Origin of the sequence: Enterobacter cloacae complex sp. P16RS2 (assembly GCF_014982155.1) — a bacterium.
Taxonomy (GTDB): Bacteria; Pseudomonadota; Gammaproteobacteria; order Enterobacterales; family Enterobacteriaceae; genus Enterobacter; species Enterobacter cloacae_M.
Genome location: NZ_JADCKW010000010.1, coordinates 227,510 through 279,599, shown reverse-complemented (window position 1 = coordinate 279,599; position 52,090 = coordinate 227,510). Strand labels below are relative to the sequence as shown.

Annotated in this window: 48 protein-coding genes, 1 tRNA gene and 2 rRNA genes (1 of these 51 only partly in view); 23 read left to right on the top strand and 28 right to left on the bottom strand. The window is 54.4% G+C overall.

Annotated elements, in window-relative coordinates; all coding sequences use genetic code 11:
• Positions 1–59: 59 nt before the first annotated feature.
• The 3 genes from rrf (INF68_RS08375) to rrf (INF68_RS08365) all read left to right on the top strand — a co-directional run bounded on the left by rrf (INF68_RS08375) (position 60) and on the right by rrf (INF68_RS08365) (position 424).
• Positions 60–175, top strand: a 5S ribosomal RNA gene (gene rrf, locus INF68_RS08375).
• 14 nt (positions 176–189) lie between these two features.
• Positions 190–265: transfer RNA gene (locus INF68_RS08370), tRNA-Thr, on the top strand.
• Positions 266–308: 43 nt separating this feature from the next.
• Positions 309–424: ribosomal RNA gene (gene rrf, locus INF68_RS08365) — 5S ribosomal RNA — on the top strand.
• Positions 425–530: 106 nt separating this feature from the next.
• On the opposite strand, the gene INF68_RS08360 is transcribed toward rrf (INF68_RS08365), so the two are convergent.
• From INF68_RS08360 to INF68_RS08330, 7 genes are all read right to left on the bottom strand, one after another.
• Positions 531–1,289: an amino acid ABC transporter ATP-binding protein gene (locus INF68_RS08360; RefSeq protein WP_023309440.1), complete on the bottom strand. Its 759-nt coding sequence runs from the start codon at positions 1,287–1,289 to the stop codon at positions 531–533.
• 7 nt (positions 1,290–1,296) lie between these two features.
• Complete coding sequence (locus INF68_RS08355; RefSeq protein WP_126785915.1) at positions 1,297–2,400, bottom strand: amino acid ABC transporter permease; 1,104 nt, start codon at positions 2,398–2,400, stop codon at positions 1,297–1,299.
• Positions 2,401–2,409: 9 nt separating this feature from the next.
• Positions 2,410–3,591, bottom strand: a complete 1,182-nt coding sequence (locus INF68_RS08350) for an amino acid ABC transporter permease (RefSeq protein WP_126785705.1) — start codon at positions 3,589–3,591, stop codon at positions 2,410–2,412.
• Positions 3,592–3,658: 67 nt separating this feature from the next.
• Positions 3,659–4,684, bottom strand: a complete 1,026-nt coding sequence (locus INF68_RS08345; RefSeq protein WP_023333654.1) for an amino acid ABC transporter substrate-binding protein — start codon at positions 4,682–4,684, stop codon at positions 3,659–3,661.
• Positions 4,685–5,157: 473 nt separating this feature from the next.
• Positions 5,158–5,379 (bottom strand): lipoprotein, encoded by a 222-nt coding sequence (locus tag INF68_RS08340; RefSeq protein WP_008502867.1) that lies wholly within the window; start codon positions 5,377–5,379, stop codon positions 5,158–5,160.
• Between the two features lie 304 nt (positions 5,380–5,683).
• Positions 5,684–8,797: an efflux RND transporter permease subunit gene (locus INF68_RS08335; RefSeq protein ID WP_126785706.1), complete on the bottom strand. Its 3,114-nt coding sequence runs from the start codon at positions 8,795–8,797 to the stop codon at positions 5,684–5,686.
• An 11-nt stretch (positions 8,798–8,808) separates the two neighbouring features.
• Positions 8,809–9,948, bottom strand: coding sequence for an efflux RND transporter periplasmic adaptor subunit (locus tag INF68_RS08330; protein ID WP_126785707.1), 1,140 nt, complete (start codon positions 9,946–9,948; stop codon positions 8,809–8,811).
• A 390-nt stretch (positions 9,949–10,338) separates the two neighbouring features.
• Between INF68_RS08330 and envR the strand changes: the two genes are divergently transcribed.
• Positions 10,339–11,058 carry an acrEF/envCD operon transcriptional regulator gene (gene envR / locus INF68_RS08325; protein ID WP_109846523.1) on the top strand — a complete coding sequence of 240 codons (720 nt, stop codon included), beginning with the start codon at positions 10,339–10,341 and terminating at the stop codon, positions 11,056–11,058.
• Here envR and INF68_RS08320 read toward each other — a convergent pair.
• The 14 genes from INF68_RS08320 to INF68_RS08255 form a co-directional block, all read right to left on the bottom strand.
• Entirely contained in the window at positions 10,974–13,055 is a 2,082-nt protein-coding gene (locus INF68_RS08320; RefSeq protein ID WP_126785708.1) for a bifunctional diguanylate cyclase/phosphodiesterase, read from the bottom strand. The two genes, envR and INF68_RS08320, sit on opposite strands and share 85 nt — an antisense overlap.
• A 139-nt stretch (positions 13,056–13,194) precedes the next feature.
• Positions 13,195–13,359, bottom strand: a complete 165-nt coding sequence (locus INF68_RS08315; RefSeq protein WP_023309432.1) for a DUF2556 family protein — start codon at positions 13,357–13,359, stop codon at positions 13,195–13,197.
• A gap of 177 nt (positions 13,360–13,536) precedes the next feature.
• The gene (gene fis, locus INF68_RS08310) at positions 13,537–13,833 is read right to left on the bottom strand and encodes a DNA-binding transcriptional regulator Fis (RefSeq protein WP_000462905.1); all 297 of its coding nucleotides are present in this window, start codon (positions 13,831–13,833) and stop codon (positions 13,537–13,539) included.
• Positions 13,834–13,856: 23 nt separating this feature from the next.
• Positions 13,857–14,822 carry a tRNA dihydrouridine synthase DusB gene (gene dusB / locus INF68_RS08305; protein WP_109846521.1) on the bottom strand — a complete coding sequence of 322 codons (966 nt, stop codon included), beginning with the start codon at positions 14,820–14,822 and terminating at the stop codon, positions 13,857–13,859.
• Between the two features lie 330 nt (positions 14,823–15,152).
• Positions 15,153–15,893 (bottom strand): carbonic anhydrase, encoded by a 741-nt coding sequence (locus tag INF68_RS08300; protein ID WP_126785916.1) that lies wholly within the window; start codon positions 15,891–15,893, stop codon positions 15,153–15,155.
• A gap of 128 nt (positions 15,894–16,021) precedes the next feature.
• Positions 16,022–16,903, bottom strand: coding sequence for a 50S ribosomal protein L11 methyltransferase (gene prmA, locus INF68_RS08295; protein WP_032639765.1), 882 nt, complete (start codon positions 16,901–16,903; stop codon positions 16,022–16,024).
• Between the two features lie 11 nt (positions 16,904–16,914).
• Positions 16,915–18,366, bottom strand: a complete 1,452-nt coding sequence (gene panF / locus INF68_RS08290) for a sodium/pantothenate symporter (RefSeq protein ID WP_109846519.1) — start codon at positions 18,364–18,366, stop codon at positions 16,915–16,917.
• Positions 18,356–18,598 carry a YhdT family protein gene (locus INF68_RS08285; RefSeq protein WP_126785709.1) on the bottom strand — a complete coding sequence of 81 codons (243 nt, stop codon included), beginning with the start codon at positions 18,596–18,598 and terminating at the stop codon, positions 18,356–18,358. Before INF68_RS08285 ends, panF begins: the two co-directional genes overlap by 11 nt.
• Positions 18,599–18,706: 108 nt before the next feature.
• Entirely contained in the window at positions 18,707–20,056 is a 1,350-nt protein-coding gene (gene accC, locus INF68_RS08280; RefSeq protein ID WP_003860388.1) for an acetyl-CoA carboxylase biotin carboxylase subunit, read from the bottom strand.
• A 10-nt stretch (positions 20,057–20,066) separates the two neighbouring features.
• Positions 20,067–20,528: an acetyl-CoA carboxylase biotin carboxyl carrier protein gene (gene accB, locus INF68_RS08275; RefSeq protein ID WP_010436174.1), complete on the bottom strand. Its 462-nt coding sequence runs from the start codon at positions 20,526–20,528 to the stop codon at positions 20,067–20,069.
• A gap of 21 nt (positions 20,529–20,549) precedes the next feature.
• Entirely contained in the window at positions 20,550–21,002 is a 453-nt protein-coding gene (aroQ, locus tag INF68_RS08270) for a type II 3-dehydroquinate dehydratase (protein WP_023309405.1), read from the bottom strand.
• Positions 21,003–21,236: 234 nt separating this feature from the next.
• The gene (gene msrQ / locus INF68_RS08265) at positions 21,237–21,836 is read right to left on the bottom strand and encodes a protein-methionine-sulfoxide reductase heme-binding subunit MsrQ (protein ID WP_047174083.1); all 600 of its coding nucleotides are present in this window, start codon (positions 21,834–21,836) and stop codon (positions 21,237–21,239) included.
• The gene (gene msrP / locus INF68_RS08260) at positions 21,837–22,838 is read right to left on the bottom strand and encodes a protein-methionine-sulfoxide reductase catalytic subunit MsrP (protein WP_029741739.1); all 1,002 of its coding nucleotides are present in this window, start codon (positions 22,836–22,838) and stop codon (positions 21,837–21,839) included.
• Between the two features lie 77 nt (positions 22,839–22,915).
• Positions 22,916–23,890 carry an MDR family oxidoreductase gene (locus INF68_RS08255; RefSeq protein ID WP_126785710.1) on the bottom strand — a complete coding sequence of 325 codons (975 nt, stop codon included), beginning with the start codon at positions 23,888–23,890 and terminating at the stop codon, positions 22,916–22,918.
• A gap of 183 nt (positions 23,891–24,073) precedes the next feature.
• On the opposite strand from INF68_RS08255, the gene csrD reads away from it, so the two are divergent.
• The 8 genes from csrD to tldD all read left to right on the top strand — a co-directional run bounded on the left by csrD (position 24,074) and on the right by tldD (position 36,345).
• A complete protein-coding gene (gene csrD, locus INF68_RS08250) occupies positions 24,074–26,014 on the top strand; it encodes an RNase E specificity factor CsrD (RefSeq protein WP_126785711.1) in 1,941 nt (646 codons plus the stop codon).
• A 282-nt stretch (positions 26,015–26,296) separates the two neighbouring features.
• Positions 26,297–27,340, top strand: a complete 1,044-nt coding sequence (mreB, locus tag INF68_RS08245) for a rod shape-determining protein MreB (protein WP_000913396.1) — start codon at positions 26,297–26,299, stop codon at positions 27,338–27,340.
• 62 nt (positions 27,341–27,402) lie between these two features.
• Positions 27,403–28,419, top strand: a complete 1,017-nt coding sequence (gene mreC / locus INF68_RS08240; protein ID WP_023309400.1) for a rod shape-determining protein MreC — start codon at positions 27,403–27,405, stop codon at positions 28,417–28,419.
• Positions 28,419–28,907 carry a rod shape-determining protein MreD gene (gene mreD / locus INF68_RS08235; protein ID WP_023309399.1) on the top strand — a complete coding sequence of 163 codons (489 nt, stop codon included), beginning with the start codon at positions 28,419–28,421 and terminating at the stop codon, positions 28,905–28,907. The genes mreC and mreD overlap by 1 nt, the downstream gene beginning before the upstream one ends.
• A 9-nt stretch (positions 28,908–28,916) precedes the next feature.
• Entirely contained in the window at positions 28,917–29,510 is a 594-nt protein-coding gene (locus INF68_RS08230; RefSeq protein ID WP_023309398.1) for a nucleoside triphosphate pyrophosphatase, read from the top strand.
• Positions 29,500–30,969: a ribonuclease G gene (gene rng, locus INF68_RS08225; RefSeq protein ID WP_010436156.1), complete on the top strand. Its 1,470-nt coding sequence runs from the start codon at positions 29,500–29,502 to the stop codon at positions 30,967–30,969. The genes INF68_RS08230 and rng overlap by 11 nt, the downstream gene beginning before the upstream one ends.
• 42 nt (positions 30,970–31,011) lie before the next feature.
• Positions 31,012–34,815, top strand: coding sequence for an AsmA2 domain-containing protein YhdP (yhdP, locus tag INF68_RS08220; RefSeq protein WP_126785713.1), 3,804 nt, complete (start codon positions 31,012–31,014; stop codon positions 34,813–34,815).
• Positions 34,816–34,899: 84 nt separating this feature from the next.
• Positions 34,900–36,345, top strand: a complete 1,446-nt coding sequence (gene tldD, locus INF68_RS08215) for a metalloprotease TldD (RefSeq protein WP_023309396.1) — start codon at positions 34,900–34,902, stop codon at positions 36,343–36,345.
• A gap of 89 nt (positions 36,346–36,434) precedes the next feature.
• Here the strand turns inward: tldD and aaeR are convergent, their stop codons facing one another.
• Complete coding sequence (aaeR, locus tag INF68_RS08210) at positions 36,435–37,361, bottom strand: HTH-type transcriptional activator AaeR (protein WP_023309395.1); 927 nt, start codon at positions 37,359–37,361, stop codon at positions 36,435–36,437.
• Positions 37,362–37,540: 179 nt separating this feature from the next.
• Here aaeR and aaeX point away from each other — a divergent pair, with 179 nt between their 5' ends.
• From aaeX to INF68_RS08185, 5 genes are all read left to right on the top strand, one after another.
• Entirely contained in the window at positions 37,541–37,744 is a 204-nt protein-coding gene (aaeX, locus tag INF68_RS08205; RefSeq protein ID WP_003860416.1) for a p-hydroxybenzoic acid efflux pump operon protein AaeX, read from the top strand.
• A gap of 7 nt (positions 37,745–37,751) precedes the next feature.
• Positions 37,752–38,684: a p-hydroxybenzoic acid efflux pump subunit AaeA gene (gene aaeA, locus INF68_RS08200; RefSeq protein ID WP_126785714.1), complete on the top strand. Its 933-nt coding sequence runs from the start codon at positions 37,752–37,754 to the stop codon at positions 38,682–38,684.
• Between the two features lie 5 nt (positions 38,685–38,689).
• A complete protein-coding gene (gene aaeB / locus INF68_RS08195; RefSeq protein WP_126785715.1) occupies positions 38,690–40,657 on the top strand; it encodes a p-hydroxybenzoic acid efflux pump subunit AaeB in 1,968 nt (655 codons plus the stop codon).
• Between the two features lie 90 nt (positions 40,658–40,747).
• Positions 40,748–42,202 carry an NAD-dependent succinate-semialdehyde dehydrogenase gene (locus INF68_RS08190; RefSeq protein WP_023309392.1) on the top strand — a complete coding sequence of 485 codons (1,455 nt, stop codon included), beginning with the start codon at positions 40,748–40,750 and terminating at the stop codon, positions 42,200–42,202.
• Between the two features lie 45 nt (positions 42,203–42,247).
• Positions 42,248–42,520: a barstar family protein gene (locus INF68_RS08185; protein WP_023309391.1), complete on the top strand. Its 273-nt coding sequence runs from the start codon at positions 42,248–42,250 to the stop codon at positions 42,518–42,520.
• A 61-nt stretch (positions 42,521–42,581) separates the two neighbouring features.
• On the opposite strand, the gene yhcN (INF68_RS08180) is transcribed toward INF68_RS08185, so the two are convergent.
• The 3 genes from yhcN (INF68_RS08180) to argR all read right to left on the bottom strand — a co-directional run bounded on the left by yhcN (INF68_RS08180) (position 42,582) and on the right by argR (position 44,069).
• On the bottom strand, positions 42,582–42,848 hold the full coding sequence (gene yhcN, locus INF68_RS08180; RefSeq protein WP_023309390.1) for a peroxide/acid stress response protein YhcN: 267 nt from the start codon (positions 42,846–42,848) through the stop codon (positions 42,582–42,584).
• 111 nt (positions 42,849–42,959) lie between these two features.
• Positions 42,960–43,223 carry a peroxide/acid stress response protein YhcN gene (yhcN, locus tag INF68_RS08175; RefSeq protein ID WP_126785716.1) on the bottom strand — a complete coding sequence of 88 codons (264 nt, stop codon included), beginning with the start codon at positions 43,221–43,223 and terminating at the stop codon, positions 42,960–42,962.
• A 375-nt stretch (positions 43,224–43,598) separates the two neighbouring features.
• The gene (gene argR, locus INF68_RS08170; RefSeq protein WP_023309388.1) at positions 43,599–44,069 is read right to left on the bottom strand and encodes a transcriptional regulator ArgR; all 471 of its coding nucleotides are present in this window, start codon (positions 44,067–44,069) and stop codon (positions 43,599–43,601) included.
• Positions 44,070–44,466: 397 nt separating this feature from the next.
• On the opposite strand from argR, the gene mdh reads away from it, so the two are divergent.
• The gene (gene mdh / locus INF68_RS08165) at positions 44,467–45,405 is read left to right on the top strand and encodes a malate dehydrogenase (RefSeq protein WP_023309387.1); all 939 of its coding nucleotides are present in this window, start codon (positions 44,467–44,469) and stop codon (positions 45,403–45,405) included.
• Positions 45,406–45,462: 57 nt separating this feature from the next.
• Here mdh and degS read toward each other — a convergent pair whose 3' ends face one another.
• From degS to zapG, 3 genes are all read right to left on the bottom strand, one after another.
• Positions 45,463–46,530, bottom strand: a complete 1,068-nt coding sequence (degS, locus tag INF68_RS08160) for an outer membrane-stress sensor serine endopeptidase DegS (RefSeq protein WP_023309386.1) — start codon at positions 46,528–46,530, stop codon at positions 45,463–45,465.
• A 91-nt stretch (positions 46,531–46,621) separates the two neighbouring features.
• Positions 46,622–47,989, bottom strand: coding sequence for a serine endoprotease DegQ (gene degQ, locus INF68_RS08155; RefSeq protein WP_023309385.1), 1,368 nt, complete (start codon positions 47,987–47,989; stop codon positions 46,622–46,624).
• Positions 47,990–48,160: 171 nt separating this feature from the next.
• Positions 48,161–48,559, bottom strand: coding sequence for a Z-ring associated protein ZapG (gene zapG, locus INF68_RS08150; protein WP_109846512.1), 399 nt, complete (start codon positions 48,557–48,559; stop codon positions 48,161–48,163).
• A gap of 189 nt (positions 48,560–48,748) precedes the next feature.
• On the opposite strand from zapG, the gene zapE reads away from it, so the two are divergent.
• From zapE to sspB, 5 genes are all read left to right on the top strand, one after another.
• Positions 48,749–49,873, top strand: coding sequence for a cell division protein ZapE (zapE, locus tag INF68_RS08145; protein ID WP_126785717.1), 1,125 nt, complete (start codon positions 48,749–48,751; stop codon positions 49,871–49,873).
• A 287-nt stretch (positions 49,874–50,160) separates the two neighbouring features.
• A complete protein-coding gene (gene rplM, locus INF68_RS08140; RefSeq protein WP_006178824.1) occupies positions 50,161–50,589 on the top strand; it encodes a 50S ribosomal protein L13 in 429 nt (142 codons plus the stop codon).
• Between the two features lie 15 nt (positions 50,590–50,604).
• Positions 50,605–50,997: a 30S ribosomal protein S9 gene (gene rpsI, locus INF68_RS08135; protein WP_003860436.1), complete on the top strand. Its 393-nt coding sequence runs from the start codon at positions 50,605–50,607 to the stop codon at positions 50,995–50,997.
• Positions 50,998–51,305: 308 nt separating this feature from the next.
• Positions 51,306–51,944, top strand: a complete 639-nt coding sequence (sspA, locus tag INF68_RS08130) for a stringent starvation protein SspA (protein ID WP_014885418.1) — start codon at positions 51,306–51,308, stop codon at positions 51,942–51,944.
• Between the two features lie 5 nt (positions 51,945–51,949).
• On the top strand, positions 51,950–52,090 hold the beginning of the coding sequence (gene sspB / locus INF68_RS08125) for a ClpXP protease specificity-enhancing factor (RefSeq protein ID WP_024906337.1). 357 nt of this gene lie beyond the right edge of the window; the window shows 141 of its 498 coding nt (coding positions 1–141); the start codon lies at positions 51,950–51,952; the stop codon falls past the right edge of the window.

Genomic DNA, 52,090 nt, shown 5'->3' with positions numbered 1-52,090 from the left:
TGTTTCGGCGAAGAGACAGAACAATCAAATTTCATCCTGATACAGATTAACAGAATTTGCCTGGCGGCTTTAGCGCGGTGGTCCCACCTGACCCCATGCCGAACTCAGAAGTGAAACGCCGTAGCGCCGATGGTAGTGTGGGGTCTCCCCATGTGAGAGTAGGGAACTGCCAGGCATCAAATTTAGCGTGCTGATATGGCTCAGTTGGTAGAGCGCACCCTTGGTAAGGGTGAGGTCCCCAGTTCGACTCTGGGTATCAGCACCACTTTATACTTAGGTTAAAGTTCGGCAAGAAGTAAAAGAATTTGTCTGGCGGCTTTAGCGCGGTGGTCCCACCTGACCCCATGCCGAACTCAGAAGTGAAACGCCGTAGCGCCGATGGTAGTGTGGGGTCTCCCCATGTGAGAGTAGGGAACTGCCAGGCATCAAATAAGTAGAGAGGCCATCCGAAAGGATGGCCTTTTTGCGTTTATGCGCCGAAAAAACGGTAGGCCGGGTAAGGCGAAGCCGCCACCCGGCAGAGCAAACAACTAATGAATCACCTGCGACAGGAATGCTCGCGTACGTTCTGACTTCGGATGCGCAAAGAACTCATCCGGCGGAGCTTGCTCAACAATCTCCCCGCGGTCCATAAAGATCACCCGGTCGGCCACGGTTCGCGCAAACCCCATCTCATGCGTGACGCACAGCATAGTCATGCCGGATTGTGCCAACCCAATCATGGTGTCCAGAACCTCTTTCACCATTTCCGGATCGAGGGCAGATGTTGGTTCATCAAACAGCATAATTTTCGGTTTCATACACAGCGAACGGGCGATAGCCACACGCTGCTGTTGGCCACCCGATATCTGGCCAGGGAATTTATTGGCATGCTCTGCGATACGTACACGCTCCAGGTAGTGCATTGCCAATGCCTCCGCTTCCTTTTTCGGCATCTTTCGTACCCAAATCGGCGCAAGCGTACAGTTCTGCAGAACGGTCAGGTGCGGAAACAGATTAAAGTGTTGAAATACCATTCCTACTTCCTGACGTACGCGTTCGATATTGCGGATATCTTCATTCAGCTCGATACCATCAACCACAATGCGTCCTTGCTGATGTTCTTCAAGATGATTAATACAGCGAATGGTTGTGGATTTTCCGGAGCCCGAAGGGCCGCAAAGGACGATGCGTTCTCCCTGCTTTACCTTAAGATTAATGTCCCTCAGGACATGAAATTGTCCGTACCATTTATTCACATTTTCCAGCGTAATCATCGCGTCGGCGGGTGTCATAGTTATTTGGCTCATAATTTCCTCAGTGCGGTGTACGCCCGGTGTTAAAGCGCTTTTCCAGATGCTGGCTGTAGCGCGACATGCTAAAACAAAAGATCCAGTAGATCAGGGCAGCAAAGACATATCCTTCGGTGGACATACCCAGCCAGACAGGGTCAACGGTTGCCTGTTGCACGCTGCTAAAGAGATCGAACAATCCGATAATGATCACCAGGCTGGTATCCTTGAAGAGGGCAATGATCGTGTTGACCAGACCCGGAATGACCAGCTTGAGTGCTTGTGGAAGAATGACCAGTCCCTGCGTTTTCCAGTAACCGAGAGCCAGTGATTCCGCCGCTTCGTACTGGCCTTTAGGCAACGCCTGCAAACCACCTCGCACAACTTCAGCGACATAGGCGGACTGGAAGAGAATCACCCCCACCAGGGCACGGATCAGCTTGTCGATGGTTGTTCCCTCTGCCATAAACAGCGGCAGCATGACCGACGACATAAACAGGACGGTGATAAGCGGTACGCCGCGCCAGAACTCAATAAAGATAACGGAGAGCACGCGGACGATCGGCATTTTTGAATGTCGCCCCAGAGCAAGTAGAATCCCCCACGGCAGAGCACCGGCTATCCCCACTGATGCGATAATCAACGTCAGCGTCAGCCCGCCCCACTGGCGTGTTTCAACGCGTTCCAGCCCCAGAAAACCGCCATACAGCAGCACCCAGACAATAATCGGATAAACCACCGCCCAGACGGCAATATAGCGTCCACGGTGAGGCAGCTTTTTCCAGAACATGGCTGCGACAGAAAGCAGGCCAATAACCAGCGCCAGATTAATCCGCCAGCGCTGTTCGTGCGGATACAATCCATACATGAACTGGCCGAAGCGCTCATGAATAAACACCCAGCAGGCGCCGGCTTTTGTGCAGTCTGCTCGGGTTGAACCGACCCAGTTGGCCTGTAAAAACGCCCAGTTCAGCAGGGGAGGAATCAATTCCCACATGAGCCACAGGCAGACAATCGTCAGCAGGCTGTTACTCCAGCTGGAGAACAGATTCTTACGCGCCCAGAGAATGAAACGTCCACCTGTCGAGTTGGCAGGGCGCGAGGAGTGCGACAGTATCGCTTTTGTCATCATAGATCCTTAGCGCTCGACCAGTGCTATACGACGGTTATAGAGGTTCATCAGCAGTGAAATTACCAGGCTGATGATGAGATAGACAGACATGGTGATGGCGATGGTTTCAATAGCTTGTCCGGTCTGGTTAAGCACGGTTCCGGCGAAGAGTGACACCATATCCGGGTAACCAATGGCAGCGGCCAGAGACGAGTTTTTGACAATATTGAGATACTGGCTGGTCAGGGGGGGAATGATGACCCGTAAAGCCTGCGGAATAATGACCTGGCGAAGCGTCACGGTATGGGGTAATCCCAGCGAGCGCGCCGCCTCGTGCTGTCCATAAGGTACGGCCTGGATCCCTGCACGGATAATTTCTGCGATAAACGCGGACGTATAAATCGACAGCGCCAGCGTCAGGGCCGCCAGCTCGGGAATTAATACCATCCCGCCCTGAAAGTTAAAGCCCCGCAGATGTGGAATATCCCAGTGCAAAGCGGCCCCAAACAGCCAGTGTGCAATTAGCGGCAGGCTAACGATCAGGACAGCTGCCGTGGGCCAGGTTCTACGAAGCTGACCGGTTTTGATCTGATGCTTGCGGTTAAAACGGAATACCCCCGCAGAGAGCGCAAGCGCTATCACAATCGCGCCGATAAAAGCGTACAGCCCTTCACCCGGCTGAGGAGAAGGAATGGACAATCCACGGTTACTCAGGAAAAACAGCTCAAACGCGTCGACGGCCTGGCGGGGACCGGGAAGGTTACGCAGTACGGCGAAATACCAAAAGAAGATCTGCAGGAGCGGGGGGATATTGCGGAACGTCTCGATATAAATGGTCGACAGTTTCCGCAGGAGCCAGTTTTCAGAAAGACGCGCCAGGCCAATAAAGAAGCCCAGTATCGACGCGAAGACGATACAAAGCGCCGATACCAACAGCGTATTCAGTAAACCGACCACGAACACGCGTCCGTACGTGTCACCTTCCTGATAATCAATAAGGTGCTGAACAATACCAAACCCCGCGCTGCGGTCTAAAAACGCGAAACCGGAGGTAATGCCGCGGTTATTCAGGTTGGTGATTGTATTATGGATGAGATACACGGCGATGAGAACAACCGCAACAATAGCAATAATCTGGAATAGCCAGGCGCGGACCGCGGGATGAGAAAAGGATAGCGATCCTTTTACGGCTGAGCGGCGATGGGACATAAAGAAACCTCAGTAACCATGACTCTGGAGTGGGCACTGCCGGAGCAGTGCCCGTTACAGCTATGACTTAACGTACTGGTGGTGCGTACTGAATACCGCCGTTGTTCCAGAGATTGTTCTGGCCGCGTTTGATCTTCAGCGGGCTTTCCGATCCCACGTTGCGCTCAAAGATCTCAGAGTAGTTGCCCACCTGTTTGATGATGTTGTAAGCCCACTTGTTATCCAGCTTCAGATCCTTGCCGAAATCACCTTCTTTACCGAGCAGGTGCGCCATATCAGGGTTGGATGGCTTAGCGGCTTTCTCATCAACGTTTTTAGAGTTGATGCCCATCTCTTCTGCGTTCAGCATGGCAAACAGCGTCCAGCGAACAATGGAGAACCAGTCTTCATCGCCGCGACGAACGACGGGGCCGAGAGGCTCTTTGGAAATGACTTCAGGCAGGACAATCCACTCTGCCGGATTGCTCAGCTTAATGCGTAAGGCATACAGCTGTGACTGGTCAGAGGCCAGCGTGTCGCAACGGCCGGATTCCAGCGCTTTGGCCGATTCATCCGAGCGGTCGAATGTCACCGGGGTGTATTTCATGTTGTTTGCTTTGAAATAATCCGCGACGTTCAGCTCGGTATCGGTGCCCGCCTGGATACAAACGGTGGCGCCATCCAGTTCCTTAGCGCTTTTCAGGCCGGCTTTATTGTGGGTCAGGAAGCCGATGCCGTCATAATAGGTTACGCCCGTAAATGACATCCCCATGCCTGCATCGCGGGAGGAGGTCCAGGTGGTATTACGGGAGAGCATGTCGACCTCGCCGGACTGCAGCGCCGTAAAGCGTTCTTTCGCCGTCAGCGGGGTATATTTTACTTTGCTGTCATCGCCAAAAACGGCGGCTGCCACGCCACGGCAGACGTCCACATCAATACCGGTAAATTTGCCGTTCGCATCGGCATAAGAGAAGCCAGGCAAACCGTCACTGATACCACATTGAACAAAACCTTTCTTTTTAACGGCATCCAGTGTCGTTCCCGCATGGGCTTGACCGGCTACGGCAAACAACATGCCTGCAGCGGCCAGGCTGGCTATCATCGTCTTTTTCATAATGCATCCTGTGTGGCGTAATTTATCGTTATAGAGGCGTTTTTAAACGCTTTACCTGTCTGTGGCTTTGGCCAACGTTTATAAAGCAAACGTAATGCCAGTTTTGCGTTCGACAAAATAAGAGACGAGTGAACGCTTAATGCTGAGTGTAGACAGGCTTAAATAAAACGAGCGCCCCGAAACGGTGCGAAATTACAACCTGTGCCACAAATTGGAGCAAAAGTTGCGAGTCGGGTCAGGAAAAAGAAGAGATAGTTTTCAGCGTGAATATTGGCAGGTTATTCAATAAGATTAATGTGTGAAAATCATCACGATAGAATAAGTAATTTGAATGAGTATGCGAAAAAGTTGTGACTGACTTCAGGCTTGGAATAATTAGGCGAATAGATACGGGGCTATTTTTTTACTTATTTGAAAATACTGCACTCATTAAAAGCAAAAGCGCGGCCAGAGCCGCGCTTTCTCAACAGATTTTACTTGGTCAGGGCAACAATACCCAGCGTCAGACCCGCTACTGCGGCAGCACCGCCGGCGATAGCACCCGCAGTCTCCCAGTTATCCTGAGTGGTGCCTTTCATACAGGTATTGGTATGAACCAGTCGGCCCTGGTCGTCGTAAACCGGTACACATGGAGAGTCGTGCGCGCAACCAGCAAGCAGCGCAGCGAGAAGTGCAACGGAAATGAATCTTTTCATGATGTTACCTCAGTATTATTTCTCATCCGCTATAAAGCCAGGAGGGCTATTAACGAACTGGAGGTTATTTTACCACCGGGGTAAGTCCTCGTTACACGAGGAATAATCTCAAATTATGTAGTTTGTAAAAATCGTGGAGAAAAGTCGGTTTTCAGGAAGAATTAATGGAGACATTATGGAGTTTTAAGAGACTGTTTTTACTTAATGCAAATCATCATATTTTTAATGCTACCTTTATGTAAAGCCTAATTCATTGTTTATGTTAAAAATAAAAAAGGCACCAGAGGTGCCTTTTCAGGGAACATTACTCTTTATGGTGAGTAAACCGTCGCCGAACAACGACAAAGAAGACGGGCACGAAGAAAATCGCCAGAAGCGTTGCGGAAAGCATTCCCCCCATAACGCCCGTACCGACGGCGTTTTGCGCGCCGCTCCCCGCCCCGGTGCTGATTACCAGCGGCATGACGCCAAGAATAAAGGCCAGGGACGTCATCAGGATCGGTCGAAGTCGCATCCTGGAAGCTTCCAGCGTGGCTTCAATAATGCCTTTGCCTTCTTTATCCATCAGGTCTTTAGCAAATTCGACGATCAGAATGGCGTTTTTCGCCGATAAACCAATCGTCGTCAGCAGGCCGACCTGGAAATAGACGTCGTTGTTTAACCCGCGCAGCGACGCTGCGAGAAGCGCCCCAATGACCCCCAGCGGTACAACCAGCATAACGGAGAACGGAATGGACCAGCTTTCATACAGCGCAGCCAGGCACAGGAACACCACGATCAGTGAAATGGCGTACAGTGCTGGCGCCTGGTTACCCGAGAGGCGCTCCTGATAAGACATCCCCGTCCAGTCATAGCCGATACCGGAAGGCAGTTTTGCCGCGAGGCTTTCCATCATAGCCATGGCCTCACCGGTACTTTTACCCGGGGCTGATTCACCCAGGATCTCCATAGAAGGCATCCCGTTATAGCGCTCCAGACGAGGTGAACCATAGACCCAGTGAGCGTTGCTAAAGGCGGAGAACGGGACCATTTCCCCATTCGCGCTGCGCACGTAAAGGTTATTAATATCTCCTGGCAACATACGGAATTTTGCATCAGCCTGGACGTAGACCTTTTTCACGCGCCCATGATCGATAAAGTCATTCACATAGGTGCCGCCTAAGGCCGTCGAAATCGTCTGGTTGACGTCAGAAAGGATGACGCCCAGCGCCTGCGCTTTCTCCTGATCGACATCCAGCTTGAACTGAGGCGTATCTTCAAGACCGTTAGGGCGGACGCGAACCAGCAGGTCAGGGTGCTCATTCACCATGCTGAGCAGTTGGTTACGCGCCTGCGTCAGCTGGGTATGCCCCAGGTTGGCCTGATCGATCAATTCAAAGTCGAAGCCCGTGGCGGTACCCAGTTCGATAATTGCAGGCAGGTTAAACGGGAACACGAGGCCGTCTTTAATTTGACTGAATGCTTTCGTCGCGCGACGCACAATGGCTTCAACGCCGTTTTCCGACCCCGGTCGCTCCTCCCAGGGCTTCAGGCTGACGAAGGCAATACCGGCGTTCTGACCCTGGCCGCTAAAGCTAAAGCCGTTTACGGTAAAGACGGATTCCACGTTCGCCTTTTCGTTGTTCAGATAGTAGTCCTGAACCTGATCGAGGACCTGCTGAGTACGCGTCTGGGTTGCACCCGCCGGGAGTTGAACCATCGTCATAAACACCCCCTGATCCTCTTCGGGCAGGAAGGCGGTAGGCAAGCGCAGGAAGAGCACCGCCATCCCTCCGACGATAATGACGTACACCGCCAGATAGCGTCCTGCCTTACGCAAAATACCGCTCACGCTGTTGCTGTAGTGCTCCACGCTTTTATCGAAGAGCGCATTAAACCAGCCGAAGAAGCCACCTTTTTTCTCATGATGGTCACCGGATACGGGCTTAAGCAACGTTGCGCAGAGTGCGGGCGTCAGGATTAGCGCAACCAGTACGGACAACGCCATAGCGGAAACGATAGTCAGCGAGAACTGACGATAGATCGCCCCCGTCGAGCCGCCAAAAAAGGCCATCGGAATAAAGACCGCCGAGAGCACCATGGCGATCCCGACCAGTGCACCCTGGATCTGCTCCATCGACTTCTGCGTGGCCTCTTTCGGCGGCAGTTTGTCCTCGACCATGACGCGTTCAACGTTCTCAACGACCACGATAGCGTCATCGACCAGCAGACCTATCGCCAGCACCATGCCGAACATCGTCAGGGTATTGATGGAGAAACCGAATGCCGCCAGAACCGCGAAGGTACCCAGCAGAACGACCGGCACCGCGATAGTTGGGATGAGGGTCGCGCGCAGGTTTTGCAGGAACAGGTACATGACCAGGAAGACAAGAATGATTGCTTCAAACAGGGTCTTCACCACTTCGTGAATGGAGATCTTCACAAAAGGCGTGGTGTCATAGGGATAGACCACTTTCAGCCCCTGCGGGAAGAACTGCTGCAGTTGCGCCAGCTTGCTCTTAATGGCTGCCGCAGTGTCCAGCGCATTTGCCCCGGTTGCCAGCTTAATCCCCAGACCGGTTGCCGCCTGCCCGTTGATTTTAGTGACCATATTGTAGTTTTCGCCACCCAGCTCAATGCGAGCCACGTCCTTCAAATGAACCATCGAGCCGTCCTGGTTCACCTTAAGCGTTACGCGGCCAAACTCCTCCGGAGATTTCAGGCGGGTTTGCGCGATGATCGAGGCATTCAGCTGCTGCCCGGGAATGGACGGCGTTCCGCCCAGCTGGCCTGCCGCTATCTGGTCGTTCTGCGTTTTCAGCTGGTTGATAATATCCTGCGGCGTCAGCTGGTATTTGTTCATCGCGTTGCTGTCGAGCCAGATGCGCATCGCATACTGAGCGCCAAACAGCTGAACGTCACCGACGCCAGACGTTCGGCTGATGGCATCTTTGACGTTCGACGCGACATAGTCAGAGATGTCATTCTGCGTGAGATTTTTGTTGTCTGAAACAAAGCCGGCGACCAGCAGGAAGCTGCTGCTGGATTTCTCCACGCCAATCCCTTGCTGCTGTACCTCTTGCGGCAGCAGCGGCATGGCGAGCTGCAGCTTGTTTTGCACCTGCACCTGGGCGATGTCCGGATCGGTTCCTGATTCGAAGGTCAGGGTGATGGTGACGTTACCCGCTGAATCGCTGGTGGAGGACATATACATCAGCTTATCGATACCGTTCATGTTCTGTTCGATAACCTGGGTCACGGTATCCTGCACCGTTTGAGCGTCAGCTCCCGGGTAGGTCGCGGATATCGCCACGGCGGGAGGGGCAATGGTCGGATACTGTGCGACGGGAAGTTTGAGAATGGCCAGCCCGCCTGCAATCATCAAAATGATGGCAAGTACCCAGGCGAAAACCGGTCTCTGAATAAAGAAATTAGCCATGTCGTCGTCCCTTAACCGGCTGGCGTCGTGGTGGTATCCGGCGTGGCGACGACGGTTGCCCCCGGTCTGACTTTCTGTAGCCCGCTGACAATCACGCGATCACCGTTTTTCAGCCCTTCCGTCACCAGCCAGCGATCGCCAATTGCCTGAGGGGCCACGACGGTTCGCGGCTCAACCTGGTTTTTATCGTTCACCACCAGGACGGTTGCATCGCCTCGCGGTGTGCGGGTCACGCCCTGCTGTGGTACCAGAATCGCATCCGGCTGGGTGCCTTCATCAATTCGGGCGCGAACGAACATGCCGGGTAACAACAGATGCTGAGGGTTCCGGAAAATGGCGCGCAGGGTGATCGAGCCGGTACTTTCATCAACCGTGACGTCAGAGAACTGCAATGTGCCTTTCAGCGGATAGGGCTGCCCGTTCTCCATCAGTAGCTCAACGCTGCTGGCGGTATCGCCTTTTTGCAGGCTCGTCCGTTTCAGGCGCATAAAATCATTACTGGACTGGGTGACATCGACATAAATCGGATCGAGCTGCTGGACCGTTGCCAGCGCTGCGGCTTGCCCGTTCGTCACCAGCGCCCCTTCGGTCACGCTGGATTTCCCGATACGACCATCAACCGGAGAGGTCACTTTGGTGTAGGCAAGGTTGATACGTGCGCTTTCAACGCCCGCTTTTGCGGCAACCACGCTGGCATCTGCCTGCTGAGCCGTCGCCACGGCCTGGTCATACTCCTGCTTACTGACATACTGGGTGCCTACCAGCGGGAGATAACGTTTTACGGTCAGGTGCGCAATATTGGCCGCCGCCTGAGCCTTCGCCAGTTCGCCTTTCGCGCTATCATAGGCTGCCTGATAGGTCGCAGGATCAATCTGGTAGAGTGACTCGCCCGCTTTTACATCGCTACCCTCCGCGAAGTTACGGCGAAGAATAATGCCGCTGACCTGAGGACGAACCTCCGCAACGCGAAATGCATCTGTTCTGCCCGGGAGTTCAGTGGTGACAGCCAGAGGTGCGCTTTTCACAATATGCACGCTGACCTGAGGCGCCTGCAGGTGTTGTTGTTGATTTTCCTGACCATCGCATCCAGTGAGCAGTACCGCGCAGACAATGAAACCAGATAAGGGCAAGTGTCTGAAATGATTCGTCATTACTGTTCCTTTAAATACCCATTAACCGATATATGTCGCGAACCGGTAGCTGGGGCAGAGGGATAAAAAATAAAATGTAGCTGCGTATAATAATGAGGGTATTTAATGTTTTTTAATTTATAAGTGCGAATGACCATGCTCGTAGGAAAAAAAATCAGAATCAGACCTGGTCCATTCGGGGATATACTTCAGGCATGTTAATCAGGTAAATGGGATTGATGTTGTCTAATTATTCACTTCATGAATTTAATTTGTTCGATGTATTTGTATTAATTATAAATTAAGAAGATTGACTTTTTTTGTGCAAAATTAAAACGGATTTTAGTAAATACTTATATTTGCATGAACGCAATATCACCTTTAAACATTGTGAGTAACGAGTAGTTGCCTATGGCGCGTAAAAAGAAAGAAGAGGCTCAACAAACCCGGCAGCAGCTGATTGAGGCGGCTATCGGACAGTTTGCGACGCGTGGCGTAGCCAGCACGACGCTGACGGATATCGCTGATGCCGCTAAGGTGACGCGCGGCGCGATCTACTGGCACTTCACCAGTAAATCTGAAATATTTAATGCCATCTGGGAACAGCAATTACCGCTTCGCGATATTATTAACGACAGGCTTTCCCTTTCCGATAGTGACGATCCATTGTTAAAACTTCGTGAGCAATTTATTACCGCGCTGCAGTATATTGCCCATGAACCCCGGCAATGTGCGCTTTTACAAATTCTGTATCATAAGTGTGAATTTAGCAGTGATATGATTTCTGAGCGTGAAATCAGAAAGCGTATCGGATTCAACGATGACACGCTACGCGCCACGCTGGAGACCTGTATTTCGCGAAACATCATTTCGCCACAGGTGAATGTTGATCTCACCTTGATTGTATTCCACGGTTTTTTTAGCGGAATAATTAAAAATTGGTTAATGAATAACGACAGTTTTAATCTTTATCAGCAGGCTCCCGCTCTGGTCGATAGCATACTGGCGACACTCCCGGTTATTCGCGTGCCGCCAGATGAGGGGGCTTACTGTTCAGCACCAGGTAACATTTCCCCTCGGGCACAAAGTGCTTCTATGGTCTGCGCGCTGACGGGTTTACCTAACAGATAACCCTGAAGGGTGTTACAGCCAAGCTCGGTTAAAAAGGCTTGCTGCGCTTCGGTTTCCACACCTTCAGCCACGACTTTCAGGTTAAGTGTTTTAGCGAGAGCCACAATTGCTGAGACAATAGTGGCATCCTCGCTTTCGCCGCTGAGCTCTTTCACAAACGCCCTGTCGATTTTCAATTCGCAGGCCGGTAATCGCTTGAGGTACAGCAGGCTCGAATATCCGGTGCCAAAATCATCAATGGAGGCTTTCACGCCTGCATCCGTCAGCTCTGTCAGCACGCGTACGCTTTCATCCGGGTTGCTCATCGCCGTGGTTTCCGTCACTTCGAGGATCAACATTTCCGGTGGCACCTGGTGAAGTGCCAGGCAGTCGAGAACCGTTTTAACCAGCGAAGGTTGTTCAAACTGCAGTGTCGACAGATTTACCGCCATTGACCAGCTGTGATGCCCCTGGAGATGCCATTCCCGCAGCTGGCGGCAGGCTTCATTAATCACCCAGTTGCCAATGGGGACGATTAGCCCCGTTTTTTCCGCCAGCGGCAGAAAAAGGTCCGGCGTCAGTAGCCCCTGCTTAGGATGCTGCCAGCGCAATAACGCCTCGAATCCGAGGACCGGGCCCGCCGGGGCGTGAAATTTTGGCTGATACAGCAGGCGCAGCTCATTGCGATCGATTGCCATCCACAGATCGTTCATTAACTGGAGATGGGTCTGCGCCAGGGTGTTCATCGAGGGCTGGAAAAAGTGGTAACCGTTACGGCCCATATGCTTCGTGTGATACATCGCCGCGTCGGCGTTAAACATCAGCTCACGCTCGGTTTTTCCGTCGTGAGGGTACAGCGCGATACCAATGCTGAGGGTCACTACCAGTTCATAGGGGCTGAGATTGAACGGGCTATCGATCGCGCGCACCAGCGAATTTGCCAGCGATGCCGCGTCGTCCGGACCTTCTCCCTCTGCCAGCAGAACAAATTCATCACCACCGATACGTGCAAGGGTGAACTGGCCTTTCAGGAGAAGCAGCAGACGCTGCGTAACGGCGCCCAGCAGCCTGTCACCGACATCATGGCCGTAGGCATCATTGATGGCTTTAAAGCCGTCAAGATCCATGAACATCAGGGCAAAGTGGTTCCCTTCACGATCGGCTTTGCTGATGGCCTGATCGAGTCTATCTTCCAGCAGGATACGGTTAGGCAGACGCGTCAGGGTATCGTGCAGCGCCAGTTGAGCGAGTTCCCGGTTAGCTTCTGCCAGCGACGAGGCCAGAAGGGCGGTACGAGCCTGAAGGCGGGCATCCAGCATCGACACCAGCAGGGTGATCCCAAGAATTGAGAGCGCGACGACGCTGACCAGCACCGCCAGCCAGCTCCCGTTGATACCCTCATGGTGAACCATTGTGGACATCGGAAACTGCGCCGCTTTCATCCCGGCATAGTGCATGCCGGCAATGGCAATTCCCATCGTGATGGCGGCACCCATGCGCATCAGCACGACCTGCGCGGCTTCGCGACGCAGGCGGAAGGTGAGCCATAATGCCGCGAGCGAAGCGGCAAGCGCAATCACGACCGAAATAGCCACCCACATCTTGTCCCAGATAATCCCGGGCACCACCTCCAGCGCCGCCATGCCGGTGTAATGCATAGCAACAATACCGCTTCCCATCACCAGCGCGCCGGGCAGCATTCGGCGCAGGCGTAGTTGCTCGCAGCTCACGAGCCATAGCGCAAACAGCGACGACCCCACGGCGATGACCATAGATAGCACCGTCAGGGTGGCGTTGTAGCTCATGCTCATGGAGAGGTCCATCGCCAGCATGCCGATAAAATGCATGGCCCACACGCCAATCCCCATAGCAATACCGCCGCCAGCCAGCCAGACGCGGGCAGCGACGCCTTCACTCCCGGCGACGCGTGCAGCCATGTTCAGCGCGGTATACGCAGCAAGAATGGCAACAACAAAGGAGAGGACGACAAGGATAGGGTTGTATTGGCTGACCAGCATGGACGGTTCTACTCGAGTGTGGGGTTACGCTAGAGCGGTTGAGAAGGGCGAGACATTATCACCGTCAGGTAATGGCTCAAAGGGATTTAAATCCCCGTTTTTAGTGGGTAATAACGGGGTGGTTTGCGCAATCGGGCGATTAGTCGAGCTCTGAGCAGTTCACGAGTTTCAGCGGATTAACGGAGTTCATATTGCGACACTTATCGGTTTCGGTGCTCATCAGTTCAATCCACTGCATCAGGAGTGTATCGAAAATGAGAACGGAGATTGCAAAGACAACCAGCCACCAGTATTTACGAATCATTGTGTCATTCCGCGAGAAAATCGCCAGTAAGGTGGGGGAAATATACACGAAAAACTGGGGTTGAAAAGCAGGAGAGGCGAAGGTTTACAATGCGTTGACGGAGAAGCGCAGGTAATAAAAAAGGCGCTTCCCCATGCCGAAGAGCGCCTTTTTAAACAAGCATTTAACTGATTAGTATCAGTTCATGCCGTATTTTTTCAGTTTCTTACGCAGAGTACCACGGTTGATACCCATCATCAGCGCAGCGCGGGTTTGGTTACCGCGGGTGTATTGCATCACCATGTCCAACAGTGGCTGTTCAACTTCAGCCAGTACCAGCTCATACAGATCATTAACATCCTGACCATTCAGTTGAGCAAAATAGTTCTTCAGTGCCTGTTTAACCGAGTCACGCAGGGGCTTTTGAGTTACCTGGTCCTGAGAGTTAACGGTAGAAACGGTCAGTACGTCAGAATTTACGCGTTGTTCGAACATAGTTCTGTCAGCTCTTTATTTCATTACGCAAGATTTTCGAAGTATGCCTCCAACGCCTCCAGCTGTACGCTGGCATCCTCTATGGCGTTGAATGTGCGCCGAAACTGGTCATCTGGAGCGTGCTCCTGGAGATACCAGGAGACGTGTTTACGCGCAATTCGGTACCCTTTTGCCTGACCGTAGTGGTCATGCAGTTCCCGAACATGCGAACAAAGCAAGCGCTTAACCTCTGCCATAGGCAGCGGGGCAAGCAGCTCCCCAGTGTCCAGATAATGCTGGATTTCCCGGAAGATCCAGGGTCTTCCCTGAGCTGCACGTCCTATCATCAGAGCATCAGCTCCCGTATAGTCGAGTACAGCCCTGGCTTTAAGCGGGTCAGTTATGTCGCCATTCGCGATAATCGGAATGGAAACTTTCTGCTTAACTGCCCGAATGCTGTCGTATTCAGCTTCACCGTTGAACAAACAGGCGCGAGTGCGTCCATGGATGGTCAGGGCCTGAATGCCACAGTCTTCGGCCAGTTGGGCAATCTCTACACAGTTACGGTGTTCCGGCGACCAACCCGTGCGAATCTTCAACGTAACAGGAACGTCCACCGCGCTGACAACCGCCGTCAGGATAGCTTTCACCTGGTCGGGGTATTGCAGAAGGGCTGAACCTGCAAGCTTGCGATTCACCTTTTTGGCCGGGCACCCCATATTGATATCAATAATCTGGGCACCACTTTCCACGTTAATCCGCGCGGCATCTGCCATCTCTTCAGGCACGCTTCCGGCAATTTGCACGGTGCGAATACCTGGTTCATCAACGTGCACCATCCGAAGGCGGGATTTATCGCTTTCCCAAACCTGCGGGTTAGACGACATCATCTCGGATACGGTTAAACCGGCTCCCATCTCATAGCACAGCGTCCTGAACGGCCGGTCTGTAATACCTGCCATTGGGGCTGCGATCAGGCGATTTCTAAGCTGGTGGTGTCCGATGCGCATGAGTTAAGAAATGACCATACTGTGACTGCAAGGCGGCGTATATTACGCATTTTTTGCACGAGATGAAAGGCCAAACTTTGAACAATCCACTGTTGTAGATCAAGGAATCGCCACCCAATCTTCCCGTTAAAAATTATTCATTATTTAAATCATTAAGTTATATGTTAATGGTTATTTTATGGGCGCTTAGAATTTCCCGTAACTTCTCATCATTTCTGAATAAATGCGTCGCTGAAGCGGGATAATCTGCTGTTTTTAGCAGCAGATTTCCCTTCTTCTTTGCGATCTACCTCGCATTTTAGAACATGATCGTCATGCGAAAAATGCGCCTTATTCGACCACAACGCGCCCATGCAGCGACTGTACCGGACGGTTATTATCGTGATGCATCGTCTGGGTGAATCTGGCCAGCTGTTCTGCAGAAACCGTCAGGGGCTGCTTAAGTACAATCCAGGTGACGCCTTCTGAACACGGTGGAGTGGTCAGTGAACCGCTAAAGCGCCAGTACGTTTTATCTTTTGGCAGCAGTTTGTTCAGGTTGAGATCCTGTTTGATGGAGACGTTCTGCTCGGCCTGCTGAGGCATAACGCGCCACAGTTTTTCTAGTTCCGGGTTTGCGGTTCCTTTATCAAACATGACCGCCACCACCGTCAGTTCCCCACTGGCATTTTTATGAACCAGATGCATTTCCATCGCGTATCTCTTGCCATGTACGGTGTTTTCGCTCGGCGCGTGGAAATGGAACTGCTGTAACGTCCAGGTTTGCTTATCGAGAGTAAGAGTATCGCGGGTGTTCGCCTGTTCACCTGCCTGAATGGTATGACCATTGTTCGTCAGTGTAACAGGGCCATCAACGTAGTGGGTTTGTAGCGGGGAGAGATGGGCGATAGCGGTCGAATCAATATTAATAGGGGACTGGTTCATTCCGCTTTGACAGGTCTTATATGCCTCGTCCAGCTCGCCCCAGTGTTGCGGTGAACCTTCCCCTTCATAGCTCCAGTGTGATGCGAATGCTGAAGCCGAGATCATGCTCAGCGCCAGCAGCGCTGCCTTGCCTGTAACCTGTGTCATCATATTCTTCCGGTGAATTTTTGTAATACAAACCAACATGATTTGTAGGGTTATTTTACCGAAGAATGAACGGTGGAGAGAGGATTATCAGAGGGGGAGAGGCGTGGTCAGATGACCACGCCAGATTCTTATTTTTTACGACCGGTGATGCGGCACCACTCTTCTTTTTCCACTACCGGATCAAGGGCAAAGAGATCGGCGTAGGCTTCACACACGCTGTCGGCCTGGCTCGCCAGGATACCGGAAAGACCCAGCAGACCGCCCTCAACGGGCAGCACGCTGATTAACGGAGCCAGCTCGCGCAATGGGCCCGCCAGAATGTTTGCGACCACCACATCGGCTTTCATGGCGTCTGGCTGAGCATCCGGCAGATACAGCTCCAGACGATCGGAGACGCCGTTACGCTCGGCATTATCGCGGCTGGCCTGAATCGCCTGCGGATCGATATCGATCCCGATGGCTTTTGCCGCGCCCAGCTTCAGGGCTGCAATCGCGAGGATCCCGGATCCACAGCCGAAGTCGATCACCGTCTTACCGTCCAGATCCAGACCATCCAGCCACTGCAGGCACAGGGACGTGGTTGGGTGAGTGCCGGTACCAAACGCCAGGCCCGGGTCGAGCATCACGTTGACCGCATTCTCGTCCGGGACGTCGCGCCAGCTTGGGCAGATCCACAGACGTTTGCCGAACTGCATCGGGTGGAAGTTATCCATCCACTCGCGTTCCCAGTCTTTGTCTTCCAGCTGTTCGATTTTATGCACGAAACCCGCGCCCAGCAGAGGATGATTCTCCAGAATCGCGACAACCTCTTTCATATCGGTTTCGGCATCAAACAGGCCAATAACGTCGGTATCACCCCACAGGCGGGTTTCGCCCGGCAGCGGCTCAAAGACCGGCGTGTCATGCGTGTCCTGGAAGGTGATAGAGACCGAACCGGCCTCCATCAGCGCATCGCTCAGCTCTTCGGCATTCGCGCCGGTTGTGTTCAGTTTTAGTTGGATCCACGGCATGGCAAAACTCTTTATTTATCAGTAGAAATCATAGCGGGTTGTGGGACGGGTTGACCGAAACGGTTCCCCACCACAAACGCCAGTAAACTTAGCAGTAACGAAGGCACAATTGGATGGAAGCCCAGGTACTGAATCTTAAACGTTGCGAGGACGGCGTAAAGCACGCCGCCGACAATCATCGCGCTCAGCGCACCGGCGGCATTCGCGCGCTCCCAGTAGAGCCCTAACACCAGCGGCCACAGGAATACGGCTTCAAGCCCACCAAATGCCAGCAGGTTCAGCCAGATGATCATCTCCGGCGGGCGCCACGCGGCTAACAGCAGCAATGCCCCTAATGCCAGAGTAATAACGGCCGACATGCGCTTCAGGCGCCGTTCATTCTCTGCCTGCTCAGGACGCAGGTTCAGATAGAGATCTTTAATGATCGTAGCGGAACTTTGCAGCAGCTGAGCGTTGATGGTCGACATAATGGCGGCCATCGGTGCGGCGAGGAAGATCCCGGCGGCAAATGGCGGCAGTACTTTAACCATCAGGGTTGGGATAACCAGATCGGGTACGGTAAGGTCAGGAATTACTGCCCGACCTAACGCGCCTGCCAGGTGCATACCAAACATCAGGATTGCGACAACGATAGTGCCGATAATGATACCTCTGTGCACGGCTTTGCTGTCTTTGTAAGAGATACAGCGCACGGCGGTATGCGGCAGGCCAATCACCCCAAAGCACACCAACACCCAGAACGAGGTCATAAAGGTTGGCGAAAGAATGTCATCCGCGCCCTGCGGTGAGACCAGTTTCGGGTCGATGGCTTCCAGCGTTTCGACGGCGTGGCTCAGGCCACCCGCAGCATGCACAATGCCGACCAGCAGAACAAGGGTGCCAATAAGCATCACCAAACCCTGCATCGTATCGTTCAGCACGCTGGCGCGGAATCCGCCAAACGCGGTATACAGTGCAATGCTGACTCCGAAGATGATCAAGCCTGTCTCGTAGGGAATACCCGCCGCCGTTTCCAGCAGGCGTGCCCCGCCGATAAACTGCACCGTCATTGCGCCAATAAAGGCCACCAGCAGGCTTAAGCTGGCCAGCCACACCAGTAAACGGCTCTGATAGCGGGCAAACAGCATATCGTTGAGCGTCACGGCATTATAACGGCGCGCCAGAATGGCAAATTTTTTACCCAGTATGCCCAGCGAGAGCCAGACGGCTGGAAGCTGGATCATCGCCAGCAGCACCCAGCCTAACCCGTATTTATAGGCCGCACCGGGTCCGCCGATAAACGAGCTGGCGCTGATGTAGGTCGCGGTCAGCGTCATGGCCAGCACGACGCCGCCCATCGAGCGGCTGCCAAGAAAATACTCGTTCAGGAAGGTGCCCGTCGTTCTTTTACGCATGGCGTAAACGGATAAACCAAACACCACTAACAAGTAAGCGATAAGCGGCAGAATGACTTCAAGCTGCATCATCGTCCTCCAGCGGAATATCGCGATAGATGAATTTCACCATTGCCCAGCACAGCAGGATGAAAACCAGCGGTACCAGCAGACACGCCATTTCGAACCAGTGCGGCAGGCCGGTGATGCCAATAGCGGAGTCAGGTAAGTAAGCAGCTACTAACCATGCGGCGAGATAGAGAAGGGTCAGCCACAGCGCCCAGCGCGCTTCTTTATGGGCCTGAACAAAACGTTTGTCCATTTTTTGTCCCTTGTGGATGAAGAAAGCGGGGATTGTACATGATGAGGCTTTCCAGGCCCCAGAAATAAAAAAGGCCGGATAATCCGGCCTTTTAGCAACACAGGTCTCTTACTTCTCGTTCAGACCGAGTTTTTTCTCCAGATAGTGGATGTTGGTTCCACCATTCTGGAAGTGCTCGTCGCTCATGATACGCATCTGCAGATCAACGTTGGTTTTGATACCGTCGATGATCAGTTCCTGCAGGGCGTTTTTCATGCGGGCAATCGCCACGTCACGGTTTTCGCCGTAGCAGATAAGCTTGCCGATCATTGAGTCATAGTACGGCGGTACGGTGTAACCGGCGTAGATATGAGACTCCCAGCGCACACCAAAGCCACCCGGCGCGTGGAAACGCGTGATTTTACCCGGGCTTGGCAGGAAGGTGTTCGGGTCTTCGGCGTTAATACGGCACTCTACCGCATGACCTTTCACCACAACTTCTTCCTGCTTGATGGACAACGGCTGGCCCGCAGCGATACGCAGCTGTTCTTTGATCAGGTCAACGCCGGTGATCATCTCGGTAACCGGGTGTTCAACCTGAATACGGGTGTTCATTTCGATGAAATAGAACTCGCCGTTTTCGAACAGGAACTCAAAGGTACCTGCCCCGCGATAGCCGATATCGACACACGCTTTGGCGCAACGCTCGCCGATGTAGCGACGCAGTTCCGGAGTAATGCCCGGTGCTGGCGCTTCTTCGACCACTTTCTGGTGACGACGCTGCATGGAGCAGTCACGTTCTGCCAGATAGATCGCGTTACCCTGACCGTCAGCCAGCACCTGAATTTCGATGTGGCGTGGGTTTTCCAGGTATTTTTCCATGTACACCATGTCATTGCTGAAAGCGGCTTTCGCTTCTGCTTTGGTCATGGAGATGGACTGCGCCAGTTCAGCATCGCTACGCACAACGCGCATACCGCGACCGCCGCCGCCGCCGGACGCCTTGATGATAACCGGGTAGCCAATGCGTTTAGCATGAGCACGGTTAGCATCCATGTCGTCGGTCAGAGGGCCGTCAGAGCCTGGTACGGTTGGAACACCGGCTTTTTTCATCGCGGTGATTGCAGACACTTTGTCGCCCATCAGGCGGATGGTGTCGGCTTTCGGGCCGATGAAGATGAAGCCAGAGCGTTCAACCTGCTCAGCAAAGTTGGCGTTCTCAGAGAGGAAGCCGTAACCCGGATGAATTGCCACCGCGCCGGTGATTTCAGCGGCGCTGATGATAGCCGGGATGTTCAGATAGCTTTTTACGGACGGAGCCGGGCCAATACAGACCGTCTCATCCGCCAGCAATACGTGTTTTAAATCGCGATCCGCGCTTGAGTGCACAGCGACGGTCTTGATGCCCAGTTCTTTACAGGCACGAAGAATACGCAGTGCGATCTCGCCACGGTTGGCGATAACAATTTTATCCAGCATGTACGCCTCGTTACTCGATGACGACCAGCGGCTCGTCAAATTCAACCGGCTGACCACTTTCGACCAGAATCGCTTTCACAGTACCTGATTTGTCTGCTTCGATCTGGTTCATCATTTTCATCGCTTCAACGATGCACAGGGTATCGCCTACGTTGACTTTCTGACCCACTTCGATGAACGCCTTCGCGTCCGGGCTCGGGGTGCGGTAGAAAGTACCAACCATTGGGGAACGTACGATGTGACCACTGATTTCTGCTGCAGCGGCAGGTGCGGCTTCAGCTGCTGGCGCAACGGCTGCGGAGAGCGCAGGCTGCTGCACTGGCGCAGCATAAGCCTGCTGCATTACCGGGAAGCTAGCGGCTGGGGCTGCACGGCTGATGCGTACAGACTCTTCGCCTTCAGAAATTTCCAGTTCGGAGATGCCTGATTCTTCAACCAGCTCGATCAGTTTTTTAATCTTACGAATATCCATGAGTGGGTTCCGTACTCTTGTTTAGTGTGATTGTGACAAGCGTTTTACCGCTGTCTGTAAAGCGTATGAATAGCCGTCTGCGCCCAGTCCACAGATAACGCCAGCAGCGATATCCGACAGATACGAATGGTGACGGAACGGCTCTCGGGCGTGCACATTACTCAGGTGGATCTCGATAAACGGGATACTCACCGCAAGCAGTGCGTCGCGGATAGCAACACTGGTGTGCGTAAACGCGGCCGGATTGATCAGGATATAGTCCACATTGTCTTTAGCCTGATGAATACGGTCGATGAGTGCGTACTCCGCATTCGACTGAAAATGATCCAAATCCACATTCAGTGACGCTGCTTCCGTTCCCAGACGGTTAACAATTTCACTCAATGTTAGCGTGCCGTACTTCTCTGGCTCACGGGTGCCGAGCATGTTCAGGTTCGGTCCGTTCAAAACTAAGATATGGAATTTATCAGTCATTATGCCGCTATCTCCTGCGATTTTCGGGTAAAAAACAAAATATACCTTCGAAACGCAAATGTCACCTTTTCAGAGGCTTAAAACCGCTGTCAGGCGAACCAAGGTCGCACATTATAACGATTTCGTAGCATTTAGCAGCTAAATACTGGTCTTATCAGGGAAGATTATCAACCGCTATCCGAAAAAGATTTGCGGTTGACGGGTAATCTGCGGGAAAACGCACAGTTTCGCGAACTATCGCAACCACTGGCGGAACTTCTTGTAACGCCATGCTAAAAGCGCCGCGGCCGCCAGTGCATACAGGATTGGCTGCGGCGAGAGGATCTTCACCGACCACAGGTAATGAATCGGAGCGAGGATCGCGACAAGATAGACGAAGTTGTGCAACAGCTGCCAGCGCCTGCCCAGTTTTCGCTGCGCATATTGCGTGGATGTCAGCGCTAACGCCAGTAAAACCACCCAGCTCACGATACCCAGCGTCAGATAAGGACGAGTCACCAGTTCGCGGCCAAGCAGCGCCAGATTGTTAATTCCCAGTTCCAGCAGGGCGTAGCTGGTGAGGTGCAGCGTCGCCCAGGCAAAACACCATAGCCCTAATAGCCGACGGGTGCGTATCAATAAGGGCTGTTTAGCGTAGCGCGCCAGCGGCGAGACGAGCAAGGTGGCCAGCAAAAATTTCAGAGCCATCCGACCGGTAAAATGCTGGATATCCTTTGCCGGGTCTGCGCTAAAGAGCCCCTGGCTGGCGGCCCAGAACAGCCATATAAAAGGAAGCAGCCCGGCCAGGTGCAGTAGCACTTTCAGCCAGGTAATCTGTTTTGCCGTTAAACGCACTCAGAAGTTCTCCCGTAAGTTGAGACCACGGTAAAGCGAAGCCACTTCATCCGCATAGCCGTTAAACAGCAGCGTCGGCTGGCGCTTTACGTCCAGCGCACCGCCGGAACCAATAAACCGCTCGGTTGCCTGCGACCAGCGCGGATGATCCACGTGCGGGTTCACGTTGGCGAAGAAACCGTATTCGTCCGGGGCCGCCAGATTCCAGGTGGTTGGCGGACGTTCGCGGGTAAGCTTAATGCTGACGATAGATTTAATCCCTTTGAAGCCATATTTCCACGGTACGGTTAAACGGATGGGGGCGCCGTTCTGCGGCGGAAGCGCTTTGCCATAAACGCCAACGGTCAGCAGGGTGAGGGGGTGCATCGCTTCGTCAAGACGTAGCCCCTCCACATACGGATACTCAAGCCCGCCGCCGATAAACCGATCTTTCTGCCCGGGCATCTCGTCCGGCGCATAGCGCGTCTGGAAAGCGACATATTTCGCATTGCTGGTGGGTTCAACCATCGCCAGCAGCTTATGCAGCGGGAAGCCGATCCAGGGCACCACCATCGACCAGGCTTCCACGCAGCGCATGCGGTAGATACGCTCTTCGAGCGGGAAACGGGTGGTGAGATCGTGATGGTCCAGCGTCAGGGGTTTTGCCACTTCGCCATCAATTTTCAGCGTCCACGGATCGGTTTTGAGGCTCCCCGCGTTGGCGGCAGGATCGGCCTTATCGAGACCAAATTCGTAGAAGTTGTTGTAGCCGGTAACTTTATCTTCCGGCGTGAGCGTCAGCTTGTTTTGCCATTCGGCTGGTTTCGTAAAGGTGAGCGGGGCGCCGGATGGGGCCTTTGGCCGATCGTTGCCTTTAAACCAGTCGAGCAGGTCGGCGTGTGCCGCCGGAGAGAGCGTCAGGGCTGTGGCGCTGATGCCAAGCATTTTCAGGATCTGGCGGCGCTGTAACATAAAGACAGACTCAGACGTTACGTCGGCTTCCGTCAGTTTTCGGTTTTTCATGGCATCCTCCGTCATGCGTTTTTCTAAGCATGACGGAGGAGAGGGATTCGCGCGAATATGTCACGAAAATTTGAAGATTAGGCGATTTTCACCAGAGCGCGGCCGTGGAACTGGTTGTCCATGATCTTACTGGCGTATTCCGGCGCCTGGCTGAGGGTTATCTCCGTTGCGCTCTGGGTATAGAAAGATTCCGGCAGATCGCGCACCAGCCGTTCCCAGGCTTCATGACGACGGGCCGGCGGGGTCATTACGGAATCCACACCCTGCAGGCGTACGTTACGCAGAATAAATGGCATCACGGTGGTTGGCAGGGCAAATCCGCCGGCCAGACCGCAGGCTGCCACGCATCCGCCGTAGTTCATCTGCGCCAGGACTTTTGCCAGCACCTTATCACCTACGGTATCCACCGCCCCTGCCCAGACCTGTTTTTCCAGCGGACGGGTTTCGGCAAATTCGTCGCGGCTGAGAATGCGGCTGGCACCGAGCTGGCGCAGATAGTCATGGGTGCTTTCACGGCCGGAAACCGCAGCGACCTGATAGCCCAGCTTGTGGAGTAGCGTGACTGCCGTGCTGCCCACGCCGCCGCTGGCGCCGGTGACGACAATGTCACCCGACTCAGGGCGGATACCCGCATCTTCCAGCGCCATCACGCACAGCATGGCGGTAAAGCCTGCCGTACCGACGATCATCGCCTTGCGGCCATCCATGCCTTTCGGCACAGGCACCAGCCAGTCGCCCTTCACGCGCGCCTGCGTGGCCAGCCCACCCCAGTGATTTTCACCCACACCCCAGCCGGTGAGCAGCACCTGCTGGCCCGGATGGAAGCGCGGATCCTCGCTGGTATGAACCCGGCCCGCGAAATCAATACCAGGCACCATAGGGAAATTTCGGATGATTTTACCCTTACCGGTAATAGCCAGCGCATCTTTATAATTTAAACTGGACCAGTCGATGTCGACGGTTACTTCGCCTTCCGGCAGGCGGCTCTCTTCTACCGGCTGCACTGAGGCAAGCGTTTTGCCGTCCTGCTGTTCTAAGATCAAAGCCTGCATAAGGGGTCCTCTCGACTCATATGATTGGAAAATAATTTCTGAAGACTATACTCGCTCAGGGAAACGCGGTGCCGATTTAACGCAATAAATTGCCAGATACACCCGATTTGGTAGTATGCCGCATTTGAAATGCAAGTTAGCGCTTACTCGCTACCCCCATCAACCCACGGAGTAATCTCAAGGATGCGATTAACGACGAAGTTCTCAGCTTTTATCACCTTGCTGACGGGGCTTACCATTTTTGTCACCCTTCTGGGCTGCTCTCTGAGCTTTTACAACGCCATTCAGGACAAACTGGTCAACCGGGTACAGTCTGTCGCGTCGGTAATTGATACGCGTCTGCTAACGACGCCGCTACCAACGCTCACCAGTGAGCTTGATGAGTTGATGGTACCTGTTGACATTGTTCAGATCGACATTCAGCAGGGAAAGCATCGTGTTTTAAGCCATGAACGGCCGGGGAGCTATCGGCCTGCGGGCGTGGTGAGCCAGTATCGGGAAGTGACGGTGCATTCCCTCAAAAATCCGGGGATGACCATACGCATGGTCTATCTCGATCCGATGGCCAGCTATTTTCGTTCCATGATGACCACCGCGCCGCTCACCGTCGCCGTTGCGTTTATCGTCCTGCTGATCTTTCTCGCGGTCCGCTGGTTGCGCCGACAGCTCTCCGGCCAGGAGCTGCTGGAGATGCGCTCCGTGCGGATCCTAAACGGTGAACGCGGCCCGCAGGTGCGTGGCTCGGTCCATGAGTGGCCGTCACGCGCCAGCAGCGCGCTGGATACGCTGCTCTCGGAAATCCAGTTTGCCAGCGACCAGCGCAGCCGAATGGATACGCTGATTCGCTCTTATGCCGCCCAGGATAATAAAACTGGCCTTAACAACCGTCTTTTCTTTGATAATCAGCTCGCCACGCTGCTCGACGATTCAGAGAAAGTGGGGACTCACGGGGTGGTGATGATGATTCGCCTGCCCGATTTCGATCTCCTGCGCGACACCTGGGGACAGCGGGCCGCGGAAGAAAACCTCTTTACGCTGATCAACCTGCTCTCCACCTTTATTATGCGCTACCCGGGCGCGCTGCTGGCCCGCTATCACCGCAGCGACTTTGCCGTGCTGTTGCCTCATCGTACGCTGAAGGAATCCGAAAGCATCGCCAGCCAGCTGCTGAAGGCAGTAGATGCGCTGCCGCAGAGCAAAATGCTCGACAGGGACGATATGGTCCACATGGGGATCTGCGCCTGGCGTGGCGGACAATCCACAGAGCAGGTGATGGAACATGCGGAAGCCGCTACCCGCAACGCCGTGTTGCAGGGGGCCAACGGATGGGCGGTTTACGATGACTCGCTGCCGGAAAAAGGGCGCGGCAACGTGCGCTGGCGCACGCTGATTGAGCAAATGCTCAGCCGCGGCGGTCCACGTATTTATCAAAAACCCGCGGTCATGAAAAACGGCAACGTTCATCACCGGGAACTGATGTGTCGTATTTTTGACGGTACAGAAGAGGTCATCTCTGCTGAATATCTGCCGATGGTGCTGCAATTTGGCCTGTCTGAAGAGTATGACCGCCAGCAAATTACCCGACTGATTCCGTTTTTATCCTTCTGGCCTGAAGAAAACCTGGCGTTACAGGTCACCGTGGAGTCGTTAATACGCCCACGTTTTCAGCGCTGGCTACGTGATACGCTAATGCAATGCGAAAAATCGCAACGTAAACACATTATTTTTGAACTTGCTGAGGCCGATGTAGGTCAACACATCAGCCGGTTACGTCCGGTGGTACGTTTGATCAATGCGCTCGGTGCACGTATCGCTGTGACGCAGGCAGGTTTAACGCTGGTCAGCACCAACTGGATCAAGGAACTGGATGTGGAGTTATTAAAGCTACATCCTGGGCTGGTAAGGAATATTGAGAAGCGTACGGAAAACCAGCTGCTGGTACAGAGTCTGGTAGAAGCGTGCAAGGGTACGCGAACACAAGTATTTGCCACGGGCGTGCGCTCCAGAAGCGAATGGCAGATGTTAACAGCGCGCGGCGTGATGGGCGGTCAGGGGGATTTTTTTGCTGCCTCTCAACCGCTTGACACCAACGTGAAAAAATATTTGCAAAGATACTCTGTTTGACCTGCCGTTTACGCTGTTTTCACGTAGAATATCGCGCCTGTAGCTTTGAGTATGTCGAGCAAAAAGCCAGTGAACGACCTGTAACGGGTTACAAACGTCAGTGGGGAACGCTACTGTTTACTCAGCCCTGAGGGAGTCAGGGGATGATTTTGTAACATCAGGAAACGTGCTGCACAAATTTTCACCGTTGCAGATGATTTTTGCGCCTTGTCGCTGCTGCGTGTGGTTGGTAAAGTAAGCGGATTTTGTTTTCCGCCCCAGCTTTCAGGATTATCCCTTAGTATGTTGAAAAAATTTCGTGGCATGTTTTCCAATGACCTGTCCATTGACCTGGGTACCGCGAATACCCTTATTTATGTAAAAGGACAAGGCATCGTATTGAATGAGCCTTCCGTTGTGGCCATTCGTCAGGATCGTGCAGGCTCGCCGAAAAGCGTGGCTGCAGTGGGTCATGACGCGAAGCAGATGCTGGGTCGTACCCCTGGCAACATCGCCGCCATTCGCCCAATGAAAGACGGCGTTATCGCCGACTTCTTCGTGACTGAAAAAATGCTTCAGCACTTCATCAAGCAGGTTCACAGCAACAGCTTCATGCGTCCAAGCCCGCGTGTTCTGGTGTGTGTGCCGGTTGGCGCAACCCAGGTAGAGCGTCGCGCAATCCGTGAATCTGCCCAGGGTGCAGGTGCACGTGAAGTGTTCCTGATTGAAGAGCCAATGGCTGCGGCCATCGGTGCGGGCCTGCCTGTTTCCGAAGCTACCGGTTCTATGGTGGTGGATATCGGTGGTGGTACCACTGAAGTGGCCGTTATCTCTCTGAACGGCGTGGTGTACTCCTCTTCCGTACGTATCGGTGGTGACCGCTTCGATGAAGCCATCATTAATTATGTGCGCCGTAACTACGGCTCTCTGATCGGTGAAGCCACCGCAGAGCGTATCAAACACGAAATCGGCTCTGCGTATCCGGGCGATGAAGTGCGTGAGATCGAAGTGCGTGGCCGTAACCTGGCTGAAGGTGTTCCACGCGGTTTCACCCTGAACTCCAACGAAATTCTGGAAGCTCTGCAGGAACCACTGACGGGCATCGTGAGCGCGGTAATGGTTGCGCTGGAACAGTGCCCACCAGAGCTGGCGTCCGATATCTCCGAGCGCGGTATGGTTCTGACCGGTGGTGGTGCGCTGCTGCGTAACCTCGACCGCCTGTTAATGGAAGAGACAGGTATTCCTGTCGTAGTTGCAGAAGATCCACTGACTTGCGTCGCCCGTGGTGGTGGCAAGGCGCTGGAAATGATCGACATGCACGGCGGCGATTTGTTCAGCGAAGAGTAGTCGAGTTTGAGAGGGTAGCAATTTGCTACCCTTTCTCTCTGACGCGAGAATACGCATAGCCTATGAAGCCAATTTTTAGCCGTGGCCCATCGCTACAGTTTCGCCTTATTCTGGCGGTTCTGGTTGCGCTTGGGGTCATTATTGCCGATAGCCGCCTCGGTACGTTCAGCCAGATCAGAACGTACATGGATACCGCCGTCAGTCCTTTCTACTTTGTTTCAAATGGTCCCCGTGAACTGCTCGACTCCGTTTCTCAAACGCTGTCTTCGCGCGACCAACTCGAACTCGAAAACCGGGCATTACGTCAGGAACTGCTGCTGAAAAATAGCGAACTGCTGATGCTGGGGCAATACAAGCAGGAAAACGCGCGTCTGCGTGAACTGCTCGGCTCGCCGCTGCGTCAGGATGAGCAGAAAATGGTCACGCAGGTGATCTCCACCGTGAACGACCCCTACAGCGATCAGGTTGTGATCGACAAAGGGAGCGTGAACGGGGTGTATGAAGGTCAGCCTGTTATCAGCGATAAAGGCGTTGTGGGCCAGGTTGTTGCCGTGGCCAAACTGACCAGCCGCGTGCTGCTGATTTGCGATGCCACGCATGCGCTGCCGATCCAGGTTCTGCGCAACGACATCCGCGTGATTGCGGCCGGTAACGGCTGTACGGACGACCTGCAGCTGGAACATCTGCCGGCTAACACGGATATTCGCGTGGGCGACGTGCTGGTGACGTCCGGCCTGGGTGGACGCTTCCCTGAAGGCTATCCGGTTGCGGTGGTCTCTTCGGTCAAGCTGGACACCCAGCGTGCCTATACCGTGATTCAGGCCCGTCCAACCGCCGGTTTGCAGCGTCTGCGCTATCTGCTGCTGCTGTGGGGTGCCGATCGTAACGGTGCTAATCCGATGACGCCTGAAGAGGTGCATCGCGTGGCGAACGAGCGCCTGATGCAGATGATGCCGCAGGTTCTCCCGCCTGCGGATTCCATGGGGCCGCCTGCACCAGTACCGGCGCCGGCAACAGGGTTAACGCAGCCGCTGCCGGACGCGCCGCCACCGCCTAAACTCTCTTCGGGAGGGCAGTAGTGGCAAGCTATCGTAGCCAGGGACGCTGGGTCATCTGGCTCTCGTTTCTCATTGCACTGTTACTGCAAGTGATGCCCTGGCCGGATGACATTCTCGTTTTCCGGCCAAACTGGGTATTACTCATTTTACTCTACTGGATCCTTGCCCTGCCGCATCGCGTAAATGTCGGCACAGGTTTCGTGATGGGTGCCATACTTGATCTCATTAGCGGCTCTACGCTTGGCGTGCGCGCCTTGTCCATGAGCATTATTGCGTACCTCGTCGCACTCAAATTCCAGCTCTTTCGTAACCTTGCGCTCTGGCAACAGGCCCTGGTGGTGATGCTATTGTCGCTCGCTGCGGATATCGTTGTTTTCTGGGCAGAGTTTTTAGTGATCAACGTCTCTTTCCGACCGGAAGTGTTCTGGAGTAGTGTAGTAAACGGTGTGCTCTGGCCATGGTTATTCCTGCTGATGCGTAAGGTTCGCCAGCAGTTTGCTGTGCAATAAAAGGTTTCTATGACGTCTTTGTATCTCGCTTCCGGCTCCCCGCGCCGTCAGGAACTCCTGACGCAGCTAGGGGTCTCTTTTGAACGCATCGTTACCGGCATTGAAGAAAAGCGTGCTGAGGGCGAAAGCGCTCAACAGTATGTGTCTCGCCTGGCGCGCGAGAAAGCGCAGGCGGGCGTGGCCAGTGTGCCACGCGATCTTCCCGTGCTGGGAGCAGATACCATCGTTATTCTGAACGGTGAAGTGCTTGAGAAACCGCGCGATGCCGATCATGCGGCGCGCATGCTGCACAAAATGTCCGGACAAACGCATCAGGTGATGACGGCCGTCGCGCTGGCTGACCGCCAGCACGTGCTGGATTGCCTGGTGGTGACCGAAGTGACGTTCAGAGTACTTACCGACGACGACATCGCCGCTTATATTGCCAGCGGTGAACCGATGGATAAAGCAGGTGCATACGGTATTCAGGGGCTGGGTGGCTGTTTTGTCAGGAAGATTAATGGCAGCTATCACGCCGTAGTCGGCTTACCGCTGGTGGAAACGTATGAGTTGCTGAGCAATTTTAACTCACTGCGTGAGGGAAGGGATAATTATGACGGCTGAATTGTTGGTAAACGTAACGCCATCGGAAACCCGTGTGGCCTATATTGATGGTGGTATTCTTCAGGAAATTCATATTGAGCGTGAAGCGCGGCGCGGAATAGTAGGCAATATCTACAAAGGTCGTGTCAGTCGTGTACTACCGGGTATGCAGGCGGCTTTTGTAGATATTGGACTGGATAAGGCGGCGTTTTTACATGCCTCCGATATCATGCCGCACACCGAGTGCGTCGCGGGCGAAGAGCAAAAGCAGTTTGCCGTGCGCGATATTTCTGAACTGGTGCGTCAGGGGCAGGATCTGATGGTGCAGGTGGTGAAAGATCCCCTCGGTACCAAAGGCGCCCGTCTGACCACCGACATTACCTTACCTTCCCGCTATCTGGTCTTTATGCCCGGCGCGTCGCACGTGGGCGTCTCACAGCGTATTGAGAGCGAAACCGAGCGCGAGCGTCTGAAAAAAGTGGTCAGCGCCTACTGCGATGAACAGGGCGGATTTATCATCCGTACCGCTGCGGAAGGGATCAGCGAAGAAGACCTGGCATCGGATGCGGCATACCTGAAGCGCGTCTGGACAAAAGTGATGGAGCGTAAAAAACGCAACCAGACCCGCTACCAGCTCTACGGTGAACTGGCGCTTGCTCAGCGCGTTCTGCGTGACTTTGCTGACGCGCAGCTCGACCGCATTCGCGTGGACTCGCGCCTGACCTATGAAGCGCTGCTGGAATTTACCGCTGAGTACATCCCGGAGATGCCAGGCCTGCTGGAGCATTATTCAGGGCGTCAGCCGATCTTCGATCTCTATGATGTCGAAAACGAGATCCAGCGCGCGCTGGAGCGTAAGGTCGAGCTGAAGTCCGGCGGCTATCTGATCATCGATCAGACCGAAGCGATGACCACCGTCGATATCAACACCGGCGCGTTTGTCGGCCATCGCAACCTTGATGACACCATCTTCAACACCAACATCGAAGCCACGCAGGCGATTGCGCGCCAGCTTCGTCTGCGCAATCTGGGCGGCATTATCATCATCGACTTTATCGATATGAGTAATGAAGACCATCGTCGCCGCGTGCTGCACTCGCTTGAGCAGGCTCTGAGTAAAGATCGCGTGAAAACCAGCATCAACGGCTTCTCACAGCTGGGGCTGGTGGAAATGACGCGTAAGCGTACCCGTGAGAGCGTGGAGCATGTGCTATGTAATGAATGCCCAACCTGCCATGGACGCGGAACGGTAAAGACGGTTGAGACCGTCTGCTACGAAATTATGCGTGAAATCGTCCGTGTTCATCATGCCTACGACTCCGATCGTTTTCTGGTCTATGCTTCCCCTGCGGTGGCTGAAGCGCTGAAAGGCGAAGAGTCACACGCGCTGGCGGAAGTGGAAATCTTTGTCGGCAAACAGGTAAAAGTACAAATTGAACCGCTCTATAACCAGGAGCAGTTTGACGTCGTGATGATGTAAGACGCAGTACGCTGCGTGACGAATGCTGACAAGGAGAGATGCGTGAGGCGATTGCCGGGGATTTTATTGCTTACAGGGGCAACGCTGGTCGTGATTGTCGCGTTGCTCGTGAGCGGGCTACGCCTCGTATTACCGCATCTGGACAGCTGGCGTCCGCAGCTGCTGGCTAAAATTGAATCTACTACCGGCGTGCCGGTGAACGTAAGCCAGCTAAGCGCTAACTGGCAGAATTTTGGCCCGACGCTTGATGTCCGGGATATCAACGCCAGCCTGAAAGATGGCGGCCACCTGAAAATCAAACGCGTGACCCTGGCGCTGGACGTCTGGCAAAGCCTGCTGCATCTGCGCTGGCAGTTTCGCGATCTCACCTTTTATCAACTCCAGTTCCTGACCAATACGCCGCTGTCTGGCGGCGATAGCGGTCAGGGCCTGGAAGCCAACCGCTTCAGCGATCTTTTCCTCCGTCAGTTCGATCACTTCGATCTGCGCGACAGTGAAGTGAGCTTCATTACCCTTTCCGGCCAGCGCGCCGAACTGGCGATCCCTCAGCTGACCTGGCTCAACGGTAAAGAACGTCACCGCGCCGAGGGGCAGGTCAATCTCTCAAGCCTGAACGGCCAGCACGGCGTGATGCAGGTACGGATGGATCTGCGGGACGATGACGGTCTGTTAAACAACGGCAAAGTCTGGCTGCAGGCCGACGATGTTGACGTGAAGCCGTGGCTGGGCGACTGGCTCCAGCAAAATATGCAGCTGGAGACTGCCCGTTTCAGCCTTGAAGGCTGGCTGACCCTGACCAAAGGCGAATTTGCCAGCGGCGATATCTGGCTCAAGCAGGGGGGCGCCAGCTGGAAAGGCGAAAAACAGCAGCATCAGCTTTCCGTCGATAACCTCACCGCGCACGTGACGCAGGAGAAAGAGGGCTGGCAGTTTGCCATTCCGGATACGCGCATCACCATGGACGGCAAGCCGTGGCCGCGCGGTGCGCTGACGCTGGCCTGGATGCCGGAGCAGGACGTCGGCGGCACGGCCAGTAAACGCAGCGACGAGCTGCGCATCCGTGCCAGTAACCTGGATTTAGCCGCCATTGAAGGGCTACGCTCGATGGCGGCAAAGCTCTCTCCTGACCTGGGCGAGATCTGGCTGGCTACGCAGCCGAGCGGAAAGATTGATTCTCTGGCGCTGGATATTCCGCTTCAGGCGACGGAAAAAACCCGTTTCCAGGCGACATGGAAAGATCTTGCCTGGAAGCAGTGGAAGCTGCTGCCGGGTGCGGAGCACTTTAGCGGCAAGCTTGAAGGCAGCGTGGAGGACGGCAGGCTGACGGTTGATATGCACGACGCCAAAATGCCTTACGAGACGGTCTTCCGCGCGCCGCTGGAAATCGAACAGGGCAGCGCGGTGCTTAACTGGCTCCGTAACGACAAGGGCTTCCAGCTTGATGGCCGCCATATCGATGTGAAAGCCAAAGCCGTTCACGCGCGCGGCGATTTCCGCTATATACAGCCTGAAGGCGATGAGCCGTGGCTGGGCATTCTGGCCGGGATCAGCACCGATGACGGCTCTCAGGCCTGGCGTTACTTCCCGGAAAACCTGATGGGAAAAGCCCTGGTGGACTATCTCAGCGGCGCGATTCAGGGCGGTCAGGCGGACAATGCCACGCTGGTGTACGGCGGTAATCCGCATCTTTTCCCGTACAAACATAATGAAGGCCAGTTCCAGGTGCTGGTGCCGCTGCATAACGCGACCTTTGCGTTCCAGCCCGGCTGGCCTGCGCTGAAAGACCTGGATATCGAGCTCAACTTCCTCAATGACGGGCTATGGATGAAGTCCGACAGCGTGGCGCTGGGCGGCGTGACGGCCAGCAACCTGACGGCCAACATCCCGGATTACTCCAAAGAGAAGCTGCTGATTGATGCTGACATCAACGGTCCGGGCAAAGCGGTGGGACCGTACTTTGAGGAGACGCCGCTGAAAGATTCGCTGGCGGCGACGCTCCAGCAGCTACAGCTTGATGGCGATGTGAATGCTCGCTTACATCTTGATATCCCGCTGGACGGAGAGATGACCACCGCCAAAGGTGACGTCCGCCTGAAGAACAACAGTCTGTTCATCAAACCCCTTGAGAGCACGCTGAAAAATCTCAGCGGGCAGTTCAGCTTTGACAACGGAAACCTTAAGAGCGAGCCGCTTACGGCCAACTGGTTTAATCAGCCCGTTAATATCGACTTCACGACCACCGAGGGTGAAAAGGCTTATCAGGTGGCCGTCAATCTGGACGGTAACTGGCAGCCAGCGCGCATGGACGTCCTGCCGAAGCCCATTGAGGCGTCAGTGCAGGGCGCAGTCGCCTGGCAGGGGAAAGTGGCAATTGACCTGCCTTATCACGCGGGCGCCCAGTATAAGGTCGACATCACGGGCGATCTGAAAAACCTTCAGAGCCAGCTGCCTGCGCCGCTGGATAAACAGGCCGGACAGCCCCTGCCGGTAAAGCTGAACGTCGATGGCAACCTGAACAGCTTCGCGCTGACCGGAAGCGCGGGTGGGACAAACCACTTCAACAGCCGATGGCTACTTAACCGCAAGCTCACCCTCGACAAAGCCATCTGGACAACGGATAGCCGCTCCACGCCGCCTCTGCCGGAGCAGGCTGGCATTGAGCTGAATCTCCCGCCGATGGACGGCGCAGAGTGGCTGGCGCTGTTCCAGAAAGGCGTTGGGCAAAACGTTGATGAAACCGCCCAGTTCCCGCAAGCCATTACCGTACGTACGCCGTCGCTGATGCTGGGCGGGCAGCAGTGGAACAACCTGAGCATTGTCTCGCGGCCTGGCGCTAACGGCACGAAGGTGGAGGCCCAGGGCAGAGAGATCAACGGCACGCTGACCATGCGCAATCACGCGCCTTGGCAGGCGGCGATCCGCTACCTCTACTACAACCCGGCAAGCGCCGCGAGCGGGAAAGATAAACCGGCAGAGACGTCGCCGCTGAGTAATGTCTCCCGCGTCGATTTTAGCGGCTGGCCCGATCTCCAGCTGCGCTGCGCGGAGTGCTGGCTGTGGGGGCAGAAATATGGCCGTATCGACGGCGATTTCACCATCCAGGCAAATACGCTTACGCTCTCTGGTGGCCTGGTTGATACCGGTTTTGGCCGCATGACGGCCGCAGGGGAATGGGTGAATAACCCGGGCGAGCAGCGAACGTCCCTGAAGGGTGACATTAAAGGCAACAAGCTGGATGCGGCAGCCAATTTCTTTGGTATCAGCACGCCGCTGCGCGGCTCGTCATTTGACGTCGATTACGATCTTCACTGGCGTGACGCCCCGTGGAAGCCGGATGAGGCCTCGCTGAACGGCATTCTGAAAACCCGCTTCGGCAAAGGTGAAATTGCCGACGTGAGCACGGGGCGCGCCGGGCAGATCCTGCGCCTGCTGAGTTTTGATGCTCTGCTGCGCAAGCTGCGCTTCGATTTCAGCGATACCTTCAGCGAAGGTTTCTACTACGATTCCATCCGCAGCACGGCGTGGATCAAGGACGGCGTTCTGCATACGGACGACACGCTGGTGGATGGCCTGGAAGCGGATATCGCCATGAAAGGCTCCGTTAACCTCGTGCGACGCGAGCTGGATATGGAAGCCGTGGTGGCACCGGAAATTTCCGCGAGCGTGGGCGTGGCGGCGGCCTTTGTGGTGAACCCGATTGTCGGTGCGGCGGTGTTTGCCGCCAGCAAAGTGCTGGGTCCGCTGTGGAGCAAAGTCTCCATTCTGCGCTACCGCATTACCGGTCCGGTCGATAAACCGCAGATTAACGAGGTGCTGCGCCAGCCGCGCAAAGATGCACAGCAATGATTTGACGTGGGCAGGTAATTGCCTCACTCTCAATAAATACGATCTTTATACCGCCACGGGCGGCAACGAACGAGTAGCAATACGATGAGTCTGAACCTGGTAAGTGAACATTTGCTCGCAGCGAACGGCCTGAATCATCAGGACCTGTTCTCCATTCTTGGTCAACTGACCGAACGCCGTCTCGACTACGGCGACCTTTATTTCCAGTCGAGCTATCACGAATCCTGGGTTTTAGAAGACAGCATCATTAAAGATGGCTCTTACAACATCGACCAGGGCGTCGGCGTCCGCGCCGTTAGCGGCGAGAAAACCGGTTTTGCCTATGCCGATCAGATTAGCCTGGCTGCACTTGAGCAGAGCGCGCAGGCCGCACGTACCATTGTGCGTGATACCGGCGATGGTCGCGTGAAAACCCTGGGAGAAGTGCAGCACTCTGCGCTCTATACCAGCATCGATCCTCTGCAGAGCATGAGCCGTGAAGAGAAGCTGGATATCCTGCGTCGCGTGGACAAAGTGGCGCGTGCTGCTGATAAACGCGTGCAGGAAGTTTCAGCCAGCCTGAGCGGTGTCTATGAACTGATTCTGGTGGCGGCAACGGACGGCACTCTGGCGGCAGACGTTCGCCCGCTGGTACGTCTCTCCATCAGCGTGCAGGTCGACGACGACGGCAAACGCGAACGCGGCTCAAGCGGCGGCGGCGGTCGTTTCGGCTATGACTGGTTCCTGGGCGACGTTGACGGTGAAGCGCGCGCTGACGCGTGGGCAAAAGAAGCCGTGCGCATGGCGCTGGTGAATCTGAATGCCGTCGCGGCGCCGGCGGGCTCATTCCCGGTGGTGCTGGGCGCTGGCTGGCCGGGCGTGCTGTTGCACGAGGCCGTAGGCCACGGCCTGGAAGGCGACTTTAACCGTCGCGGGACGTCCGTGTTCAGCGGTCAAATCGGGCAGCTTGTCTCCTCTGAACTGTGCACCGTGGTGGATGACGGCACGATGCGCGATCGTCGCGGCTCGGTGGCTATCGACGATGAAGGTACGCCCGGCCAGTACAATGTGCTGATCGAAAACGGCGTGCTGAAAGGCTACATGCAGGACAAACTCAACGCGCGTCTGATGGGCGTGGCGCCAACGGGCAACGGACGCCGTGAATCTTACGCGCACCTGCCGATGCCGCGCATGACCAACACGTACATGCTGCCGGGCAAATCCACGCCGCAGGAGATTATTGAATCCGTTGATTACGGTATCTTTGCGCCAAACTTTGGCGGCGGCCAGGTGGACATTACCTCCGGTAAGTTTGTTTTCTCCACGTCAGAAGCGTATCTGATCGAGAAAGGCAAAGTGACCAAAGCGGTGAAGGGGGCGACGCTGATTGGCTCCGGTATTGAAGCCATGCAGCAGATCTCTATGGTCGGTAACGATCTGAAGCTGGATAACGGCGTGGGCGTCTGCGGTAAAGAGGGTCAGAGCCTGCCGGTTGGCGTGGGCCAGCCGACGCTGAAAGTGGACAACCTGACGGTAGGCGGCACGGCGTAATTTTTTTCCCTTCACCCTACCCCTCTCCCCAAAGGGGAGAGGGGATTGCTCTACGCTGTCTTTTCTCCCTCGCCCTTCTGGGGAAAGGCTTACTCTTTCCTTCTCCCCCGCATCCCCTGAAATAGCTCCGCCACGTCCACAAAATACTCGGTCAGATAGTTAATACACACCTGTACCTTGAGCGGGAGTTTGTCTTTTTCGGTATACAAGGCGTACACCGGACGCGGATCGGACTGGTAGCGCGGGAAGAGGATCTCCAGCACGCCGCTGTTGATCTCGTTGATCACCCACATTAACGGCACGTAGGCGATCCCGGCGCCGGCCACCAGCCAGCGTGAAATGGTCATCGGATCGTTGGTGACAAACCGCCCTTCCGGCAGCAGCCTAGTGGAGATCCCTTCCGGGGCAATCAGCTCAAATTCATTATCGGGCCGCACGCTGTACTCCAGCCACGAGTGGTTGGTGAGATCGGCGGGTTTCTCCGGCACACCGTACTGCGCCAGATAGCTCTTCGAAGCGCAGACGACCATCGGCATGCTGCCCAGCCTACGCGAGAACAGGCTGGAATCCTGCAATGCGCCGACGCGGATCACCACGTCCAGCCCGTCGGCAATCAGATCCGGCGCCGGGATACCCGTCACCAGATTGACCGTAAGACCGGGGTACTCTTTCAGCATATCCGCCGTCATGGCAGCGAGAACATTTTGTGCCATAGTTGAAGAACACCCGATGCGCAGCGTGCCGATGGGGGTGTTGTTGAAGGCATAGAGCTGTTCGTGAACATCCTGCACTTCAAGCAGCATACGGCGGCAGCCCTGATAGTAAATTTTACCCGCTTCCGTCAGCCCAATGCTGCGGGTGCTGCGGTTGAGCAGCTTGACCTGAAGCTCATCTTCCAGTTTGGACACCGTCTGGCTGATGGATGAGACGCTCATCTGAAGCTGGCGTGCAGCGGCGGTAAAAGAGCCCAGCTCAACCACTTTGGCGAAGACCGACATGCGTTTTAAACGTTCCATTGTTCACTCTGGCTTAAAAGTGATTTAGATCACATATTATAGATAACAGCATAACAGTTACGTTAATATATTATTAATTACATAACGGCTGCGCCATTCTCGCCCGGCGTTTCTTGCTCTCCTGCGGTGGCGTGCGCTAAAAAATTCTGAAGCCTGCACTCTCTCTTATCAAGGTCAACATGAGTCTGTTTCCCGTTATCGTGGTGTTCGGTCTGTCGTTCCCACCGATATTTTTCGAGCTTCTTTTATCACTGGCGATCTTCTGGCTGGTGCGCAAGGTGCTGGTCCCTACCGGGATCTACGATTTCGTCTGGCACCCTGCATTGTTCAATACCGCGCTGTATTGCTGCCTGTTTTATCTGATATCGCGCATGTTTGTCTGAGGTTGATGTGAAAACGCTAACAAGAAAAATCTCCCGCACTGCCATCACAATGGCGCTGGTTATCCTCGCCTTCATCGCTATTTTCCGCGCCTGGGTTTATTACACCGAATCACCGTGGACGCGTGATGCACGCTTCAGCGCCGATGTGGTGGCAATAGCCCCTGACGTGGCCGGTCTTATCACGGCGGTCAACGTCCACGATAACCAGTTGGTGAGAAAAGATCAGGTCCTGTTCACCATCGACCAGCCTCGTTACCAGAAAGCGCTGGAAGAGGCGGAAGCGGACGTGGCCTATTATCAGGCGCTCGCTGCGGAGAAACGCCGCGAGGCAGGCCGCCGTAATCAGCTGGGCGTTCAGGCAATGTCCCGTGAAGAGATTGACCAGTCCAATAACGTGCTGCAAACCGTGCTGCACCAGCTGGCGAAAGCGCAGGCAACGCGCGATCTGGCGAAACTCGATCTCGAGCGCACCGTGATCCGCGCGCCGTCCGATGGCTGGGTGACCAACCTCAACGTCTATGCCGGGGAATTCATTACCCGTGGCTCTACCGCCGTGGCGCTGGTTAAACAGAACTCCTTCTACGTGCTCGCCTACATGGAAGAAACCAAGCTGGAAGGAGTGCGCCCAGGTTATCGTGCTGAAATTACGCCGCTCGGCAGCAACCGCGTCTTTAAAGGCACCGTCGACAGCGTTGCCGCAGGGGTGACTAACTCCAGCAGCTCTAACGATGCCAAAGGGATGGCGACGGTCGATTCCAACCTGGAGTGGGTACGTCTGGCCCAGCGCGTGCCGGTGCGCATCCACCTGGACGAACAGCAGGGAAATCTGTGGCCTGCGGGTACCACGGCGACGGTGGTGATCACCGGTGAAAAGGACCGGGATGCCAGCCAGGACTCGTTCTTCCGTAAAATTGCCCACCGCCTGCGCGAGTTTGGTTAATCGCCATGGGTATCTTTTCCATCGCCAGTCAGCACATTCGCTTCGCCGTGAAGCTGGCGTGCGCCATCGTGCTGGCGCTGTTTGTTGGCTTTCACTTCCAGCTTGAAACCCCTCGCTGGGCAGTGCTGACGGCCGCGATTGTCGCGGCGGGCCCGGCCTTTGCCGCTGGTGGGGAACCCTATTCAGGCGCGATCCGCTATCGCGGGATGCTGCGTATTATCGGGACGTTTATCGGCTGTTTCGCGGCGCTGACCATTATTATTCTGATGATCCGTACCCCGCTGTTGATGCTGATGGTCTGCTGTATCTGGGCAGGTTTCTGCACCTGGATCTCGTCTCTGGTGAAAGTGGAGAACTCCTACGCCTGGGGGCTGGCGGGCTATACCGCGCTGATTATTGTCATCACCATTCAGTCTGAACCGCTGCTTGCCCCGCAGTTTGCGGTGGAGCGATGCAGCGAAATTGTGATTGGTATTGTCAGCGCGATCGTCGCTGACCTGCTTTTCTCTCCGCGCTCCATCAAGCAGGAAGTCGACCGTGAGCTTGACGCGCTGATCGTTGCCCAGTATCAGCTGATGCAGCTGTGCATTAAGCATGGCGATAGCGAAGAGGTGGATAAAGCCTGGAGCGGGCTGGTACGCCGTACGCAGGCGCTGGAAGGTATGCGCAGCAACCTTAACATGGAGTCCTCGCGCTGGGCCCGCGCGAATCGACGCCTTAAAGCCCTCAACACCGTCTCTCTGACGCTGATTACCCAGGCATGTGAAACCTATCTGATTCAGAACACCCGGCCGGAAGCGGTCACCGATACGTTCCGCGAACTGTTTGCCGAGCCGGTGGAAACCGTACAGGACGTGCATAAGCAGCTTAAGCGCATGCGTCGGGTGATTGCCTGGACCGGGGAGCGCGACACGCCGGTGACCATCTATACCTGGGTCGGCGCCGCGACGCGCTATCTGCTGCTGAAGCGCGGCGTGATTGGTAACACCAAAATCAGCGCGGCGGAAGAAGAGGTGCTGCAGGGGGAAGTGGTGATCAAGGCGGAATCCGCCGAGCGCCATCACGCCATGGTCAATTTCTGGCGTACGACGCTTGCCTGCATGCTCGGCACGCTGTTCTGGCTGTGGACGGGCTGGACGTCCGGCAGCGGCGCGATGGTGATGATTGCCGTTGTGACCGCACTGGCGATGCGTCTGCCTAATCCGCGTATGGTCGCCATTGATTTCCTTTACGGCACGATTGCCGCGTTGCCGATAGGCGCGCTCTATTTCCTGGTCATCATCCCGTCGACGCAACAGAGCATGCTGCTGCTCTGTATTAGCCTGGCGGTAATGGCGTTCTTTATAGGCATTGAAGTGCAAAAGCGGCGTCTGGGATCGCTGGGGGCGCTGGCGAGTACGATTAACATCATCGTGCTCGATAACCCGATGACCTTCCATTTCAGCCAGTTCCTCGACAGCGCGTTAGGCCAGCTGGTGGGCTGCTTCCTGGCCATGATGGTGATACTACTGGTGCGTGATAACTCGCAGGCAAGAACGGGCCGCGTGCTGCTGAACCAGTTCGTGTCGGCTGCCGTGTCATCTTTGACAACCAATACCGCGCGCCGTAAAGAGAACCACCTGCCCGCGCTCTACCAGCAGCTGTTTTTGCTGCTGAACAAGTTCCCGGGCGATATCGCGAAGTTCCGCCTGGCGTTAACCCTGATCATTGCGCACCAGCGTTTGCGTAACGCGCCCGTGCCGATCAACGACGATCTGTCGGCATACCACCGCCAGCTGCGTCGTACCGCCGATCACGTGCTTTCTGCCAGTAGCGATGACAAACGGCGCCGCTACTTTACGCAGCTGCTTGAAGAGCTCGATACCTATCAGGAAAAGCTCAAGCACTGGGAGGCGCCGCCTCAGGTGACCGAGCCGGTAGGACGGCTGGTGTTTATGCTGCATCGCTACCAGAATGCCCTCACGGATAACTGACTGAAGTAAAAAAACCGACGCCAAAAGCGTCGGTTTTTTTGTGGCTATACTTATTCCAGCACGTTCTTACATTTCAGAAAGGGAGAACACATGACGACCCAGGCGCTTCAGGACCACATCCTTTTTCAGACCGGTTATCTGGTCAACGGAATCTGGAAAACGCTGGATACAACCTTTGATGTGCTGAATCCCGCGACCGGCGAGGTCATTGCTAAAGTCGCTAAAGCGGGTAAAGCACAGACCGAAGATGCTATTGCAGCGGCTACCCAGGCCTTCCCGGCATGGCGTGCCAAAACCGCGAAAGAACGCTCGGCGATTCTCTACCGCTGGTACGAACTGATTATTGAGAATAAAAGCTGGCTCGGGCGGTTGATGACCACCGAACAGGGCAAACCCCTGAAAGAAGCGGAGGGAGAAGTCGAGTACGCCGCCAGCTTTATCCAGTGGTTTGCCGAAGAGGCCAAACGCGCGAACGGTGAAATTATTCCGCCGATAAAACCCGGCTCACGCATTCTGGCGACCCGTGAACCCATTGGTGTGGTCGCGGCTATTACGCCGTGGAACTTCCCGATGGCCATGCTCACCCGCAAGTTAGGCCCGGCGCTTGCGGCAGGATGCACCGGAGTCATTAAACCGGCCAACAACACGCCGCTCAGCGCTTTTGCGCTGCTTACGCTGGCGAAACAGGCCGGAGTGCCCGACGGTGTTCTCAACGCCGTAGCCGGGAATACGCATGAAATCAGCGATGCGATTATGGCAAGCCGCGACGTACGTAAAATCTCCTTTACCGGCTCAACCTCCGTCGGCAAAACGCTGGTGCGTAACGCCGCAGAAACCATGAAAAAAGTCTCGATGGAGCTGGGGGGAAATGCCCCGTATATCGTTTTTGAGGATGCGGATATCGACGCCGCGGTTAAGGGCGCGATCGCCAACAAGTTCCGCAATGCCGGGCAGGTCTGCGTCAGCGTGAACCGTTTTTATATTCAGGAAACCGTCTACGACAAATTTGTGAATAAACTCGCCGATGCGGTGAATGCGCTTAAGGTGGGTAATGGTCTTGAGGAGGGGGTGGTCGTCGGGCCGCTGATTGAACCTTCTGCGGTCAACAAGGTGCGTGAGCATGTCGACGACGCCGTTGCCCGGGGCGCAACCGTACTGGCAGGAGGTAAGCCTCATCCGCTTGGCGGGAATTTCTGGATGCCAACCGTACTGGGCGACTGCCATGAGGGCATGAAGCTGGCAGAAGAAGAGACGTTTGGCCCGGTGGCGGCGTGCTTCCGTTTCACCTCGGAAGATGAAGTTATCCAGCGCGCCAACAACACCCCCTATGGACTGGCGGCTTACTTCTACACCCAGAATCTTTCTCGGGTCTTCCGCGTTTCACAGGCTATCGAGAGCGGGATGATCGGCATCAACGAGTGCGCTGTCTCCACGGAGCTTGGGCCCTTTGGCGGCGTAAAAGAGTCAGGCCTTGGACGAGAGGGCTCCGTGCTGGGGCTGGAAGAGTATCTGGAAGTTAAAACCCTGCATATTGGGGGATTATAATAGACAGGGCGGCATCTGCCGCTCGCCTGGACTGGGTGGCTGGCAATGAAAACCTATACGTTTGATTTTGACGAGATCGACAGTCAGGAAGACTTCTACCGTGAATTTATCCGGGCGTTTGATCTTGAACGAGAAAGCGTGACGAATCTGGATACGCTGTGGGACGTGGTCACCGGCAGTCAGTTGCCGCTACCGCTGGAAATTGAGTTCATCCATTTGCCTGATAAGCTGCGAAGACGTTTTGGCGCGCTGATATTGCTGTTCGATGAAGCGGAAGAAGAGCTTGAAGGGCAGCTGCGCTTTAACGCGCGGCATTGAATGAAAAAAGCCCCTGACCATGAGGCCAGGGGCAAGTCGTATGATGAGATACGACGAGGGTTTATTTATACAGCTCTGCCGTTGCATGCCAGTGGTCACCCTGATTCAGTTCGGTGACGCGATAGCTGCTGGCGCCTGCTTTTTCAGCTTTGGCGGCAAGTTCGTGACGAATATCCATCGGTGAACCGGTGACAGACGTTACGGAGATGCTGCCCATACGCTGTAGATTTTGTGCCTGGTCGGCATTTACCTGCTGTACGGCTGCGCTTGCGCCGAAAGAGAGAACGGATGCCATACCGAGGGTTGCGATGATCAATTTGGTTTTCATAGTCTTTACTCCTGAATAGGTTTTTTTACTCAACGGCGAGAAGGGTTGAACCGCTATTTTTATGCCTGGTGCCGTTGAGTGGAGATTTTCGTTTTCAGTTATTACTAAAACTTATTTGTACAGCTCAGCGGTGGCGTGCCAGTGGTCACCAGAACGCGCTTCGATGACGCGATAGGATGACGCACCCTGTTCTTCCGCTTTTTTATTCAGCATCTCATGCATGTCCATTGGCGATGTGCCGACCGCGCCGACAGAAACCGTACCGATGGCCTGGCGGGATTGCGCCTGGTCAGCATTGATAGAGTCTGCTGCGAAAGCACCGAATGACAAGACGGACAGGACGCTGAGCGCCGCTACAGTTGATTTGATTTTCATGATTCTTACCTCGTCGAATTTTTTCGTGGGGCCTTGTTTCGTGACCCTCATCACAAAATCAAGTATACACTAATAACGGCAAAAATTAATACCAGGCTAATGGTTTCTCTTGTTATTACGTGTTAACCAGCCTGTTTTTTATAACTAAATTGCATAACATTGAACGTTTTTTGTTCATTTTTGTTGGTTATATCTAATAAAATCATATGGATATCAGATTTTGATTTTTTGTGCGATTTTTTGATTTAGCATTCACCAGATGAATGTTAATAGGTGGTAAAAAGCACTATTTGTCAAAGTGAAGGGCAGAGGAAAAGAGTGAGAAACGCAGCGGAAGCAGAACGATCCCCGCAGCGGCGCTACGGGGAGAGGGGATTAGAGTTCCTGTTCGAACAGTACCAGAATGGCTTCGTGGAGATCTTTCACAGAGAAACCGCTAGCCGGTGTGGTAAAGATGGTGTCATCACCGGCGATAGTCCCGAGGATACCTTCCGTTTTACCCAACGAGTCCAGCATGCGGGCAATCAGCTGTGCTGCACCAGGGCTTGTGTGGATCACCACGACGGCGTCGTTATGATCGATATCCAGAACCAGGTTTTTGAGCGGGCTGGAGGTGGTCGGCACGCCAAGTTCTGCCGGCAGGCAATAGACCATCTCCATCTTGGCGTTACGCGTACGCACCGCGCCAAATTTCGTTAACATGCGGGAGACTTTCGACTGGTTGATGTTATCGAAGCCTTGTTCCTGCAGCGCCTGAACAATTTCTCCCTGAGAACTGAATTTCTCTTCTTTGAGTAGCGCCTTAAAGGCCTTTACTAATTCTTCTTGCTTAGACGAGCTTCGCATAAGTCACCCGGAATATGACGATAGAAACAACATTATTATGCATGTGGATGAATTTTTATGCAAATTATCTACTCAGCGCCAGGCTGAAATAATGTTATGAAAGGGAGTGATTTTATCAGATTTCGTTATCAGAAAACATGCCTGGGTCACGCCGCGCAAATAAGCTTAAAAGTAAATTAAATGTTATCAAAATGATGTTGTTTTGGTGGCGGGGCAGGGTGTATTGTAACCACCTCTTAATGCGTTGCCCTCTGTCGTCAGATAGTTTTCTGGTGAGAGATAAAGTCGCGTGACCTCAAATTCTTTAGCTACGAAAATTGTAATTATTTACTTGCTGAATTATGGTCGCCGCAACGGATTTACAGATACTTAAGTTAACCATAATAAGGAGTTTAGGATGAAAGTCGCAGTCCTCGGCGCTGCTGGTGGTATCGGCCAGGCGCTTGCCCTACTACTGAAAACCCAACTGCCTTCAGGCTCAGAACTCTCCCTGTACGATATTGCTCCGGTAACCCCAGGTGTGGCGGTTGACCTGAGCCACATCCCGACTGCTGTAAAAATCAAAGGCTTCTCCGGTGAAGATGCACGTCCTGCGCTGCAGGGTGCCGACGTGGTGCTGATTTCTGCAGGCGTGGCGCGTAAGCCAGGCATGGATCGTTCAGACCTGTTCAACGTCAACGCGGGCATCGTGAAAAACCTGGTGCAGCAGATTGCAGAAATCTGCCCGAAAGCATGCATCGGCATCATCACTAACCCGGTGAACACCACCGTGGCTATCGCGGCAGAAGTGCTGAAGAAAGCGGGTGTTTACGACAAAAACAAACTGTTCGGCGTAACCACGCTGGATATCATCCGTTCCAACACCTTTGTTGCTGAGCTGAAAGGCAAGCAGCCAACAGAAGTGGAAGTACCGGTAATTGGCGGTCACTCTGGCGTCACCATCCTGCCTCTGCTGTCGCAGATCCCAGGCGTGAGCTTCACCGAGCAGGAAGTGGCTGACCTGACTAAACGTATCCAGAACGCGGGCACCGAAGTGGTGGAAGCGAAGGCGGGTGGCGGTTCTGCAACCCTGTCTATGGGCCAGGCGGCTGCGCGTTTTGGTCTGTCACTGGTTCGCGCTCTGCAGGGCGAGAAAGGCGTTGTTGAATGCGCTTACGTTGAAGGCGATGGCGAACACGCTCGCTTCTTCTCCCAACCGCTGCTGCTGGGTAAAAACGGTATCGAAGAGCGTAAATCCATTGGTACGCTGAGCGCGTTTGAACAACACGCGATGGAAGGCATGCTGGATACGCTGAAGAAAGATATCACCCTGGGCGAAGAGTTCGTTAACAAGTAAAACGAACCGTCTCCCGGTAAAAAAAACGGAGCTTATCGCTCCGTTTTTTTATGCCTGTCAGTTAGTGGCCGGGTATTCCTGAATCGTCACGTGCAGCGTCAGTTTCTTATCGTTGCGCATGACCTCAACAGGGATGATAGAACCCGGGCGAATTTCTGCCACCTGATCCATCGTCTCCAGCGCAGAGACCGCTGGCGTGCCGTTGACCGACACAATGACATCGTTTACCTGAATCCCCGCGTTAGCCGCCGGTCCACCCGGTGCCACCTCGTTAACCACGATGCCCTGAATCTGATCGATACCGCCGCCCTGGGTATGCATCGGTGCAATTTCGCGCCCGCCGATACCGATATAGCCGCGGATCACACGTCCGTCGCGGATCAGTTTATCCATGATTTTGGTCGCCAGCTGGAACGGAATGGCAAAGCCGATCCCTTCCGGCGTCTCACCGTCGTTACTTTTATCGAACGAGAGGGTATTGATACCCATCAGCTCGCCCAGCGAGTTGACCAGCGCCCCGCCGGAGTTACCATGATTGATGGAGGCATCGGTTTGCAGGAAGTTCTGCCGCCCGGAGGGGTTCAGACCGATACGACCGGTCGCGCTGATTATCCCCTGGGTGATGGTCTGGCCCAGGTTGTAAGGGTTACCGATAGCCAGTACGACGTCACCAATATGCGGGGTACGTTTACGGTTGATCGGGATGACCGGCAAACCGCCCGTGGCATTAATTTTCAGCACGGCCAGGTCGGTCAGGCTGTCAGACCCAACGAGTAACGCCTCAAATACGCGGCCATCCTGCAGAGCGACAATGATCTGGTCGGCGTCGTTAATCACGTGCTTGTTGGTAATAATGTAGCCGCGCTCGTCCATAATTACCCCGGAGCCTAGGGTGCGGATCTCCAGCTGGTTATGGGCTGAGGTATTCAGGCCTCGGTTATAGACGTTAACCACGGCAGGTGCGGCACGGCGGACGGCCTGGTTATAGGTGGCCGGCGTTTCATCCGTGCTATCGAACTGGGGAGCCGACAGTTTATTGAACTGACGTAAAGACGGCAGCGCCAGCAGCAGCAGGCCAGCGACAATCAAACCGATGACAGTAGAACGTAAGAGCTTTAAAAGCATGATGCGCGTGTCGTTAAAAAAGGAACGATTTGCAGCATAACATGAGTTATCCGGACATCACACGCAGCGGTGATGTCCGGGTCGCAAATGCTTAGCGCAACAGAATATAGATGGACTCATTGCCACGCATGACCTGCAGGGCAATAACCGCCGGTTTGCTTTCCAGCACCTTGCGCAGTTCGGCAATAGACTGCACGCGGTTGCGGTTGACACCGATAATCACGTCATCCTGATGCAATCCGGCCTGTGCGGCAGGGCTGCTCTTCTCAACGGTATCGATGCTAATGCCTTTCGTACCGTCCTTCAGCTGCCCGTCGCTTAACGTAGCCCCCTGTAGCGCCGGGGCGATAAGCTCCGCACTGGCCGAGGATGAGGTGCTCTTATCCAGCGTCACCTCAACGTCAAGCGGCTTACCGTCACGTATCAGGCCCAGCTTCACTTTGGCGCCAGGTTCCGTCGTGGCAATCCGTGAACGCAGTTCTGCAAAGCTGTTCAACGGTTTGTCGTTCAGGCTGACGATCACATCCCCTGATTTCACGCCCGCTTTTGCCGAGCCGGAGTTTGGCAGCACTTCACTGACAAACGCCCCGCGCTGTACGTTGATATTGAACGCTTTTGCGATATCCGCGCTCATCTCCATACCTTTAATACCCAGCAGCCCGCGTTTGATTTCACCGAACTGGATCAGCTGCTGCGCCAGGGTTTTGGCCATATTGCTGGGGATAGCAAAACCGATCCCGATGCTGCCGCCGCCCGGGGCCAGAATAGCCGTGTTAATCCCAATCAGCTCGCCGTTAAGGTTAAGCAATGCTCCGCCGGAGTTACCACGGTTGATTGATGCATCGGTCTGGATGAAGTTTTCCAGCCCTTCCAGGTTGAGGCCGCTGCGTCCCAGCGCCGAGACGATCCCGGAAGTAGCGGTCTGCCCTAAACCAAAGGGGTTGCCTACAGCGACGGCAAAATCGCCGACGCGCAGTTTGTCGGAATCCGCTATGGCAATCTGGGTCAGGTTGCTTGGGTTTTGTACCTGCAGCAGCGCGATGTCGCTCTGGTCATCGCCGCCGATCAGTTTGGCATCAAATTCACGGCCATCGTTCAGCTGGACGCTGATCTTATCGGCCTGGCTGATGACGTGATTGTTGGTCAGGATATAGCCTTTTGCCGCATCAATAATGACGCCAGAGCCCAGGCCTTCAAAAGGCTGAGCCTGCTGGTCGGGAGACTCATCGCCAAAATATTTTTTCAGTTCTTCAGGGACGCGTTGGCTTTGTACTGCGGTGCCCTCAACCTGAACGCTGACGACCGCAGGCAACACTTTTTCCAGCATTGGCGCGAGGCTTGGAATGGCCGCCTGGCCAGGCACCTGGGAAGGAATAGCGGCAAATACAGGGACGGACGCCGAGAGAGATAACCCGACACTTAACGCGATAGCGCTCAACAGCTGGTTTTTTTTCTTCATCGATGTTGACTCTCGTAACCTGGAATAAAGGAAAAACGGCCCTAAAAACACGTTGATGTTATTGAATTTTAAACCGCTGAACAATGAGGTGTTTAACTAAATGATAGCTGGGGTCATCAGGAAAGGACGGGCGCAATCGCTGCGCCCGTAAAATAAATTCAGGTTGTGCGATTAATCGCGTTTTACACCGCCGCGCAGCAGGCCGGACGCGACATCGGAATAGTCGCGAGGCATCTGAACGGGCGCCTGATCGTTACCGGCTTCAGAGTCAGCCAGACGGTTGCGAAACGGGTTGGTTTCCGCGGTCATTTCCGGCAGCAGGCTGCTGGAGCTTTTTGCCATATGTTGATACAGCTGGCGATAGTCGGTTGCCATGTTGTCCAGCAGCTCGGCGCTACGGGCAAAATGGCTGACCAGCTCTTCACGATACTCTTCCAGCTCGGCTTTGTTCTTTTCCAGTTCGTACTGCAGTGACTGCTGCTGACGCAATTTGCGATTACCGAAACGCATGGCCACAGCACCGATGACGATGCCGACGACTAAACCGATTAGCGCATATTCCCAGGTCATGAACTTCTCCCGTTGTCTTGTTGTTCCGTAGGGTGTTGGCTCGGCTCCTGCCTGTGCCTGATAATGCCACTATAACCGCTATTTCTGCAGAAGTGGAATCCTGACGTATCATCGCGTAGTGTAGAACGGCCTTTTTTTCATCAGTCACGTCTGCTGGTGAGCGTTAATTGAAGGAATAACAATAAGATTATGCAAAACCTGTCCCCTGCATCGCGATATCAACTGGCCCTTAACGAGGGCACTCATCAGCCTGATGACGTTCAACGTGAGGCGGTAAACCGTCTGGAGATGATTTATCAGGAGCTCACGGAAAAACCCGCTGACGTTGAACAGAACGGTGGGCTAAAGGCGGTGTTTGGGCGGTTGCTCGGTAAAAAAACGCAACAGGCTCACGCGCCGGTGCGCGGTTTATATATGTGGGGCGGGGTCGGTCGCGGAAAAACCTGGCTGATGGACCTGTTTTATATGAGCCTGCCTGGCGCACGTAAGCAGCGTCTGCACTTCCATCGTTTTATGCTGCGGGTGCATGAAGAACTGACCGCACTGCAGGGCAAGAGCGATCCGCTGGAGATTGTGGCCGACAGGTTCAAAGCTGAAACGGACGTGCTCTGCTTCGACGAGTTTTTTGTGTCTGACATCACCGATGCAATGCTGCTAGGCGGCCTGATGAAAGAGCTATTTGCCCGCGGGATCACGCTGGTGGCCACGTCGAATATCCCGCCGGATGAGCTTTATCGTAACGGCCTGCAGCGGGCACGCTTCCTGCCCGCCATCGATGCCCTCAAGCAGCACTGCGACATTATGAACGTCGATGCCGGTGTCGATTATCGTCTGCGCACGCTGACTCAGGCGCATCTGTGGCTCTCGCCGTTAAATGCAGAGACCACCTGCGAGATGGATACACTCTGGCTGGCGCTGGCGGGAGAAAAACGCGAGCACGCCCCGGAACTCGAGATTAACCATCGACCGCTGCCCACGCTCGGCGTCGAAAACCAAACGCTGGCGGTCTCCTTTACGACGCTCTGCGTGGATGCCCGCAGCCAGCATGACTACATTGCGCTTTCGCGTCTTTTCCACACCGTGATGGTGCTGGACGTGCCGGTGATGACGCGGCTGATGGAGAGCGAAGCACGGCGCTTCATTGCGCTGGTGGACGAGTTTTATGAGCGCCACGTCAAGCTGGTGGTCAGCGCCGAGGTACCTTTATATGAGATTTACCAGGGAGAGCGGCTGAAATTTGAGTTCCAGCGCTGCCTGTCGCGTCTGCAGGAGATGCAGAGTGAGGAATACCTGAAGCTGGAGCATATGCCATAAATGCCACCCTCTCCCTGGGAGAGGGGCTGGGGGTGAGGGCTCCAGACCGCACATCACTCACCCCCGAAAAACCCATTCCAAATCACATTTAAGGGTCGATCTTTGACCTCAACTTCTCTATAATCTTGCGACCCCACGTTACGAGAAGGTTTTTTTCCCGAAACTTTCTATGTGTCGGCATGTGCTATTCGAAGGGGTAGGTTTGCCGGACTTTGTCGTGTGAACCTCAACTGACTAAACGTTTGGGTGTTCACCAACGTGTAACTTATTATTTGGGTAAGCTTTTAATGAAAACTTTTACAGCTAAACCAGAAACCGTACAGCGCGACTGGTATGTTGTTGACGCGACCGGTAAAACTCTGGGCCGTCTGGCTACTGAACTGGCTCGTCGCCTGCGCGGTAAGCATAAAGCGGAATACACTCCGCACGTTGATACCGGTGATTACATCATCGTTCTGAACGCTGATAAAGTTGCTGTAACCGGCAACAAGCGTACTGACAAAGTGTACTATCACCACACTGGCCACATCGGTGGTATCAAAGAAGCGACCTTTGAAGAGATGATTGCCCGCCGTCCTGAGCGTGTGATTGAAATCGCGGTTAAAGGCATGTTGCCAAAAGGCCCGCTGGGTCGTGCTATGTTCCGTAAACTGAAAGTTTACGCAGGCAACGAGCACAACCACGCGGCACAGCAACCGCAAGTTCTTGACATCTAATCGGGATTATAGGCAATGGCTGAAAATCAATACTACGGCACTGGTCGCCGCAAAAGTTCCGCAGCTCGCGTTTTCATCAAACCGGGCAGTGGTAAAATCGTAATCAACCAGCGTTCTCTGGAACAATACTTCGGTCGCGAAACTGCCCGCATGGTAGTTCGCCAGCCGCTGGAACTGGTTGACATGGTAGAAAAACTGGATCTGTACATCACCGTTAAAGGTGGTGGTATCTCCGGTCAGGCTGGTGCGATCCGTCACGGTATCACCCGCGCTCTGATGGAGTACGACGAATCCCTGCGTTCTGAACTGCGTAAAGCTGGCTTCGTTACTCGTGACGCTCGTCAGGTTGAACGTAAGAAAGTGGGTCTGCGTAAAGCACGTCGTCGTCCACAGTTCTCCAAACGTTAATCCATTCTGCTTACGCAGAACGATTGGCGAAAAACCCGCTTCGGCGGGTTTTTTTATGGATAATGCGCAGGTTATCCACAATATCCATGCATATATCTTCTCTTTTTCCACATTTCCAGAATCCCCTCACCACAAAGCCATCAAAATCTGGTAAACTATCATCCAATTTTCTGCCCAAATATCGGTGAATACTCGATTTTTGTTCGTTTCTTGAACAATGTGTTTTCTCTGGGATGGGCGATACAACATCTGGCTGGCCCCTGTTGGGCTGGTAGCAGTAAAAATTCTGAATATACCTGGAGGTTTTCATGGCTGTCGCTGCCAACAAACGTTCGGTAATGACGCTGTTTTCTGGTCCTACTGACATTTATAGCCATCAGGTTCGTATCGTGCTGGCCGAGAAGGGTGTCAGTTTTGAGATCGAGCATGTGGAAAAGGATAACCCGCCTCAGGATCTGATCGATCTCAACCCGAGCCAAAGCGTACCGACGCTGGTGGATCGCGAGCTGACCCTGTGGGAATCCCGTATCATTATGGAATATCTGGATGAGCGTTTCCCGCATCCGCCACTGATGCCTGTTTACCCTGTCGCGCGTGGTGAAAGCCGCCTGTACATGCAGCGTATCGAAAAAGACTGGTACTCGCTGATGAACGTGATTACCAGCGGTTCCGCTTCTGAAGCTGACGCTGCACGTAAACAACTGCGTGAAGAGCTGCTGGCGATCGCTCCTGTGTTTGGTCAGAAACCATTCTTCCTGAGCGATGAGTTCAGCCTGGTGGATTGCTACCTGGCACCACTGCTGTGGCGTCTGCCAACCCTGGGCGTAGAATTCAGCGGTCCTGGCGCGAAAGAGCTGAAGGGCTATATGACTCGCGTATTTGAACGCGACTCTTTCCTGGCATCTTTAACTGAACCGGAACGTGAAATGCGTCTCGGCCGAGGCTAATGACTGTGGAAATGTCACAACTTACCCCACGCCGTCCTTATCTGCTGCGCGCCTTCTATGAATGGCTGCTGGATAACCAGCTCACGCCGCACCTGGTTGTGGATGTGACGTTGCCGGGCGTGCTGGTTCCAATGGAATACGCGCGT

Coding starts and splice junctions, on each gene's coding strand:
- INF68_RS08185 (WP_023309391.1), top strand. CDS start 42,248: ATGAAAACCTATACGTTTGATTTTGACGAGATCGACAGTCAGGAAGAC.
- dusB (WP_109846521.1), bottom strand. CDS start 14,822: ATGCGCATCGGACACCACCAGCTTAGAAATCGCCTGATCGCAGCCCCA.
- INF68_RS08350 (WP_126785705.1), bottom strand. CDS start 3,591: ATGTCCCATCGCCGCTCAGCCGTAAAAGGATCGCTATCCTTTTCTCAT.
- INF68_RS08345 (WP_023333654.1), bottom strand. CDS start 4,684: ATGAAAAAGACGATGATAGCCAGCCTGGCCGCTGCAGGCATGTTGTTT.
- sspA (WP_014885418.1), top strand. CDS start 51,306: ATGGCTGTCGCTGCCAACAAACGTTCGGTAATGACGCTGTTTTCTGGT.
- INF68_RS08320 (WP_126785708.1), bottom strand. CDS start 13,055: ATGCTGGTCAGCCAATACAACCCTATCCTTGTCGTCCTCTCCTTTGTT.
- aroQ (WP_023309405.1), bottom strand. CDS start 21,002: ATGACTGATAAATTCCATATCTTAGTTTTGAACGGACCGAACCTGAAC.
- accC (WP_003860388.1), bottom strand. CDS start 20,056: ATGCTGGATAAAATTGTTATCGCCAACCGTGGCGAGATCGCACTGCGT.
- INF68_RS08340 (WP_008502867.1), bottom strand. CDS start 5,379: ATGAAAAGATTCATTTCCGTTGCACTTCTCGCTGCGCTGCTTGCTGGT.
- zapG (WP_109846512.1), bottom strand. CDS start 48,559: ATGACCTGGGAATATGCGCTAATCGGTTTAGTCGTCGGCATCGTCATC.
- mdh (WP_023309387.1), top strand. CDS start 44,467: ATGAAAGTCGCAGTCCTCGGCGCTGCTGGTGGTATCGGCCAGGCGCTT.
- mreC (WP_023309400.1), top strand. CDS start 27,403: ATGAAGCCAATTTTTAGCCGTGGCCCATCGCTACAGTTTCGCCTTATT.
- degS (WP_023309386.1), bottom strand. CDS start 46,530: ATGCTTTTAAAGCTCTTACGTTCTACTGTCATCGGTTTGATTGTCGCT.
- envR (WP_109846523.1), top strand. CDS start 10,339: ATGGCGCGTAAAAAGAAAGAAGAGGCTCAACAAACCCGGCAGCAGCTG.
- INF68_RS08255 (WP_126785710.1), bottom strand. CDS start 23,890: ATGCAGGCTTTGATCTTAGAACAGCAGGACGGCAAAACGCTTGCCTCA.
- INF68_RS08230 (WP_023309398.1), top strand. CDS start 28,917: ATGACGTCTTTGTATCTCGCTTCCGGCTCCCCGCGCCGTCAGGAACTC.
- INF68_RS08300 (WP_126785916.1), bottom strand. CDS start 15,893: ATGACACAGGTTACAGGCAAGGCAGCGCTGCTGGCGCTGAGCATGATC.
- zapE (WP_126785717.1), top strand. CDS start 48,749: ATGCAAAACCTGTCCCCTGCATCGCGATATCAACTGGCCCTTAACGAG.
- accB (WP_010436174.1), bottom strand. CDS start 20,528: ATGGATATTCGTAAGATTAAAAAACTGATCGAGCTGGTTGAAGAATCA.
- INF68_RS08315 (WP_023309432.1), bottom strand. CDS start 13,359: ATGATTCGTAAATACTGGTGGCTGGTTGTCTTTGCAATCTCCGTTCTC.
- csrD (WP_126785711.1), top strand. CDS start 24,074: ATGCGATTAACGACGAAGTTCTCAGCTTTTATCACCTTGCTGACGGGG.
- panF (WP_109846519.1), bottom strand. CDS start 18,366: ATGCAGCTTGAAGTCATTCTGCCGCTTATCGCTTACTTGTTAGTGGTG.
- aaeR (WP_023309395.1), bottom strand. CDS start 37,361: ATGGAACGTTTAAAACGCATGTCGGTCTTCGCCAAAGTGGTTGAGCTG.
- msrP (WP_029741739.1), bottom strand. CDS start 22,838: ATGAAAAACCGAAAACTGACGGAAGCCGACGTAACGTCTGAGTCTGTC.
- degQ (WP_023309385.1), bottom strand. CDS start 47,989: ATGAAGAAAAAAAACCAGCTGTTGAGCGCTATCGCGTTAAGTGTCGGG.
- INF68_RS08335 (WP_126785706.1), bottom strand. CDS start 8,797: ATGGCTAATTTCTTTATTCAGAGACCGGTTTTCGCCTGGGTACTTGCC.
- aaeX (WP_003860416.1), top strand. CDS start 37,541: ATGAGTCTGTTTCCCGTTATCGTGGTGTTCGGTCTGTCGTTCCCACCG.
- rng (WP_010436156.1), top strand. CDS start 29,500: ATGACGGCTGAATTGTTGGTAAACGTAACGCCATCGGAAACCCGTGTG.
- INF68_RS08285 (WP_126785709.1), bottom strand. CDS start 18,598: ATGGACAAACGTTTTGTTCAGGCCCATAAAGAAGCGCGCTGGGCGCTG.
- fis (WP_000462905.1), bottom strand. CDS start 13,833: ATGTTCGAACAACGCGTAAATTCTGACGTACTGACCGTTTCTACCGTT.
- prmA (WP_032639765.1), bottom strand. CDS start 16,903: ATGCCGTGGATCCAACTAAAACTGAACACAACCGGCGCGAATGCCGAA.
- INF68_RS08330 (WP_126785707.1), bottom strand. CDS start 9,948: ATGACGAATCATTTCAGACACTTGCCCTTATCTGGTTTCATTGTCTGC.
- aaeB (WP_126785715.1), top strand. CDS start 38,690: ATGGGTATCTTTTCCATCGCCAGTCAGCACATTCGCTTCGCCGTGAAG.
- yhcN (WP_023309390.1), bottom strand. CDS start 42,848: ATGAAAACCAAATTGATCATCGCAACCCTCGGTATGGCATCCGTTCTC.
- INF68_RS08360 (WP_023309440.1), bottom strand. CDS start 1,289: ATGAGCCAAATAACTATGACACCCGCCGACGCGATGATTACGCTGGAA.
- tldD (WP_023309396.1), top strand. CDS start 34,900: ATGAGTCTGAACCTGGTAAGTGAACATTTGCTCGCAGCGAACGGCCTG.
- INF68_RS08190 (WP_023309392.1), top strand. CDS start 40,748: ATGACGACCCAGGCGCTTCAGGACCACATCCTTTTTCAGACCGGTTAT.
- yhcN (WP_126785716.1), bottom strand. CDS start 43,223: ATGAAAATCAAATCAACTGTAGCGGCGCTCAGCGTCCTGTCCGTCTTG.
- rpsI (WP_003860436.1), top strand. CDS start 50,605: ATGGCTGAAAATCAATACTACGGCACTGGTCGCCGCAAAAGTTCCGCA.
- rplM (WP_006178824.1), top strand. CDS start 50,161: ATGAAAACTTTTACAGCTAAACCAGAAACCGTACAGCGCGACTGGTAT.
- argR (WP_023309388.1), bottom strand. CDS start 44,069: ATGCGAAGCTCGTCTAAGCAAGAAGAATTAGTAAAGGCCTTTAAGGCG.
- mreB (WP_000913396.1), top strand. CDS start 26,297: ATGTTGAAAAAATTTCGTGGCATGTTTTCCAATGACCTGTCCATTGAC.
- INF68_RS08355 (WP_126785915.1), bottom strand. CDS start 2,400: ATGACAAAAGCGATACTGTCGCACTCCTCGCGCCCTGCCAACTCGACA.